This is a genomic window from Sulfuritalea sp. (assembly GCF_031426875.1).
Classification (GTDB): Bacteria; Pseudomonadota; Gammaproteobacteria; order Burkholderiales; family Rhodocyclaceae; genus Sulfuritalea.
Genome location: NZ_JASJPC010000009.1, coordinates 1 through 57,671, shown reverse-complemented (window position 1 = coordinate 57,671; position 57,671 = coordinate 1). Strand labels below are relative to the sequence as shown.

General features: G+C 62.9%; 36 protein-coding genes and 3 tRNA genes (1 of these 39 running past the window's edge). 25 read left to right on the top strand and 14 right to left on the bottom strand.

Annotated features, from left to right (window positions below; all coding sequences use genetic code 11):
* Positions 1 to 51 carry the 3' end of a serine/threonine protein kinase gene (locus RMO95_RS05065; RefSeq protein WP_310449506.1) on the top strand. It extends 1,938 nt beyond the left edge of the window, so the window shows 51 of its 1,989 coding nt (coding positions 1,939-1,989); its start codon lies beyond the left edge, outside the window; the stop codon is at positions 49 to 51.
* Between the two features lie 211 nt (positions 52 to 262).
* On the opposite strand, the gene RMO95_RS05060 is transcribed toward RMO95_RS05065, so the two are convergent.
* Entirely contained in the window at positions 263 to 1,258 is a 996-nt protein-coding gene (locus RMO95_RS05060) for an AraC family transcriptional regulator (protein WP_310449505.1), read from the bottom strand.
* 157 nt (positions 1,259 to 1,415) lie between these two features.
* Here RMO95_RS05060 and icmF point away from each other — a divergent pair, with 157 nt between their 5' ends.
* A complete protein-coding gene (gene icmF / locus RMO95_RS05055) occupies positions 1,416 to 4,700 on the top strand; it encodes a fused isobutyryl-CoA mutase/GTPase IcmF (protein WP_310449504.1) in 3,285 nt (1,094 codons plus the stop codon).
* Positions 4,701 to 4,736: 36 nt separating this feature from the next.
* Here icmF and RMO95_RS05050 read toward each other — a convergent pair whose 3' ends face one another.
* Positions 4,737 to 6,311, bottom strand: a complete 1,575-nt coding sequence (locus RMO95_RS05050; protein WP_310449503.1) for a metallophosphoesterase family protein — start codon at positions 6,309 to 6,311, stop codon at positions 4,737 to 4,739.
* Positions 6,308 to 11,161, bottom strand: a complete 4,854-nt coding sequence (locus RMO95_RS05045; RefSeq protein ID WP_310449502.1) for a hypothetical protein — start codon at positions 11,159 to 11,161, stop codon at positions 6,308 to 6,310. Before RMO95_RS05045 ends, RMO95_RS05050 begins: the two co-directional genes overlap by 4 nt.
* Before the next feature lie 209 nt (positions 11,162 to 11,370).
* Between RMO95_RS05045 and RMO95_RS05040 the strand changes: the two genes are divergently transcribed.
* Positions 11,371 to 12,171 carry a methylmalonyl-CoA mutase family protein gene (locus tag RMO95_RS05040; RefSeq protein ID WP_310449501.1) on the top strand — a complete coding sequence of 267 codons (801 nt, stop codon included), beginning with the start codon at positions 11,371 to 11,373 and terminating at the stop codon, positions 12,169 to 12,171.
* A gap of 91 nt (positions 12,172 to 12,262) precedes the next feature.
* On the opposite strand, the gene RMO95_RS05035 is transcribed toward RMO95_RS05040, so the two are convergent.
* The 5 genes from RMO95_RS05035 to RMO95_RS05015 form a co-directional block, all read right to left on the bottom strand.
* Positions 12,263 to 12,625, bottom strand: a complete 363-nt coding sequence (locus RMO95_RS05035) for a PIN domain-containing protein (protein WP_310449500.1) — start codon at positions 12,623 to 12,625, stop codon at positions 12,263 to 12,265.
* Positions 12,622 to 12,858, bottom strand: coding sequence for a hypothetical protein (locus tag RMO95_RS05030; protein ID WP_310449499.1), 237 nt, complete (start codon positions 12,856 to 12,858; stop codon positions 12,622 to 12,624). The genes RMO95_RS05035 and RMO95_RS05030 overlap by 4 nt, the downstream gene beginning before the upstream one ends.
* Positions 12,859 to 13,026: 168 nt before the next feature.
* Positions 13,027 to 14,175, bottom strand: coding sequence for a sulfotransferase (locus RMO95_RS05025; protein ID WP_310449498.1), 1,149 nt, complete (start codon positions 14,173 to 14,175; stop codon positions 13,027 to 13,029).
* A 96-nt stretch (positions 14,176 to 14,271) separates the two neighbouring features.
* Complete coding sequence (locus RMO95_RS05020; protein ID WP_310449497.1) at positions 14,272 to 15,042, bottom strand: Crp/Fnr family transcriptional regulator; 771 nt, start codon at positions 15,040 to 15,042, stop codon at positions 14,272 to 14,274.
* Positions 15,039 to 16,565 carry a DASS family sodium-coupled anion symporter gene (locus RMO95_RS05015; protein WP_310449496.1) on the bottom strand — a complete coding sequence of 509 codons (1,527 nt, stop codon included), beginning with the start codon at positions 16,563 to 16,565 and terminating at the stop codon, positions 15,039 to 15,041. The genes RMO95_RS05020 and RMO95_RS05015 overlap by 4 nt, the downstream gene beginning before the upstream one ends.
* Before the next feature lie 226 nt (positions 16,566 to 16,791).
* Here RMO95_RS05015 and RMO95_RS05010 point away from each other — a divergent pair, with 226 nt between their 5' ends.
* Positions 16,792 to 16,953, top strand: a complete 162-nt coding sequence (locus tag RMO95_RS05010; RefSeq protein WP_310449495.1) for a hypothetical protein — start codon at positions 16,792 to 16,794, stop codon at positions 16,951 to 16,953.
* A complete protein-coding gene (locus RMO95_RS05005; protein WP_310449494.1) occupies positions 16,917 to 17,399 on the top strand; it encodes a DUF4143 domain-containing protein in 483 nt (160 codons plus the stop codon). The genes RMO95_RS05010 and RMO95_RS05005 overlap by 37 nt, the downstream gene beginning before the upstream one ends.
* 36 nt (positions 17,400 to 17,435) lie before the next feature.
* Here the strand turns inward: RMO95_RS05005 and RMO95_RS05000 are convergent, their stop codons facing one another.
* Positions 17,436 to 18,887 carry a S8/S53 family peptidase gene (locus RMO95_RS05000; RefSeq protein WP_310449493.1) on the bottom strand — a complete coding sequence of 484 codons (1,452 nt, stop codon included), beginning with the start codon at positions 18,885 to 18,887 and terminating at the stop codon, positions 17,436 to 17,438.
* A 44-nt stretch (positions 18,888 to 18,931) separates the two neighbouring features.
* Positions 18,932 to 19,348, bottom strand: a complete 417-nt coding sequence (locus RMO95_RS04995; RefSeq protein ID WP_310449492.1) for a hypothetical protein — start codon at positions 19,346 to 19,348, stop codon at positions 18,932 to 18,934.
* A gap of 391 nt (positions 19,349 to 19,739) precedes the next feature.
* Between RMO95_RS04995 and RMO95_RS04990 the strand changes: the two genes are divergently transcribed.
* Both RMO95_RS04990 and RMO95_RS04985 read left to right on the top strand, forming a co-directional pair.
* Entirely contained in the window at positions 19,740 to 22,019 is a 2,280-nt protein-coding gene (locus RMO95_RS04990; RefSeq protein ID WP_310449491.1) for a diguanylate cyclase, read from the top strand.
* 140 nt (positions 22,020 to 22,159) lie between these two features.
* Positions 22,160 to 23,011, top strand: coding sequence for a 3-hydroxybutyryl-CoA dehydrogenase (locus RMO95_RS04985; RefSeq protein WP_310449490.1), 852 nt, complete (start codon positions 22,160 to 22,162; stop codon positions 23,009 to 23,011).
* A gap of 205 nt (positions 23,012 to 23,216) precedes the next feature.
* Here the strand turns inward: RMO95_RS04985 and RMO95_RS04980 are convergent, their stop codons facing one another.
* On the bottom strand, positions 23,217 to 23,843 hold the full coding sequence (locus RMO95_RS04980) for a Crp/Fnr family transcriptional regulator (protein WP_310449489.1): 627 nt from the start codon (positions 23,841 to 23,843) through the stop codon (positions 23,217 to 23,219).
* 174 nt (positions 23,844 to 24,017) lie between these two features.
* On the opposite strand from RMO95_RS04980, the gene RMO95_RS04975 reads away from it, so the two are divergent.
* The 9 genes from RMO95_RS04975 (at position 24,018) to RMO95_RS04935 (ending at position 34,850) form a co-directional block, all read left to right on the top strand.
* Positions 24,018 to 25,988: an AMP-binding protein gene (locus RMO95_RS04975; RefSeq protein WP_310449488.1), complete on the top strand. Its 1,971-nt coding sequence runs from the start codon at positions 24,018 to 24,020 to the stop codon at positions 25,986 to 25,988.
* A 121-nt stretch (positions 25,989 to 26,109) separates the two neighbouring features.
* Positions 26,110 to 26,895, top strand: coding sequence for an ABC transporter ATP-binding protein (locus tag RMO95_RS04970; RefSeq protein WP_310449487.1), 786 nt, complete (start codon positions 26,110 to 26,112; stop codon positions 26,893 to 26,895).
* A 12-nt stretch (positions 26,896 to 26,907) separates the two neighbouring features.
* Entirely contained in the window at positions 26,908 to 27,837 is a 930-nt protein-coding gene (locus RMO95_RS04965; RefSeq protein ID WP_310449486.1) for a branched-chain amino acid ABC transporter permease, read from the top strand.
* A gap of 103 nt (positions 27,838 to 27,940) precedes the next feature.
* Positions 27,941 to 29,017 carry a branched-chain amino acid ABC transporter permease gene (locus RMO95_RS04960; protein ID WP_310449485.1) on the top strand — a complete coding sequence of 359 codons (1,077 nt, stop codon included), beginning with the start codon at positions 27,941 to 27,943 and terminating at the stop codon, positions 29,015 to 29,017.
* Positions 29,018 to 29,108: 91 nt separating this feature from the next.
* Positions 29,109 to 30,443, top strand: a complete 1,335-nt coding sequence (locus tag RMO95_RS04955; protein WP_310449484.1) for an ABC transporter substrate-binding protein — start codon at positions 29,109 to 29,111, stop codon at positions 30,441 to 30,443.
* Positions 30,444 to 30,514: 71 nt separating this feature from the next.
* Positions 30,515 to 31,327 (top strand): ABC transporter ATP-binding protein, encoded by an 813-nt coding sequence (locus tag RMO95_RS04950; protein ID WP_310449483.1) that lies wholly within the window; start codon positions 30,515 to 30,517, stop codon positions 31,325 to 31,327.
* Between the two features lie 134 nt (positions 31,328 to 31,461).
* Positions 31,462 to 32,706, top strand: coding sequence for an AMP-binding protein (locus RMO95_RS04945; protein ID WP_310449482.1), 1,245 nt, complete (start codon positions 31,462 to 31,464; stop codon positions 32,704 to 32,706).
* A complete protein-coding gene (locus RMO95_RS04940; protein WP_310449481.1) occupies positions 32,699 to 33,910 on the top strand; it encodes a CaiB/BaiF CoA-transferase family protein in 1,212 nt (403 codons plus the stop codon). The genes RMO95_RS04945 and RMO95_RS04940 overlap by 8 nt, the downstream gene beginning before the upstream one ends.
* 4 nt (positions 33,911 to 33,914) lie before the next feature.
* Entirely contained in the window at positions 33,915 to 34,850 is a 936-nt protein-coding gene (locus tag RMO95_RS04935; protein WP_310449480.1) for an AEC family transporter, read from the top strand.
* A 74-nt stretch (positions 34,851 to 34,924) separates the two neighbouring features.
* On the opposite strand, the gene RMO95_RS04930 is transcribed toward RMO95_RS04935, so the two are convergent.
* On the bottom strand, positions 34,925 to 35,314 hold the full coding sequence (locus tag RMO95_RS04930) for a PhaM family polyhydroxyalkanoate granule multifunctional regulatory protein (RefSeq protein WP_310449479.1): 390 nt from the start codon (positions 35,312 to 35,314) through the stop codon (positions 34,925 to 34,927).
* A gap of 101 nt (positions 35,315 to 35,415) precedes the next feature.
* Between RMO95_RS04930 and RMO95_RS04925 the strand changes: the two genes are divergently transcribed.
* Positions 35,416 to 36,057, top strand: coding sequence for a response regulator transcription factor (locus RMO95_RS04925; protein WP_310449478.1), 642 nt, complete (start codon positions 35,416 to 35,418; stop codon positions 36,055 to 36,057).
* 27 nt (positions 36,058 to 36,084) lie between these two features.
* Here the strand turns inward: RMO95_RS04925 and RMO95_RS04920 are convergent, their stop codons facing one another.
* Entirely contained in the window at positions 36,085 to 39,564 is a 3,480-nt protein-coding gene (locus RMO95_RS04920; RefSeq protein ID WP_310449477.1) for an indolepyruvate ferredoxin oxidoreductase family protein, read from the bottom strand.
* Positions 39,565 to 39,646: 82 nt separating this feature from the next.
* Entirely contained in the window at positions 39,647 to 41,053 is a 1,407-nt protein-coding gene (locus RMO95_RS04915; protein WP_310449476.1) for an FAD-binding oxidoreductase, read from the bottom strand.
* 326 nt (positions 41,054 to 41,379) lie between these two features.
* On the opposite strand from RMO95_RS04915, the gene RMO95_RS04910 reads away from it, so the two are divergent.
* The 8 genes from RMO95_RS04910 (at position 41,380) to RMO95_RS04875 (ending at position 57,583) form a co-directional block, all read left to right on the top strand.
* Positions 41,380 to 43,542, top strand: a complete 2,163-nt coding sequence (locus RMO95_RS04910) for a peptidase domain-containing ABC transporter (RefSeq protein ID WP_310449475.1) — start codon at positions 41,380 to 41,382, stop codon at positions 43,540 to 43,542.
* Positions 43,543 to 43,651: 109 nt separating this feature from the next.
* Positions 43,652 to 44,461 carry a hypothetical protein gene (locus RMO95_RS04905; RefSeq protein WP_310449474.1) on the top strand — a complete coding sequence of 270 codons (810 nt, stop codon included), beginning with the start codon at positions 43,652 to 43,654 and terminating at the stop codon, positions 44,459 to 44,461.
* 2 nt (positions 44,462 to 44,463) lie between these two features.
* Complete coding sequence (locus RMO95_RS04900; RefSeq protein WP_310449473.1) at positions 44,464 to 46,512, top strand: hypothetical protein; 2,049 nt, start codon at positions 44,464 to 44,466, stop codon at positions 46,510 to 46,512.
* Between the two features lie 59 nt (positions 46,513 to 46,571).
* Positions 46,572 to 55,733 (top strand): putative Ig domain-containing protein, encoded by a 9,162-nt coding sequence (locus RMO95_RS04895; protein ID WP_310449472.1) that lies wholly within the window; start codon positions 46,572 to 46,574, stop codon positions 55,731 to 55,733.
* A gap of 57 nt (positions 55,734 to 55,790) precedes the next feature.
* Positions 55,791 to 57,149 (top strand): HlyD family type I secretion periplasmic adaptor subunit, encoded by a 1,359-nt coding sequence (locus RMO95_RS04890; RefSeq protein WP_310449471.1) that lies wholly within the window; start codon positions 55,791 to 55,793, stop codon positions 57,147 to 57,149.
* A 120-nt stretch (positions 57,150 to 57,269) separates the two neighbouring features.
* Positions 57,270 to 57,354, top strand: a tRNA-Tyr gene (locus RMO95_RS04885).
* 51 nt (positions 57,355 to 57,405) lie between these two features.
* Positions 57,406 to 57,479: transfer RNA gene (locus tag RMO95_RS04880), tRNA-Gly, on the top strand.
* Positions 57,480 to 57,508: 29 nt separating this feature from the next.
* A tRNA-Thr gene (locus RMO95_RS04875) sits at positions 57,509 to 57,583 on the top strand.
* Positions 57,584 to 57,671: the final 88 nt, after the last annotated feature.

Below are 57,671 nucleotides of genomic sequence, written 5' to 3'. Positions count from 1 at the left end.
TGGGTCGCGGCGGACAGCCCGGAGCGGCGCTTCTCGGTGACCCGGCCCTGATGCAATTCGCCGTCTCGCCAGCGCCAACTTTTGGGGCGGGCTCGTTGGGCGGACTCGTAGGGCGGACTCGTAGGGCGGACTGTAGGGCGGACTTCAGTCCGCCAATCCCGCTGGCCGGCTGAAGCCGGCCCTACAAAGGCATCCACCACGGCAGGCTGAAGGCGCCCCCACAAGGTGCGATACAGGTCCAACACCGACCGCCGGTACGTCGTCATGGTGCGGCGAAACGCTTGCGATACTCGCGCGGACCGCTGCCGGTCCAGGCGCTGAAGGCGCGATAGAAGGCCGCGGCGTCGGCAAAGCCGAGATCGGCGCCGATGCGGCTCAGGGTGCGCGCGGTCTTGGTCAGCCAGTCGATGGCGAGGTCGCGGCGCAGGCCGTCCTTGATGGCGCGAAAACTGGTGCCTTCGTCTTCCAGCCGGCGGTGCAGGGTGCGCGGCGAAAGGAACAGGCGGCGCGCGATCGCCGGCAGCGTCGGCTGCTCGGGCAGGGCGGCGCGCAGGTGTTCGCGCACGCGCAAGCCGAGTGCGCGGTCGCGGCGATACAGCGTGGTGATGCTGGCCGGCGCGTCGGCGAGGAACAGGGTCAGCGCCGCCTCGTCGCGGCGCACCGGCAGTGCCAGCCATTCCGCCGGGAAGCGCGCTTCGAGGCGCGGCGCATCGAAGGTGTAGCGTGGCGCGAAGACCAGTTCGTAGTCGGCCGCATGCAGCGGCGGCGGATAGGGAAAACTGACTTCGTCGAGCGGCAGCGGATGCGCGACGAGCCAGGCCGCGAGGCCGTGGATCATGCGCAGCAGCCACTCGAAGGCGAACACCCGTCCGGCCGGGCCGACCGGCAGCGCCTGCTCCTCGCTGATGACGATGACGGCGGCGCGGCCGCTTTGTTCCAGTTCCACGTCGAGCTCGTCCTGCACCACATGCAGGAAGCGCGCGATGCGCTGCAGCGCCTCCTCCAGGTTTGCTGCGGACAGCGCGGCGCGGCAGAGGAACTCGAAGCTGCCGCGGCGCAGAGGGCGCGAGAACAGCGCGAAACCCTCGTCGTCGAGGCTTTCGTTGATCAGGCGATACAGCGCGGCGTACCTCGCGACGGGGATGCGGGCGCTACGCTCGTGGAGCAGATCGATGGCAATTCCTGCATGTTCTAGCAGGGCCTCGGCCGTCAATCCGGCTCGCGAAATCCCTGACAGGATGCCGATGACAAAGCCCATGGCGACGGTTGACGGGCTTCCGGCAGACCTTCTGGAGGAGGTGGCGGCGCTGGGCATAATGGCAGATTATGCATAGTTATCGTCGTTTTGTGTCATGGCGGCGACGTCGTCCATTGCCTATGATGCAAGCTCTGCCGCACAACCTGGAGCTGTCGCCATGACCGATCTGAGCATCGCCGCGAAACTTGTGCCCTACAAGCCCAAGCACAAGGTGCGTTTCGTCACCGCCACCTCGCTGTTCGACGGTCACGACGCCTCGATCAACATCATGCGGCGCATCCTGCAATCCACCGGCGCCGAGGTGATTCACCTCGGCCACAACCGCTCGGTCGAGGAAATCGTCAACGCGGCGCTGCAGGAAGACGCGCAGGGCATCGCGGTGTCGTCCTACCAGGGCGGCCACGTCGAGTTCTTCAAGTACATGATCGATCTGCTCAAGCAACGCGGCGGCGAGAGCATCCAGGTCTTCGGCGGCGGCGGCGGCGTGATCGTGCCGGCCGAGATGAAGGAGCTGCACGACTATGGCGTAGCGCACCTCTACTCGGTACAGGACGGCCAGAAGATGGGCCTGCAGGGCATGATCAACGACATGGTGATGCGCTGCGACCTCGATTTGAGCCGCCGCGCGCCGCAGGACTTGAAGGCGCTCGAAGTCGCCGACCGCGCCGAGCGCATGCGCAACCTCGCGCAGATCATCACCGCGCTGGAAAACGGCGCCTGGCCCGAAAAGGCCAAGAAGGCGCTGCATGACAAAGCGATCACCGTCTCGTCAGCGCCAACTCTTGGCATCACCGGCACCGGCGGCGCCGGCAAGAGCTCGCTGACCGACGAACTGATCCGCCGCTTCCGCCTCGACCAGGACGACGCTCAGCGCATCGCCGTGATCTCGATCGACCCCTCGCGCAAGCGCACCGGCGGCGCGCTGCTGGGCGACCGCATCCGCATGAACGCGATCCAGCATCCAAATATCTACATGCGTTCGCTGGCGACACGCGATACCGGTTCGGAAATCTCCAAGGCCCTGCCCGACGTCATCGCCGCCTGCAAGGTGGCCGGCTTCGACTTCGTCGTGGTCGAAACATCGGGGATAGGCCAGGGCGATGCGGCCATCGTGCCGCTGGCCGACGTCTCGCTCTACGTCATGACGCCCGAATTCGGTGCCGCCTCGCAGCTGGAAAAGATCGACATGCTCGACTTCGCCGACTTCGTCGCCATCAACAAGTTCGACCGCAAGGGCGCGGAAGACGCGCTGCGCGACGTGCGCAAGCAGTACCAGCGCAACCGCGAACGCTTCGGCGAAAAGCCGGACGACATGCCGGTGTTCGGCACCATGGCGGCGCGCTTCAACGACGACGGCGTCACCGCGCTGTACCAGGCGCTGGCGCCGCGCCTGGCCGAGCGCGGGCTCAAGTTCGGCAAGAGCGTGCTGCCAGCAGTGAAGGTCAAGGCCTCCTCGGCCGGCCGCGCCATCGTGCCGGCGGAGCGCGTGCGCTACCTGGCCGAGATCGCCGACGCGCTGCGCGGCTATCACAAGCACATTGGTGATCAGGCGCTGCTGGCGCGCGAGCGGCAGTCGCTGAAAACCGCCAAGGCGATTTTCGAGGGCTGCGGCAAGAAGGCCGCCGCGCAGTTGGCCGACTTCGACGAACTGATCGCCTGGAAGGACGGCCAGCTTACGCCTCACGCCCGCAAGCTGCTGGCGATGTGGCCGGACATGAAGAAGGCCTATGCCGGCGACGAGTACGTGGTGAAAATCCGCGACAAGGAAATTCGCACCGGCCTGATCCACGAGACGATGTCCGGCACCAAAATCCGCAAGGTGGCGCTGCCGCGTTTCGACGACGAAGGCGAACTGCTCAAGTTCCTGATGCGCGAGAACGTGCCCGGCTCCTTCCCCTACACCGCCGGCGTGTTCGCCTTCAAGCGCGAGAACGAAGATCCGACGCGCATGTTCGCCGGCGAGGGCGACGCCTTCCGCACCAACAAGCGTTTCCTCAAGGTTTCCGAAGGCATGCCGGCCAAGCGCCTGTCCACCGCCTTCGATTCGGTCACGCTGTATGGCTGCGACCCGGATCCGCGTCCCGACATCTACGGCAAGATAGGCAACTCGGGCGTGTCGATCGCCACGCTGGACGACCTCAAGGTGCTCTACTCCGGCTTCGACCTGTGCGACCCGGCGACCTCGGTATCGATGACCATCAACGGCCCGGCGCCGATGATCCTGGCCATGTTCCTCAATGCCGCCGTCGACCAGCAGATCGAGAAATTCCGCGAGCAGAACGGCCGCGATGCGACCGAGGACGAAGCCGACAAGATCCGCGCGTGGACGCTGTCATCGGTGCGCGGCACGGTGCAGGCCGACATCCTCAAGGAAGACCAGGGCCAGAACACCTGCATATTCTCGACCGAGTTCGCGCTGAAAATGATGGGCGACATCCAGGAATATTTCGTCCATCACCAGATCCGCAATTTCTACTCGGTCTCGATCTCCGGCTATCACATCGCCGAAGCCGGCGCCAACCCGATCAGCCAGCTCGCCTTCACCCTGGCCAACGGTTTCACCTATGTCGAAACCTACCTCGCGCGCGGCATGCACATCGACGATTTCGCCGGCAACCTGAGCTTCTTCTTCAGCAACGGCATGGACCCGGAATACTCGGTGATCGGCCGCGTCGCGCGGCGCATCTGGGCCGTGGCGATGAAGAACCGCTACGGCGCCAACGAGCGTTCGCAAAAACTGAAGTACCACATCCAGACCTCGGGCCGCTCGCTGCACGCGCAGGAAATGGATTTCAATGACATCCGCACCACGCTGCAGGCGCTGATCGCGATCTACGACAACTGCAACAGCCTGCACACCAACGCCTACGACGAGGCGATCACCACGCCGACCGAGGAGTCCGTGCGCCGCGCCATGGCGATCCAACTGATCATCAATCGCGAATGGGGTGTGGCGAAGAACGAGAACCCGAATCAGGGAGCCTTCATCATCGAGGAGCTGACCGACCTGGTGGAGGAGGCAGTATTGAAAGAATTCGAGGCCATCGCCTCAAGAGGCGGCGTGCTCGGCGCCATGGAAACCGGCTACCAGCGCGGCAAGATCCAGGAAGAGTCGATGCACTACGAGCACAAGAAGCACGACGGCTCCTATCCGATCATCGGCGTCAACACCTTCCTCAATCCGCACGGCTCGGGTGTCGCCAGCGAGATCGAACTGGCGCGCTCGACCGAGGACGAAAAGCAGTCGCAGTTGCAGCGCCTGGCGGATTTCCAGCGGCGCAATGCCGGCGAGGCAGAAGCTTGCCTGGCGAAGTTGCGCCAGGCCGTGATCGACAACGGCAATGTGTTTGCCGTGATGATGGACGCCGTGCGCCATTGCTCGCTGGGGCAGATTTCGAATGCCCTGTACTTGGTGGGCGGGCAGTACCGGCGGTCGATGTAGGAGTCAGCGCTGGTGGCACGGCGCTCACTCACTACTTCAAGCATCTATCCAGCAGTTTGTTACTGGATTAACCGCGAACCGACTAGTCTGTTTTGGTTCCCACTTTGAATTCTTGCCGAGATCTGCGGATTTTTCGAGTTTTGTGATCTCACATTTCAATTCATTGGTACCTAATCCGGATAGCCGTATGAAGCCAATTCCCGGAAGCGTCAGGCTACCATCTGTCTTTTTTTCGTCATGCGGTACTCCAATGACCGTCAGTCGGTTTCGGACAAAGAAATGGTCAGCGACATGTTCATGGCCACCTAATACAATTACGGCGTTGTCGAAATTGCAGATCTCCGCCACCAGTTGGTTCCATCGGTTCACGTTACCTTTTCCATTGTTCGGATCTTGCCCATGGATCAACACAATCACACAGACTGACTTCTCGATCTGCGCAGCTTTAAACGACGCGATAACCTTATTGGATATGTCTTTGAAATCATTTTCCGATACGAACGGTGGTGGCTCTTGCTGATCGCTACGTGAACGGACGACATGCATCTCCAACGGCAACTCAAGTACCGCGAAACCAAGATGTGCCCAATGGGTCAGCAGACGGTAGCCATCCTCTGGACTGGGTTCGGCCACCAAGCGAGTGAAGAACTCCCGAAATGGCGACAGCCCAAAGCGCCACAGTTCGGCTGTTACGGCGCCGTCTTCAACTACCCACGCATTCTTCTTCTTTGCTCCATCAGACGGTTGATGTGGAATGTGCTCCCCGGCGGTACTTGTTGCTGCGGAGTGGTCGGGAAGTTCGACCAAATTGAGTCGGCTTGAAAGTGCTAGCGGCCAGCATAAATCGTGGTTTCCGGGTGTCACCGAGAATGGACAGGACGTTTCGACGAATTTTGAATTCACAAGGTCCTGTGCGAATGAAGCTGCAGCTTGAAACTCGCTAGGATAGCCATGCTCAGTGACATCACCGGTCCAGAGTATGTAGTCCGCATGAAGGCCGGATCCCTTTATCCCATTTTCCATTCCGACTACATTTAGGTAGTCCGGTTGCACTGGGCCAAAATGGGTATCGGTAAGATGTAGAAATGTAACTTCGCCGTCGATTGTTGGCCTCCAATGCCTACCATGGCCAAGCGCCTCAGCAAGCATGAAATTCCAAACGTTGACGGTGTCCCCAGGAATCGCATCGGGTTCTTCGATGCTTCCAACGGATTTGATGAAATACTTTTGGATCGCTGCCGCATAAGGAATAAAGCCGAGTTTTGGCGCTGACGAGAGCTCCACTAATACACTTGTTGCCGTTACGCCATTTTCGGGCTCGTTGAAGTTATTACTAACCAAAGCGACTGCATATCGTTGGTCTACAATTATTCGGTAGGTCATCGGGGCTGACTTCTGCCACTCGCCTTCCAGCACCATATCCAGAACAACAAGGCATGCCCTTCTGGAGCGAAGAAGGTTGTGCGCCTCAGTGGGCGTTTTGGGGAGCAAGGGACGAATACTGTGGGAGCTATCGGGCTCCGCGGACAGTCTTTCGAAAAATTGTTTGTAGATGTCGTCTCGCTCTCTATCGTCATCCAAAATCAGGATTTCTACTTCTGGCTTGGTCATGTCTTCCCTCCTGAAATCCATCTAAACTCAATTTTGGTTACATACCAGTGCGTGTGCCCGACTTCCGGTGCAGTTCGACAAATTGTTGTTCTCAACGCCTTATGCACGGGGGCCATGTCTTCAGCATGGAGTTCGAAATCTCGGGGACGGACGCAGGCGTGTTTGCCATGGTTCCAGAATTCAACGGACACATTCCCAGTGGCTTCCGCCGAGAATAGGATCCATAATCTTGCCCGGAGCGCGCTGTCGACGCCACGGAAACCCTCGGGTGGCGATACTGATTCTATTGCCGAATATTCGAGCGCTTCCTTTGTCAATCGTTCGATTAGTCGTTGCAGTTCATCACCAATGAGAAGATATCTGGCTCCATCGGCTTGCGAGAAATCTTTGATCGCAGAATGAATTCGATAGCTATTCATTGCTGGACCGACTGTTGCCGATGCAACAAGTCTCGTAACTCTGTCTAAGAGCAGAGTAAGGCTATGCTCTGATGATCCCGGATCAAAACGAATCATTGCATTCTGGAATGCTGAGCGAGCCATTTCGATAAGTTGAGTGGCCTCCTTTACGCGGCGCTGATATCGTTCAACAGTCTCCACTCGGCTGAGCGTTAGGATTTGATCGATGCATGTTCTGTCAAGATTGCAAAGTGCGCGAAACAACTCGCCAGGCTCCGCATCAGATACGGCGTTTTCCTTGCCAAATCTGCTATTTCGACAAATTAGCATATGGGCGCTTTGCAGTGCGGACCGACACAGGCCCCAGCCAGCGAAATGATTGGAATCATTCTCGGCTTCTTTTAAGCGCTTCACGCAGTCGCCGTGGCTTGAACCAGCACCAAAGAATGTCACTGCAGAGTCGAATTGTTCCGGTAGCGTTTGTTCGCTAAGTGTCAGCAGACGGTAGTTCCATCGCAAGGTGTTGGCTTCGTTCGAGTCGCGAAACTCACGTTCTTGAAGACGGCTGATCACCATCTTGTCGAATCGCGAAATTCCATCATTGCTAGAAGCGCCGTCCTCCTCTGGATTCAGTACTGTCGCCATGATTGCTACGCGAGTTTCCGGATTCACCATTCGCGTCGTGGTCAGAACGGAGACAACTTCATCAAGCAACAGGCGTTTGGTAACGCCATCGAGATTGACTAGCGCTAGCGCGGCCAATTCCCGTTGTCGCGCGAATCGAGTCTTTAGGACCACTTCGTCTGCGGAGACCGGCGCTCCTTCCATTCTTGCGAGGTAACGCAACAGCTGACCTCCGCCGGCTTCCTTGGTGGCCAAGCTAAGTTCGTGCGAACAAAGAAGTAGGTAGCACGATACGACCTCCACTGCGGCGGAGATACCGTTATAGTCAGTTGATGTAGCGCTGGACGGCTCGGCCAACTGCCGTGCCAATCGCAATGGATAAAGTGGCGCAGCCTGAGTTCGAGCAATTTCGATTGCATAGGTGACGGCTTGGGCGCTATCTCGCAACCAAACGTGTTTCCAATCCACACTATCCGACGACCACCATGTGATAGGCGCCGCCGGGGCCGGAACAGATTTGCCGTCGGGTGTTATGAGGGACTGCTGACCTCCTTGAGGCTCGACTGGAGCAATAGTAGGGGCCGGTGCCTTCGGTGGAAGAAATCCAAATTTCTTGAACAAAGGAATTCTTAGTTCTATTGGCGTAATGCCCCTATCCTCCCATGTCTGTCCGGGATCGGAAAGTTGCCAGTTTGAAAAAACGTGTTCGACATAAACGCTACTTTCGCTTTGATAGCGCCGCGTGCGTTCCAGTAGCGCCGTCATTGCTTTCAGAGCGCCGCAAATTGGGCATGATCGCTCGTCGTCTAGCGACGGTACATCCATCCGCCAATAGCAATGGACTTCGGAGGTTTTCGTTTCCTTCGCAAGAGCAGGCGAGCTGGTCCTGTTCAGCAGGCCGAATCCAATGACATGCTCGATCCCAAGAGCTAGTAGCTGGCGGCGAGTATGTCGAAAGGTTCGATTGCCAACATAACCAATGTCGAGGAAGAATGCTGTGCCGCCAATTGCGCCATCGCATGTCGATATGTGCTCCGCAGTGAGTGGTGTAAGGCGCTTCAATCCATCTCCTATGTCTGGGAGAAAGTTGATTGGTACGACTTGCCAGTTGTCACCGAGGCGTAGCGCACCGTCTTGGTCATACAGCTTGAACAAGTGTCGAACCATGACAGCATTCAATCGTCCCGGTGGATAGACTAGCAGCGGCCGAATGATGCCAGATGAACGTTGTTTGAGTTCGTGTGAAAGCCACTCGTAGAATCCTTTGGCTGAATCAGCAAACATCTGCAGAGCACCGAGATGGTTAATTTCGACCAGTCCATGCCGACGATCAATGCTCCAGTGCCCCACCTTAAGAAGTTGATCTCGATGCCATTCGTGGTATGACTCAGCGGCGGATGGACGTTTGTGGTCATCGTCACCCCGGTCATCGATATTTCGTGCGAGTGGCTTTATAAGCAACGCATGGGTTTGAGCGCCATCGTTCCGCATCACAAACGGCCTGACAAAGGGAGTTCCGGGTTCGCGCTCCCATTGCAATTCGATTCTTGACGATGAGGAAGAAAGCGGGGGATTCCATTCAAGTGCCGAGTAGTAGAAGAATCCACCGGCGCCTCTGGATTGCTGAGGGGCCGACTCTACGAGAAAGCAAGCTACAACGGCCTCTGGAGTGCCTCGATATCTTGCCTCACGTTCGACGGTCGAGCCCGTGACCACGGAGCTGATGACGAAGAGATTCGGTGGTTTATCAGCGTTCGCTGGCCGTGCCATCCATCGGGATGCGTCAGCTAGATCTGGGCTGATCAGGTCGTCAATCGCGTGCGCTTGGCGGCAGGGAAATGCCGCCAGCACACGGCGCAATGCGCGACGGACAATTTTTGCCAATTCCCTGTTTTGGACAGCCAAAGGGTAGTCAAGATAAGTTGGCAAGCGTAGGTTTGCGGAAGTGCCACCATCGCCGCTCCATCGAACATCTCGCAGCAATAACGGAACCTTCAGGCCGCTCACGCGCCGCCAGAATGCCTGCGAATCGAAGTGGCGTAGCGTACCGATGACTCGTAGCACCAGGGATGGGGCGGGCTCAACTTGCTTGTCAAATCGGAGTCGTGAATTTTCTTCCTGGTTGAGGTAACACATACGGGCGATCAAATCCTCGGATAACACGAGGATCCCAGGTGGCCCCAGTTCATCAGCCTCTTTCGAACGAAATTCCGTTTCGGGCCTGAGATTTCCAAGGTGTTCGGCGAGCAGGATGGCCTGAGCACGGCTGAGGTCGCAGAAGGCCAAGGTTTTGGCTGATTGTCCGCCTGAACGCTGTTCAAGCCATCGGGTTACCAGCTCGTCAGTCAGGTTTTTTCTGAAATCTCGTGACATCCGGATAACCGCTACACTGCGCGCGCCGCGCAGATAGGCGTCAAATTTCTCGCCCACTGACCGTACCACCTTGCCACGCGGATCGCTGCGTTTTGCCAAGAGACTGGCTAGATCAAACACAGTCAGAGAGTTTGAATTGCCATATGCGCCGTCCAGAAATGCGTCTTGTGGTCGATACCAGGGGGGGCCGAAAACGCCTGGCATTAGCGGCACTAGCCACCCGTCGGTTGAAAGTTCCGAATTGGAGATTGCGATGGCGAAGTGAAAGAAAGTACCGGCCGGGGGAGTGCCCTCTGGCTCGACGGCAGTGAAATGCCTGTCCGATGGTCCGCCGTTGTAGTCTTCTGGCCGTGGATGGTGGCTGGCAGTCCAGGTTGGCGATACGAAGACGCGTGACCGATCCTTCTGGCTACTGAGTACAGTATTGACGTGAAACAATCCGGTCACGTTGCTTCTGGTTTGGGTGCCCGCAAATTGACCTCTTGGATGACGCGAAACTGGATGTCTAAAGGCCATGGAAAGCAATAGCTGAACACGGTCCTTTTGTTTCCGCAAGAACCGCTTTACCTGAGTCCGTAATTCTTCGTCTGATGCGGACTCGGCCCAGTCGTTAGCGTGGTGACAAAGTCCATGCCCAATGTCGCAAATGAAGAGCTCGACGTATCTGCCGCTGGTGATGCTCTGGATATGGTCAATCAGCGGGGATTGCTCTGTGTTCTCCGCGTCGGCATCCGGGGAATGATCGTTGTGACGTCGAACGCGGGCATATAGACATATGGGTCCAGAGACCAATTGGTGATACGCGTGCTCCGACGCGTTCAATATTATTTCGGTTGCTACTTGGCGCACACGAACAAGGGCACTATCGCGATAGAGGAATTGAGACTGTCTTCCGCTAAACAGTCTTGAATCCATCACCTTTACGGCCTTGTCGACAAAGCTGGCGATGACGCTTGTTTCTTGCCCTGAAGTGAGCAACATCGGAGGGCATACCGGCTCCTTCTCGTAAAGCAAGGCGCAGTCGACGGTTGCGCTGCTAATGCTAATTGCGTCTTCAAGCTGCGCAAGCTTGGATGCGTCGAACGAGGATGGGTATTGCTCGAGACTGCTGTCGTAATGAAAAATCGCGCTGGGACAAATTTCAATCATCGTGCGCAGAAACCCGTGGGCTGAAAGAAACAGTCGTGCGCGGATCTTGCTTAAGTCCTCTTTTCGAGTCGAGAATCTCCCGAGATAGACAACGAGCTGATGGCCTTTGGCAGGATCAATTGCGTTTGCCCATGCCCGCAAGTGGCATATCAGTGCCATCATCGGAATCGGATCAACCCATTCGCAGTTCGAAAAGTCGATTTCGATTGATTGCCCTGCATGCCGAATGCGTTCTTGAACGTCGATTCCGAATCTCTTTGAAAACCATCTATCTCTAAAATTGCTTGGAACCGAAATTTGAGTCACCACGTACCCTCCCCCATTTCTCATCAAACGGATCTGGCGCCGTTCTAGTTAAAAATTCCGGTATGGGATATGCGGGTGTCCCAATTCCGTTGAGCGCATGTTGTGGTTTTGTTGTGCAATGCTTCGGCCGACTAAGAAAAAACGCATACTGGGGATGGATGATTGTACTGCGCAAATCGCATGGACTACATGCACTGAATCACAACGGCATGGACCCCGAGTACTCGGTGATCGGCCGCGTCGCGCGGCGCATCTGGGCCGTGGCGATGAAGAACCGCTACGGAGCCAACGAGCGTTCGCAGAAATTGAAATACCACATCCAGACTTCCGGCCGCTCGCTGCACGCGCAGGAAATGGACTTCAACGACATCCGCACCACGCTGCAGGCACTGATCGCCATCTACGACAACTGCAACTCGCTGCACACAAACGCCTACGACGAAGCCATCACCACGCCGACCGAGGAATCCGTGCGCCGCGCCATGGCGATCCAGCTCATCATCAATCGCGAATGGGGTGTGGCCAAGAACGAGAACCCGAACCAGGGCGCCTTCATCATCGAGGAGCTGACCGACCTGGTGGAGGAGGCAGTATTGAAAGAATTCGAGGCCATCGCCTCAAGAGGCGGCGTGCTCGGCGCCATGGAAACCGGCTACCAGCGCGGCAAGATCCAGGAAGAGTCGATGCACTACGAGCACAAGAAGCACGACGGCTCCTACCCGATCATCGGCGTCAATACCTTCCTCAATCCCCACGGCTCGGGTGTCGCCAGCGAGATCGAACTGGCGCGTTCGACTGAGGACGAAAAGCAATCCCAACTCAAGCGCCTGGCGGATTTCCAGAAGCGCAATGCCGGCGAGGCGGAGGCTTGCCTGGCGAAGTTGCGTCAGGCCGTGATCGACAACGGCAACGTCTTTGCGGTGATGATGGACGCCGTGCGCCATTGCTCGCTGGGGCAGATTTCGAACGCGCTGTACCTGGTCGGCGGGCAGTACCGGCGCAGCATGTAAGAGTCGGCGCTTGCCGGCCCGCGAAGCGGAATCCCCGGCAGGCAGAGCCCGGCACGGCGGTCTTTACTCCGCCCATCGGCGGTGGCCGTAACTAATACGGCGTCAGGACAAAGTCGAACACGTCGGGCGGAAAATCCTTGGTATTGCGCGTCACCAGTTTCAGGCCGTGTTGCCGCGCCATTGCGGCCTGGATGGCATCGGGCAGCTTCCAACGGTGTTCGCGGCGCAGGCGTGCGGCGAGGTCAGCCGTGGCTCGATCCACCGACAGGCAGACAAAGGCGTCGAGCAAGCGGGCCGGCAGGGCGCGCCGGACTTCGTCGAAGCCGGTCAACACCTCGGCGCGCGTGATGGCCGAAATGGCCGCATCGCCGCGGTGCTCACGCAGGAAAGTCGTCGCCCCTTCGATGTTGTTGAAATGGTCGATGAGAATGACCGAGTCGAGCAGGTAAATCACCGCGCCCACTCGTCGCGGACAGCTTGCTGCCAATTGAGTCCGTCGCCGTGCTGCCAAATCCCGGCCGTGCCGGCGAGCAGGGCCTGGAAATCGTCGCCATTTTGCTGACGGGCTGAGCGCAGCGCCTGCACCGCCTGACGCACCACTTCGGTCATGGGAACATGCTGGAGGGCGGCTTGCTGGTCCAGCCAGCGCTTGTCCGACTCGTCCAGGCTGATTACGGTGCGAACCATAAGACATCCGATATCAAAATAGTTAATTAATGATATCAGTGATGGGCGAATTGTAAAGCGGAAAGCGCTCTTTTCGCGTCACAGTCTCGGGGCGCCCTGGAAGCTAAGTCTGCACTGCCAGCATGTAAAAGTCGGCGCTGGCGGGACGGCGAGCCGTCCCTGCCACCGCTATTTCTTGTTGTACTGCCGCTTGATGCTGAAGTGCTCCTTCCATTTCTTCCAGGCGCGGAAGCCGACGATGATTTCTTCGTCGGCGTGTCCGATGGGGAATTCGGGCGTGACATCCTTCTCCGACCAGATGCCTTTCTGCTTGCGCACCAGCCGCTGGTCGACCAGCCAGTCGCGGTAGCTTTCGAACACCAGGTGGCCATCCGGGCCGTCCAGTCGCGCGGCGCGGTAGCGCCCGTCCCATTCCCACCACAAGGCCTTGTCCTGCTCGGAAATGACGATTGGCTCGACGTCCAGATCGTAGCCGGCGTTGCGGTGGGTTTCGCCGGCCACCGTGGCGTAGATCTGCTGGTCGCGCAGGCTGAGCAAGTTTTTGTAGATGCCGACGTACTTGTCGGAAACCGCATGGCCCAGGGGGGCGTGGTCGCGCTGCTTGCCGCGCGCGACGCCGGTGGCCGTGCGGAAGAAGTCCAGCATTTCCGGCGCGAAGTCCTCGCCGATGAATTCGCAAACCTGCGTCAGAACCCGTATGGGTTCGCGCACCAGTTCTTCGTAGCCGACGTCGAACCAGGTCGAGGTGCCGCCGTAACGCTGCCGGAACGGCACGACGAAGGCGTTCGCCGCGTTCCAGGTGTAGGCGGCGCCATAGGCGTTGCCGGCGCCGAATGCCGATTCGATACTGGTGGCGCAGGCGTCGCGGCCATCGCGGGTGATAAAAATGAACTGGGCGTTGGGGAAGTTGTCGAGTATCTGCGGCACGAAATACAGATTGTTGGGCGTCTTCTGTCCCCAGCGCGGCTTGTTGCCGAATTCCTTCGCGTAGCGCAGATGCATGGCCGTGTAAATGCCGGCGAAGCTGCGTTCCGGCGCCAGGGCGAGGATTTCGTCGACGGCGGTGGCCGGATTCAGGCTCATGCCCCACAGCGGCTGATTGAGGCCGAACAGCATCTCGCCGGCCAGGGTGCGCAGGTTGGCTTCCACCGACAGATCGCCATAGGTGTGGCGCCAGGGATAGATGCGCGGGAACAGCCATCCTACTTCGGGCATGGACAGTCGCGGATGGCAGCCCAGCATCGCCATCAGCAGGGTGGTGCCGGACCGCTCGTAGCCGATCACGAAAATCGGCCGTTCCTTGAGTTCGATTGCCATGTCATTGCTCCACGTTGATGAACAGTGCGTGGATGCTAGCGCCGCGCTCGTCCTGCGTCTGTCTGCTGGACGACAGGCCCATCAAACGCGGCGGCGTCACTCGACGATCAGCTTCCTGATGCTGGCAGGATCGATCAGGGTAATGCGTTCTTCGGCGACCCGGATATAGCCACTGCGCTTGAAGTGATTCATATTGTCCGAGACGGACTGGCGAATGGCGCCGATCATGTTGGCCATCTCCTGATGCGTGAAGCGGTTGCGCAGGGTGATCGTTCCGTCCGGATTTTCGACGCCGTTGATCTGGGCCAGCTTGATCAGCAACTGGGCGAGGCGAGTACGCACGTCGCAGAAGACGAAGCTTGAAATGGCCTTGTGCGCCTGCCGCACCCGGTTGCCGAGGATGCGCATCACGCTCAGGGTCAGCGCCGGATTGCGCAGGACCAGGTTCTCGAAGTAGTGCTTGTCGGTAGCCAATACTTCGGTGTCTTCCACCGCTTCGGCGAAGACCTCGCGCTCGTCGCCGCCGAATATCTCCGCAATGCCGAAGAAGCTGTTGGGGGTGCAGAAGCGATAGATGATTTCCTTGCCGCAGGCGGACAGGTTGTAAATCTTGACCCGTCCGCTGACGACGAAATTCACCACCGCACCCACATCCCCCGGCGAATGAATAATGGTCGCGCGAGGATATTTCTTGCGGACGGCGTGACGTTCCAGCAGCGCTCTTTCGCTCTCGGGCAATTGCCCGATGAAATCGATTTCGTTCGTTGATGACGGTTTTTCCATGCCGGAGCCTTGCGCGGGGAAATCGTGGGAGAAAGTGATCCCACGATTGTAGTCCCGCGCCAGCGCTCCGCCCGCCAGCATCATTTGACCAGCGGCTCCCAGATCGGGAAGCCGTTGTAGGCATACCAGGGCGCCATGACGAACACGCTCCACAGGATCGCGGCGATGACGGTCGGCAGGCCGGCCTTGAAGTAGTCCCACATGCTGAAGGTCCCGGTACTGTAGGCGACGACGCCCGCCACCACCTGGGTCGGGATCAGGAAGGCGAAGGTATCCACGTTGGCGATCAGCAGCGTGAAGGCCACCGGGTTCATGTTGAGCAGGGGCGCCATTTCGAGCAGTACAGGAGCCAGCATCGCAACTGCGGCGATATTGCTCAGCATGCCAAGCCGAATGATTTGGGTGGCGGCCATCATGATCAGCAGCACCGCGATCCAGCCATGCCCTTCCACCAGAGGATGGATCAGCGTCGCCGCCTGCTTGGCGAGCCCGCTGGATCCCATGGCGGCGGACAGGGACAAGGCGCCGCACAGCAGGAGCCAGGTACCCCAGATGGTTTTGTTCTGGATCGTCGCCCACTTCAACGGAAACATGCCCGGAATGAAGAACACTCCCAGCGCGATCAGCGTCATCATTCCGGTCTTGATCTTGTGCAAGTCCTCCAGCGCCCACATGACGGCGGCAAAGGCGAAGATGGCGAGGATCACCCATTCGTTGCTGCGCATCTTGCCCAGATCGTCCTGTTCCTTGCGCACCCGCTCCAGGCCGCCGGGAACTCCCACGCCATTGCTGCGGAATGTCAAGTGGATGATCCCGTACATCAGCGGGAACAGACCGGCGATCGGCAAGTGCAGCCACAGCCACTGCATCCACGAAATGTGCACACCGAGCTGCTTGTCGAACAGTCCCACCATCAATACATTGGGCAGATGGGCGGTAAGGAAGAGAATGCCGCCCACCATGGTGGCATAGACGATGCACGCGATGGCGATGGCCTTCTTCGCGTTGTTCTCCGCCCGGCTGTCGCCGAACAGGCCGATCACGCCGTTGATGATCGGCAACATGGTCGCCGAACGCGCGTTGGCCGCCGGCACGACGAGGGACAGCGCCATGTTGGTGGTGAACAGCGCGACGATGATCTTGCCGACCCGCACCGCCTTCATCTTGTTGACCACGAAGAGGGCGATGCGCGTATCGAGCTTGGCTGCGCACAGGATGGCGGCGAAGATGAACGCGCCCAGAGTCATGAAGCTGACGTCGAGAACAAATCCACCGAAAGCTTCCGGGATTTTCGGCACTGCCTTCGTCACGACCAGCAGCATCGGGATCATCAAGCCGGTCACGCCGACCGGTATCGCTTCGGTCACCCAGACGATGCAGGCCCAGACAATCACGGCCAGCACGGCCTTGGCGGGATAGCCGGTGATGGCCGGGGCCAGATCCACGCCCCACAGGATCGCTGCCAGCGCCCCCCACGCGGCGACGTAACCGATGATCGTCTTGCGCGGCACCATGCCCTGCGCGCGGATATTGCCCAGAAAATAGCCAACGATGCCGCCGGATTCCGGCGGGTGGCCCGATACATGTGCTGCAAGCGGCGATGACATGACTAGCTCCCAATTAATGACCTGAATATCGTTATGGGTATCCTAGCCGCCTCGGCGACGATCCGCTGTCGTCTGGCGGACAGTGCATGAGGTTAGTGGGCGGTATCGGTGCATCACCGGCGAAAGTTGGCGCTGGCGCAGCGGTAGGCCCGTGGCGTGCTGCGCGATGGGATCAGTTGCCGCGTTGATCCTTGCATTCTGAGCGGCCATCGCTCAAATTGCAGCGATGATCGACCGACGCCCCCTGCTGGAAATCGACCTGCGGCTGCGCGGCGGATTTCCGCAAAGCTTTCTTGCGCCCGGCGAGACGGAGTCGCTGGCCTGGCGCTGGGCGGCCTGGCCCACACCACGGTGGGCCGCTATCTCGATCTGCTGGTCGACGCGCTGATGCTGCGCCGGCTCGAAACGTGGCACGCCAATGTCGGCAAGCGGCTGATCAAGTCGCCCAAGGTCTATGTCCGCGACAGCGGCTTGCTGCATGCGCTGCTGGGAATCGCCACGCTTGACCACCTGGCCGGACACCCGGTGGCCGGTTTGTCTTGGGAAGGCTTCATCGTCGAACAACGGATAGCCCGTCTGCCGCCGCTTGCCGTCCATGGCTTCTACCGCACGGCGGCGGGTGCCGAGATGGATCTGGTGGTCGAGCATGGCGGCCGGTGCACGGGATACGACATCAAGCTCGCGAATGCGCCGCGGCCGGCGCGCGGCTTCTGGAATGCCGGCGAGGATCTTGGGCTCGATTGCGCCTACGTGATTGCGCCGGTGCGCGAGGGCTATCCGCTGGCGGACAACGTCGAGGTTCTTTCGCCGCAGCAGGTGCTGATGACCGGCTAGGCGGCTTGCGTCGCGACGATGCCGGCCGCGGCAACCCTAGGCAGCCTGATCGAAGGGCGCACCCGCTTCGGCTTCATGATGCAGCGCCGCCGCGGGCGGCAGTGCGGCCAGGAGCAGCGCGTCGGCCTGGTAGAGCCCGCGTCCCCAGTTGGCCACGTCCCAGTTCGCGCCCGGGACGGCGGTCGCCTTGATCAGTTGCTTGAATGCCGCCGGCCAGCGCCAGTTGGGCGCGCCGTAAGCGGCTTCGAGTTCGCTGCGTCGCTTCGCCAGCCACATTGCAGCGACTCCTGCGCACAGGGCCGTGGCGTAGGAAGTGCCGCTGCCGTCGGCGGCAATGAAGGGCACCAGCGCGCCATCGCGCCTTTCGATGCTGGCGCGGCGGATGCCGTCGGCGGGGCCGCAGACGTCGACGAATTCACCGCGCGAGGCGTTGTCCCACGGCTTGAATGCATTGGGTCCAGCCGGGCTGACGCCGCCGAGGGTGAGCACGCGGTTGTAGCGGCCGGGGTAGGTGACCTCGCGGATGACATTGCCGGCCGCGGCGCAGACGATCACGCCGGCCTCATAGGCCCGGTCGATGGCGCGCGCGAGCGGCGACCAGGGAATGATGCCGCCCAGGCTCATGCTGATGACGCGGCAGTTCTGGGCGATCGCGTCGTCGATGGCCTCGACCATCAGCCGCTGCACGGCATCGATCAGGATCGAGTCGGTGACGCGGTAGGGAATCACGCAGGCGCCGGGCGCGGCACCGTAAAAGGGCGGGATGTCGTCGTCGGCAAGCTCGTAGAACCCGGCCAGGGTCGATAGGGTGCGCGTGCCGTGGCCGCCGTTGCCGCCCGTCAGGTTGTCGAAGGGGCCTGCTTCCTCGGGCGGGTTGTTGTTGGGCTGGTCGGGGCTGGGCAGGGGCAGGAAGTCGCTGAAGTAATTTTTTCCGAGATCGGGCCGCAGGTAATCGCTGACGCCGCCATGGAAGCCCAGCGCCGGATGCCGGGTGCAGCCGGTGTCGATATGGCCGATGCGGATGTCGGCCCAGGGGGTCTTGCCGGGGGTCAGGTCGAACAGGGCCCAGGCCTTGTCGATGCGGCTGATCGTGAGCTGCCAGTCGAGTTTGATGCTGCGGCCGTCGATCGTCGCGCTGTCGCCGATCACGCTCGGCATTGCCACGCCAGTGGCGCCGGCGTCGCGCAGGAAGCCGGTCTTGTTCGCACGCCGTTCGAGCCTAAACTGGAATTCGGTCAGCGGGATGCCGATCACCTGGGCGGCGCCGGCCCCGATGCAGATCTGCGCGGCGGATTTTCCGGGCACGCGACCGGCCAGCAGCTCTTCGCCGCCGCCGCTCAGGTAGCACCACTGGCCGTCGAGCCAGGAAAGCAGTTCGCCGCTGATCGGCCCTGCGGTGGCTTCGATGCGGGACTGGAGCGCGGCCGGCGTATCGTTCTTGCCCAGGCGCAGGATGAGGACTTCGGCGGTGATCGATTCGAATGGCATGATGGTCTCCTTGGCAGTTGCGGGTTCAACGATGTGGTGCGGCGTCATGCAATGCGGGTGATCGCTACCCGCAGCGGTCCGTCGGGCGGCGGCAGCGCGTGGTTGTTCCAGTACATGCCGGGCCAGTCGTTGGCGAACAGATTCAGCTCACGCCCAGGCAGCCCGGCGACCAAATCGGGCACGGGCCATTCGAGCTCGGCGCCGATGGCGAAGGCATTCCGGTCGTCGTTGCCTACGCAGCCGCAGAGGCTAAAAAATGAGGCGCCGGAAACGCGGTTCCAGTGCTGCAAGGACCAGAGCTTCCAGCCGTTGGCGTCAACCACGCGGCGCCAATCTTTCCACTTGCCGGAGGCTACAAACCGGTAGCGCTCACCGGGGGCTACCTCCAGACCGCTGGGGACGAACAGCGGGCGCGGGTCTACCGTCAGGGAATGGGTTGCTCCGATCTCAAGCCGGGTCATGCTTGTCCTCCTGAGCGGGTATTGCGCGTGGTACCGGATCGGGCGGCGGGCTGGCGGAGATTCGGCGCTGGTCCAACTGCCGCGATCAGAACGACGGAATATTGCGCCAACTTTCCGCGGCACGCAATATGGCATCGGCAAGTGACCGAGCGGTTCCGTGGCGGGCTTTGCCGCGCCGCGGCCGGAGCCAAGAGTTGGCAAGAGTTGGCGCTGGCGACACGGCGAGGCGCCGCGAACGGGCGTCCCCATGGGATGCGGCAACAATGCCCCTGTGCTTTATAGGGCAAAATGCCATATCTGCTCCCGGGATTCACCGGTCGGGGACTCATCGGGTGGAGCGGAATCCGGGCGGAGGCCGCATACGGTCCACCCATTCGCCAAGCGCTGACACATGAACTCGCTTCATCGCCAACACAAGCATTTCCTGATCCAGTGGCTGGTTCTGGCCGCGGCTCTGCTGCTGCTGGGGCTGGCGATCGGCTACGATCTTTATCAGGACCGCGGCCACGTCGAAAGGCGCGAGCAGGAAAGGTTGCTGGCCACGTCCCGCGTCATCCAGGAGAACGTCGAGCAGAATCTGGCCTCGATCAATCGGGTGCTGGCCGATCTGCGCAAGGAGGCGGCAGCGCCGGTGGGCGCTAAGTTCAATGAACGCCTGGTCACGCTGACCGAAGCCATGCCCAGCGTGCGCACCCTTCTGCTGCTGGACCGGGCGGGTACGGCCCGCGCCGCCAGCCGGCCGGAACTGGTCGGCAGCACCGCCGATTTCCACCATCGCGACTATTTCAGGACGCCGCAACAACATCCGAATCCCGACGTGCTGTTCATCTCGCCGCCATTTCGCACCGTACTCGGGGTATTCGCCATCACCGTCACCCGGATGGTGCCTGGCCCTCGCGGCGAATTCGCCGGCGTGATCACGGCCACGCTGGATCCGCAATACTTCGATCCGCTGCTCGATTCGGTGCGCTATGCGCCGGACATGGCGGTCTCCCTGCACCACGGCGACGGTGTGGTGTTCGCGCATGCCCCGCGGCAGCAGGGTGCCGTCATCGGCAAGGATCTGGACCAGCCCGGTTCCTTCTTCAGGCGCCACCGCGAGAGCGGGCAGGCGGCCAGCGTATTCGCCGGCACCGTGCTCGCCACGGGCCAGGAGCGCATGATCGCGCAGCGCAACGTGCAGCCGGCCGAGCTGAACATGGACAAGCCGCTGGGCGTGGCGGTGTCGCGCCTGCTCGACGATATCTACGCGCCCTGGCGCCATGACTTCCAGATCAAGGCCGCCTGGTTTGCCCTCGGTGCGCTGGTCATCGGCCTCGGGCTTTACGCCTACCAGCGGCGGCTGCGGCAGTTCGTCCTGCAGGAGGCAGCCGCGGCCGATGCCCTGGGAGCCAGCGAACGCTTCATGAAAATGGTGGCCGACAACATTCCGGGCATGGTCGGCTACTGGACCAGCGAGTTGCGCTGCGCCTTCGCCAACTGCGCCTATCTGGAATGGTTCGGCAAGACGGCGGAACAAATGCGCGGCATCCCCATCCAGGAGCTGATGGGCGAGGAACTGTTTCGCCAGAGCGAGCCCTATATCCGCGCTGCGTTGCGCGGCGAGAGGCAGGACTTCGAACGCACGCTGACCAAGGCCGACGGCAGCACGGGCTACACCTGGGCTCAGTATGTTCCCGACATCGAAGATGGCCGGGTCAAGGGGTTTTTCGTCCTGGTCTCGGACATCAGCCGCCTCAAGCGCGTGGAAATGAATCTGGTTGCCAGCGAAGCGAATCTGAAGGCGATCATCGAAACCGAGCCCGAATGCGTCAAGGTGCTGGCGCCCGACGGCACCTTGCTGCAGATGAATCGCGCCGGCCTGGACATGATCGAGGCCGACGCGGAAGAGCAGGTGATCGGCGCCAGGGTGGTCGACCTGGTGGTGCCCGAGCACAAGGACGCCTTCCAGACCCTGAACGAAAGAGTCGTGCGGGGTGAGACAGGGGCGCTGGAGTTCGAGATTGTCGGGCTCAAGGGGCGCCGCCGCTGGCTGGATACGCATGCGGTGCCGATGCGCGACGCCAGCGGCCGGATCACCGGCCTGCTCGGCGTCACCCGCGACATCACCGAGCACAAGAAGGCGCAGCAGGAACTGGAGCGCCTGTCCCAGATCGATGCGCTGACCGGGCTGTTCAACCGGCGGCATTTCATGATCCTGGCGGAGCAGGAACTGGCGCGCACGCTCCGGTATGGCGGCGCCTTGTCGGTGTTCATGATGGATATCGACCATTTCAAGGTGGTCAATGACACCTATGGACACCAGACCGGGGATCTGGTGCTGCAGAAACTGGGCAGCCTGTGCCGCGAAGCCCTGCGGGCATTCGACAGCGTTGGCCGCATCGGCGGCGAGGAATTCGCCGTGATCCTGCCGCAGACGGACGGCCCACGCGCCCTGGAAGTCGCCGAACGCCTGCGCCAGGCCGTTGCGCGCACCGAGGTGGTTCTGGAACACGGCCTGCCGGTTCACTTCACGCTGTCGATCGGCGTGACCACGCTGCTTGGCGGCAGCACCAACATCGACACCCTGCTCGGCCAGGCCGACGGCGCCCTGTACGAGGCCAAGCGCACCGGCCGCAACCGGGTTTGCGTGTACGGATCGGCGCTGGAAACTGCGGAAACTACGGTTTGAGTCTGGCTTCCCCGCTGCGATAATGTGCCATTGCCATCGAGCGGCGGACTGCGCGCCAGCCCGACGGAATGTCTTGCGCAAGGTCCACGCTTGAGCGGCGTGGCTTCGCGCTTTTTAATGAATCGGAAGGAGAAGCAGGGATGAGCATCAAGACAGTGGGCATCATCGGCGCCGGCACCATGGGCAATGGCATCGCACAGGCGTGCGCCGTTTCGGGCGTCAGCGCGGTGATGCTGGACATCAACGAGGCGGCGGTGCAAAAGGGCGTCGCGACGATTTCCGGCAGTCTCGACCGGCTGGTCAAGAAGGAAAAAATGAGCGCCGAGCAAAAGGCGGCGGCGATGGCGCGCATCAAGGCGACGACGCAGATGGCCGACATGCAGGGCGTCGATATCGTGATCGAGGCGGCGACCGAAAACGAGGGCCTGAAGCTCAGGATTCTCAAGGAAGCCGAGGCCGTGATCGGCGCCGACACCATCATCGCCAGCAACACCTCGTCGATTTCGATCACCCAGCTGGCCGCCGCGACGGGACGCGCCGACCGCTTCATCGGCATGCACTTCTTCAACCCGGTGCCGATGATGGCGCTGGTGGAACTGATCCGCGGCCTGCAGACTTCGGACGAAACGCATGCCAAGGTCGAGGCCCTGGCCAAGGCATTAGGCAAGACGCCGATCACGGTGAAGAACAATCCCGGCTTCGTGGTGAATCGCATCCTCTGTCCGATGATCAACGAGGCCATCTTCGTTTATGCCGAAGGACTGGCGTCGGCCGAGGAGATCGACGCCGGCATGAAGCTGGGCTGCAACCATCCGATCGGCCCCTTGGCCCTGGCCGACATGATCGGACTCGACACCATGCTGGCGGTGATGATGGTGTTCTACGAGGGCTTCAACGACTCCAAGTACCGTCCGGCGCCGCTGCTGAAGGAAATGGTCGCTGCGGGTTATCTCGGCCGCAAGACCGGCCGCGGGTTTTACACCTACGGCTGACAAGAGTTGGCGCTGGCGAAACGGCGGGTGGAGGGCGTGTAGGGCCGACTTCAGTCGGCCAGGGTGGATGGCGTTGTAGGGCCGACTTCAGTCGGCCAGGGGTGGATGGCGTTGTAGGGCCGACTTCAGTCGGCCAGGGGTGGATGGCGGACTGAAGTCCGCCCTACGTCCGCCCTACGTCCGCCCCACGTTCCGCCCGTTTTCGCTAGCCGCCGAAGCGGCGCAGGCCTTCCAGATCGAGCACGGTAATGCCGCCGTACTGCGTGGTCAAAAATCCGTCGTCCTCGAGTTGGCGCAAGGCCTTGTTCACGCGCTGGCGCGAGATTCCCGCGAGGTAGCCGATTTCTTCCTGCGAGATGGCGATGCGGGATTCGATGCCGGGTTGCAGCACCGGATGGAACAGCGCGGCCAGCGTGCGTGCGACGCGCGCATCGACGTCGAGCAGGCGTTCCGATTCGAGCAGGCCGATGAACAGGCCCAGGCGTTCGTTGATCTGGGTGACGATGAAACGGTTGAAGGGGATGCTGTTGTCCAGCAGCCAATGGAAGGTTTCGCGCCGCATGCAGGCGACGCGGGTATCGCGCAGGGCGATGACGTCATAGCGCCGAGGCTCGTCCTTGAGCATCGAGCCTTCGCCGAACCAGCCGCCGGCGGCGATGCCGGTGAAACTCGCGGTTTTTCCCGTGGCCCAGTCGCTGCACATCTTGGCGAGGCCGTCGATGACGCCGTGCCAGTGATCGGCGGGTTCGCCTTTATGACAGACATATCCGCCGGTCGGCACCTGGCGTTCGACGATTCCCTCGCGTGCCCGGCGATAGTCGTCATCCGACATTGACTGCGCCCAGCTTGTGCGGCGCAGCATGTCATCGAGCGAGATCGCGGATTTTGGGCAATTGTCAGGCACGCGACAATTATAGGCAGGAGAATGGCTTAGACTCAATTTCTGTAGCAGACAAGTCGCGGCACAAGCGAATCTGCATCGGTCGCGCTGGAGGAGAGAAAACGCATGACTGCATCCCAATCGGGGCGGGCTTCAGGCCCGCTCGATACGTTTCCCCGTCTATTGCTGAATCACGCGGCGACGCGCGGCGATCGTCCGGCGACGCGCGAGAAATATCTTGGCATCTGGCAAACCTGGAACTGGAGCCAGGTCGCCGAGGAAGTTCGCGCCATGGCCTGCGGCCTGGCGGAACTGGGCTTCAAGCGCGGCGATAACCTGGCCCTGATCGGCGACAACCGTCCGCGCCTGTACTGGGCGATGTGCGCGGCGCAGATGCTGGGCGGCGTCCCGGTGCCGATGTACCAGGACGCGGTCGCGGCGGAAATGGTTTTCGTGCTGACCGACGGCGAGATCCGCTTTGCCATCGTCGAAGACCAGGAGCAGGTCGACAAGCTGCTCGAAATCAAGGACCAGTGCCCGAGCCTGCAGCACATCCTCTACGACGATGCGCGCGGCATGCGCCACTACACCCAGACCTGGCTGCAGGGCCTGGATGAAGTGATGGCCATGGGACGCATTCATGACAAGAACCAGCCGGATTTCATTCCCGCGGAAGTGGCCAAGGGGCGTAGCGAAGATGTCGCCGTGATGCTCTACACCTCGGGCACCACGGGCAAGCCCAAGGGCGTCTGCCAGACCCATGAAACCTTCATCGCGGCGGCGACCAGCGGCGTCGATTTCGACCACCTCACCGACCATGAAGACATTCTTTCCTACCTGCCGATGGCCTGGGTCGGCGACCACCTGTTCTCCTATGCCCAGGCGCTGGTGGCCGGCTTCACCATCAACTGTCCCGAGTCCGGCGACACGGTGATGACCGACCTGCGCGAGATCGGGCCCACTTATTACTTTGCGCCGCCGCGCGTGTTCGAGAACCTGTTGACCACGGTGATGATCCGCATGGAGGATGCCGGCGCCACCAAGCGCGGCATGTTCCATTACTTCATGAGCGTGGCCAAGCGCTGCGGTTCGGATATCCTCGACGGCAAGCCCGGCGTCTCGACTGCCGACCGCCTGTTGTATGCGCTGGGCAATGTGCTGGTCTACGGTCCGTTGCGCAACGTGCTGGGCATGAGCCGCATTCGCGTCGCCTACACGGCCGGCGCCGCGATCGGCCCCGACCTGTTCCGCTTCTACCGTTCCATCGGCGTCAATCTGAAGCAGCTCTACGGGGCGACGGAAACCTGCGCCGCGGTCTGCCTGCAGCCGGATCGCGAGATCAAGTTCGACAGCGTCGGCAAGCCGGCGCCGGGCGTCGAGGTCAGGATCGCCGAGAGCGGAGAAGTGCTGGTGCGCGGCAAGCTGCTGCTCAAGGAATATTACAAGCGCCCCGATGCGACGGCCGAGGCGATCGACGCCGAAGGCTGGTTCCACACCGGCGACGCCGGCTTCTTCGACGAGGACGGCCACCTCAAGATCATCGACCGCGCCAAGGACGTCGGCAAGCTGGCGCACGGCGCGATCTTCGCGCCGAACTACATCGAGAACAAGCTCAAGTTCTTCCAGTACATCAAGGAAGCGGTCTGCTTCGGCCATGACCGTGACATGGTCTGCGCCTTCGTCAATATCGACATGGGCGCCGTCGGCAACTGGGCCGAACGGCGCGGCCTGCCCTATTCCGGCTATACCGATCTGGCCGGCAAGCCGGAGGTTCTGGAACTGATCCGGGAGTGCGTCGAGCAGGTCAATGCCGACCTGTCGCACGACGCGATGGTGGCCGAGACGCAGATCCATCGCTTCATGGTGCTGCACAAGGAACTCGATCCGGATGACGACGAGCTCACCCGCACCCGCAAGGTCAGGCGCGGCTTCGTTGCCGAGAAATATGGCGTGCTGATCGACGCCCTGTATTCCGGCAAAGCCACGCAGTTCATCGAAACCCAGGTCAAGTTCGAGGACGGCCGCACCGGCAAGGTGTCGGCCGACCTGGTGATCTGCGATGTCAAGACTTTCCCCGTGATGAAGAAGGCAGCCTGACCATGAACAGGACCTTTCCCCCAGCCCCCTTCCCCAGGAAGGGGGTGACCACGGTTCGCGGGCAATGCCCGCTCCATGAAGTTGACTCGCTGCCCCCTAGGGGCGGCCCGTCGGAGGCAGCATGAGCGGAAGAAAAATCGGCGAGGTGATTCTCGACCTCAAGAACATCAGTCTCAGTTTCGGCGGCGTCAAGGCGCTGCAGGACATTTCCTTCGATGTGCGCGAACATGAAATTCGCGCCATCATCGGCCCCAACGGCGCCGGCAAGAGCTCCATGCTGAACGTCATCAATGGCGTGTACCGACCGCAGGAGGGGGACATCATCCTGCGCGGCGTGCACCATGCCAATATGGACTCGTATGGCGCGGCCAAGGCCGGTCTGGCGCGCACCTTCCAGAACATCGCGCTGTTCAAGGGCATGTCGGTGCTCGACAACATCATGACCGGCCGCAACCTGAAAATGAAGGCCAACCTGCTGCAACAGGCCTTCTGGCTGGGCGCGGCGCAGCGCGAGGAACTCGAGCATCGGCTCAAGGTCGAGGAAATCATCGACTTCCTCGAAATCCAGCACATTCGCAAGACCCCGGTCGGCCGCCTGCCCTATGGCCTGCAAAAGCGCGTGGACCTGGCGCGCGCCCTGGCCATGGAACCGCAGATCCTGCTGCTCGACGAACCCATGGCCGGCATGAACGTCGAGGAAAAGCAGGACATGTGCCGCTTCATCCTCGACGTCAATGACCAGTTCGGCACCACGGTGGTGCTGATCGAGCACGACATGGGCGTGGTCATGGACATTTCAGACCGCGTCGTGGTGCTCGATTACGGCAAGAAGATCGGTGACGGCACGCCCGACGAAGTGCGCGCCAATCCTGACGTCATCAGCGCCTATCTCGGCGCCAGCCACTGAGGAACCTGAACCATGGCTTTTTTTCTGGAAACCCTGCTCGGCGGACTGATGAGCGGCATGCTTTACTCCCTGGTGGCGCTGGGTTTCGTGTTGATCTTCAAGGCCTCCGGCGTGTTCAATTTCGCCCAGGGTGCGATGGTTCTTTTCGCCGCCCTGTCGATGGCACGCTTTTCCGAGTGGATACCGGAGTGGCTGGGCATGGACAACCTGTTCCTGGCCAACGTGCTGGCCTTCGCCATATCCATCGCGGTGATGTTTGTGGTGGCCTGGCTGGTCGAGCGCCTGGTGTTGCGCCACCTGGTCAATCAGGAAGGAGCGACGCTGCTGATGGCCACGCTGGGCATAGGCTACTTTCTTGATGGCGTTGGCCAGACCATCTTCGGCAGCGACATCTACAAGATCGACGTCGGCATGCCGAAGGAACCGGTGATGATGCTGGAGAGCGTCTTCGAAGGCGGCATCCTGATCAACAAGGAGGATTTCGTTGCCGCCTTCATTTCGGCGCTGCTGGTGGTGGCACTGAGCATCTTCTTTCAGAAGACATCCACCGGGCGTGCGTTGCGCGCCGTGGCCGACGATCACCAGGCAGCCCAGTCGATCGGCATTCCGCTGAACCGGATCTGGGTCATCGTCTGGTGTGTCGCCGGCATCACGGCGCTGGTGGCGGGCGTGATCTGGGGTTCGAAACTGGGTGCACAGTTTTCCTTGTCGACCGTGGCGCTGCGCGCCTTGCCCGTAGTGATCCTGGGCGGCCTGACTTCGGTTCCCGGCGCGATCATCGGCGGCCTGATCATCGGCGTCGGCGAAAAGCTGTCCGAAGTCTATCTGGGGCCTTATGTCGGCGGCGGCATCGAGATCTGGTTTGCCTACATGCTGGCGCTGGTGTTCCTCCTGTTCAGGCCGCAAGGTCTGTTCGGGGAGAAAATCATTGATCGGGTATGAACATGTTCAATGATTTTTCAGTGCAGGCTAACGTGCGTAGCACGTTAAGCGTAGCGGCCGGAACTAGAAAAAATTCGATCGCGTTTGATACGAGGGATTAGGAATGTTCTATAGAGAAAACGGTCAGTTCAAGACCTCGTACAAGTCGGATCAGCAGATATTTCCGATTCCGCAGGACCGCTGGGCGATTCTTGCCATCATCGCCATCGCCTTCTTCGCGATTCCCCTCATGGTCGATGAGTACCTGTTTCGCGCCATCCTGATTCCCTTCCTGATCCTGTCGCTGGCCGCGCTCGGCGTGAACATCCTGGTCGGCTATTGTGGGCAGATCACTCTCGGGGCTGGCGCCTTCATGGCAGTCGGCGCCTACGCGGCCTACAACTTCCTGATTCGCGTCAGCGGCATGCCGGCGCTGGGGGCCATCCTGCTGGGCGGCTTCACGGCCGCGGCGGTCGGCATCGTGTTCGGCATCCCCAGCCTGCGCGTGCGCGGCCTTTACCTCGCGGTGGCGACGCTGGCGGCCCAATTCTTCTGGGACTGGGCCTTCCTGCGCGTCAAATGGTTCACCAACGACGCATCGTCGGGCTCCGTATCGGTGGCCGACATCGACGTTTTCGGCTGGATCGTCAATACGCCGACCGACAAGTATCTTTTCTGCCTCGGCATCCTGGTGATCTTCAGCCTCATGGCAAAGAACCTGGTGCGCGGCAGCATCGGCCGGCAGTGGATGGCGATTCGCGACATGGACGTTGCCGCCACGGTGATCGGCATTCGCCCCTTGTACGCCAAGCTCACCGCCTTCGCCGTCAGTTCGTTTTATCTCGGGGTAGCCGGCGCCCTTTGGGGCATGATCAACCTCGGCTCCTGGGAGCCTGCAGCATTTTCGATCGACCGTTCCTTCCAGCTATTGTTCATGGTCATCATCGGCGGCCTGGGGGCGATCGCAGGCAGTTTTTTCGGCGCCGCGTTCATCGTGATCCTGCCGATTTTCCTCAATCAGATGCTGCCCCTGGTCGGGGGGGTGTTCGGGCTGGAGGTTTCAATCGCGCTGGTATCGCACGTCGAGATCATGGTTTTCGGCGCACTCATTGTTTTCTTCCTGATCGTCGAGCCCCACGGCATCGCACGCCTGTGGTCTACGGGCAGGGAGAAATTGCGTTTGTGGCCGTTCCCGCACTAATGGGTCAGGGGCGCGGACGGCGTAGTATTGTCCGACGCGCAGATCGGGTTTATTGCACGCGTAACACTAAATCATCCTAAGAGGAGAAAACATGAAACTACGCAAACTGGTTGTCGCCGCTTCAGTCGCAGCGATCGGCTTTTCCGCTGCGCTCACTGCGCCTGCGGCCTATGCGGCCGAAGAGCAGTTCTTTCCGGTGCTGGCCTACCGTACCGGCGCCTACGCCCCCAACGGCGCACCCTGGGCCAACGGCTTTGTCGACTACATGAAGCTGACCAACGCCCGTGGCGGTGTCAACGGCGTAAAAATGATCTGGGAGGAATGCGAAACCGGCTACGCCACCGACCGCGGCGTCGAATGCTATGAGCGACTGAAGGGCAAGCATGGTGGCGCCACGGCAGTGCAGCCGCTGTCCACCGGCATCACTTTTGCCCTTACGGAAAAAGCCCCGGTCGACAAGATCCCGGTGATCACCGCCGGCTACGGCCGCAGCGAGTCGCAGAACGGCGCCGTGTTCGGCTGGAACTTCCCGCTGGTGGGCACTTACTGGTCCGGCGCCGACGTGCTGGTGCAGCACATCGCCAAGAAGGAAGGCGGCTTCGACAAGCTGAAGGGCAAGAAGATCACGCTGGTCTACCACGACAGCCCCTATGGCAAGGAGCCGATTGCTTTGCTGCAGGAACGCGCCAAGATGCACGGCTACATTCTTTCCCTGCTGCCGGTAGCTCACCCCGGCGTAGAGCAGAAGGCCACCTGGTTGCAGATCCGCCAGAACAAGCCCGACTACGTCTTCCTCTGGGGCTGGGGCGTGATGAACTCGACGGCGATCAAGGAAGCGCAGGCCACAGGCTATCCGCGCGAGAAGATGTACGGCGTCTGGTGGTCGGGTGCGGAACCCGATGTCAAGGACGTCGGCGACGGCGCCAAGGGCTACAACGCGCTGGCCATGCAACATGGCGCAGAACCGAATGCCAAGGTGGTCAAGGAAGTTCTCGAGAAGTTGCACGCCAAGGGCCAGGGCACCGGTCCCAAGGAGGAAGTCGGCCAGGTGCTCTACATGCGCGGCCTGATATCGGCGATGGTCCAGACCGAAGCAGTACGCGTGGCACAGGGGCGCTATGGCAAGGGCAAGCACATCACCGGCGAACAGATGCGCTGGGGCCTGGAGAACATCAACCTCGACCAGAAGGGGCTGGATGCCCTGGGCTTCGCCGGCGTGATGCGCCCGGTGCATACCACTTGCATCGACCACATGGGATCGGGATTTGCGCGCGTTCACACCTGGGACGGCAAGAAGTGGAACTTCTCTTCCGACTGGTACGAGGCGGACCAGAAGGTGCTGCGCCCGATGGTGATGCTGGCCTCCGGCAAGTATGCGGAAGAAAAGAAGATCACGCCGCGCACTCCGGAAGACTGCAAGAAGTGACATAAAGGCTTGCCGGGCGGGGCTCGTCGAGTCCCGCCCGGATTTTCAGCCCGCATCAATCGAAAGAGCACATGACTACTGCCAACATCCTTCTCAACGTCAATAGCATCGAGGTGATCTACAACCACGTCATCCTGGTGCTCAAGGGCGTCTCACTTTCGGTGCCGCAAGGCAGTATCGTGGCGCTGCTGGGCGGCAACGGCGCCGGCAAGACGACGACGCTACGCGCCGTCAGCAACCTGCTGCACGGCGAGCGCGGCGAGGTGACCAAGGGTTCGATCGAGTGTCGTGGCGAGCGCATCGAGGCGCTGACGCCCTCCGATCTGGTCAAGCGCGGCGTGGTCCAGGTCATGGAAGGCCGCCATTGTTTCGGCCACCTGACCATCGAAGAAAACCTGATGACCGGCAGCTACACCCGTAACGATGGCCGGGCTGCCGTGGCGCAGACCCTGGAAAAGGTCTACAACTATTTCCCGCGGCTGAAGACGCGGCGCACCAGTCAGGCTGCCTATACCTCGGGTGGCGAACAGCAGATGTGCGCCATCGGACGCGCGTTGATGGCCAATCCGACCATGGTGCTGCTCGACGAGCCCTCGATGGGCCTGGCGCCGCAAATCGTCGACGAGGTATTCGGCATCGTCAAGGACCTCAACCAGCGGGAAAAGGTCACCTTTCTCCTGGCCGAACAGAACACCAACATGGCCTTGCGCTATGCGGACTTCGGCTACATCCTCGAAAACGGCCGCGTGGTCATGGAGGGTGCGGCCAAGGATCTGGCCAACAACGAGGACGTCAAGGAGTTTTACCTCGGCATCTCGTCGGGGGAGCGCAAGAGCTTCCGCGAGACCAAGCATTACCGCCGCCGCAAACGCTGGCTCGCTTGACGGCGCTGAATCACGCTGCGCGCTGCGGCGTTGCTCAAGGCCTCGTTTAGAAAACTAAACGTCGGCCTTTCGCGCCTTGCATCGCTTGGTGCTTCAGCCCCGTCATCCCTCTCCAACCGATTCCGGAGCAGCACATGTCCAAATTCTTTGACGCCCTCGAAACCCGCACCGCCGACGAACGAGAGTTGGCGCTGGCGACACGGCTGCCGCAGCAGATTGCGCATGCCAAGGCCAATGCAGCCTACTTCGCCGAATCCCTGAAGAACTTCGATGCCGCTGCGATCACCTCGATCGCGGCCCTCGCAGCTTTGCCGGTGGTGCGCAAGCATGACCTGATCGAACTGCAGAAGCAGCGCCCGCCTTTCGGCGGCCTGGCGGCGGCGCAGTGGGGCCAGCTCGGGCGCGTGTTCTCCTCGCCGGGGCCGATTTACGAACCCGAAGGCCGCAACGCGGATTACTGGCGCACGGCGCGCGCGCTTTACGCGGCGGGCTTCCGTGCCGGCGACCTGGTGCATAACAGTTTTTCCTACCACATGACGCCGGGCGCCTGGATCCTCGAGGCCGGCGCCCAGGCGCTGGGCTGCACCGTGTTCCCGGCCGGCGTCGGCCAGACCGAGCAGCAGGTGGCGGCGATGGCCGACTTGGCTCCGAACGGCTATGTCGGCACACCGTCCTTCCTGCGCATCCTGCTGGAAAAGGCGGACGAACTGGGCATCAAGCTGCCTGCGCTGACCAAGGCCCTGGTTTCCGGCGAGGCCTTTCTGCCGCCGGTGCGCGATGCGCTGCTGGCGCGCGGTATCGCCGGCTACCAGGCCTACGCGACGGCCGAACTCGGCGTCATCGCGTATGAGACCGAGGCGCGCCAGGGCCTGGTGATCGACGAGGGAGTGATCGTCGAAATCGTGCGCCCGGGCACCGGCGATCCCGTGGCGCTCGGCGAGGTGGGCGAGGTGGTGGTGACCACCTTCAATACCGACTATCCGCTGATCCGTTTCGGCACCGGTGACCTGTCCGCCTTCCTGCCCGATTCATTGACCAATGCGTCGCCCTGCGGCCGCACCAACGTGCGCATCAAGGGCTGGATGGGACGCGCCGACCAGACCACCAAGGTCAAGGGTATGTTCGTTCATCCCGAGCAGGTCGCGGCGGTGGTCAAGCGTCATCCGGAAATCGCCCGGGCCCGCCTGGTCGTGACCAACCCCGACAGCAGCGACGTCATGACGCTGCGCTGCGAAGCGACTGCCAGCGAGGGCCTTGCGCTGGCGATCGGCGAAAGCGTGCGCGAGCTGACCAAACTGCGCGGCGTCGTGGAACTCGTGGCCGCCGGCAGCTTGCCCAACGACGGCAAGGTGATCGCGGACGAACGGAAGTATGACTGAAACAAAGTCCGGCCCGCTGGCCGGACTGCGGGTGCTCGATCTGACGCGCCTGCTGCCGGGACCGGTGGCGACCATGCATCTGGCCGACCTCGGCGCCGAGGTGATCAAGATCGAGGACACCGGCGCCGGCGACTATGCCCGCGCCATGGGCCCGGGCGAGCGCGCGGCGGGCGACAACGGTGGTACGGGCGACAGCCTGTTCTTCCGCCTGGTCAATCGCAACAAGAAAAGCCTGCGCCTGGACCTCAAGCAGGCGGCCGGTGTCGAGGTCTTCCTGCGCCTGGCGCAGGATGCCGACGTGATTTTCGAAAGCTTCCGTCCCGGCGTAGTGGATAAGCTGGGCATCGGCTATGAGGCGGTGCGCGCGATCAATCCCCGCATCGTTTATTGCGCGATCACCGGCTACGGACAGACCGGCCCCTGGGCGGACCAGGCCGGCCACGACATCAATTACCTGGCGACGGCGGGCTTGCTCGACCAGATAGGCAGCCACGACGGCGAGCACAGCGGCCCGCCGGCGATTCCCAATCTGCAGATCGGCGACTTGCTGGGGGGGGCGCTTACTCCCTTGCTTGGCGTTCTTGCTGCGGTGATCGGCGCCAAGGCGACGGGGCGGGGCAGCCATGTCGATGTGGCGATGACCGACGCCGTGCTGGCGCACACCATCTTCCCGCTGGTCACTACGCTGGTCCATGGCCGGCCGGCGCCGCGCGGCGCCGACCTATTGACCGGCGGCGTGCCCTGCTACGGCGTCTATCGCACCGCCGACGAGCGTTACCTGGCGGTCGGCGCCCTCGAACCCAAGTTCTGGCAGGCGCTGTGCGCGGCAATCGGGCGCCCCGACCTGGCGCCCTTCGGGCTGGCCACGGGCAGCGAAGGCCGACGCGTGAAGGCGGAACTGGCCGCCATGCTCGCCGCTGAGCCACTGGCTCACTGGGAGCCCATATTCGCCGCGGCGGACTGCTGCGTCACGCCGGTCTTGCGTCTGGACGAAGCGCTGGTCCATCCGCAGATCGCCGCGCGCGAAATGCTGGTCGAGGTCGGCGGTTGCAAACAGTACGCGCCGCCCTGCAAACTCTCGGCCTGGCCCTGGGCCGCCGCCACGCTGGCGCCGGCCGCCGGGGCCGACAGCGAGGCCGTGCTGAAGGCCGCCGGCTACGTGGAATCCGACATTGCGCGGCTGCGCGACAGCGGGGTAATTTAGCGGCGTGTCCCTTACGCTCACCCCTGCGCTCACTCCGGCGCTTGCCCCCACGCTTGCGCTGCTTCCCGATTTCGCCCTGATCCTGCTGGGCGCTAGCTTGCGCCGTGTGCTGCATCTGGGCGACCATTTCTGGGCCGGCCTGGAAAAACTGGTCTATTACGTGCTGTTCCCGGCCCTGCTGTTCAACGGCCTGGTGAAGGCGCGCATCGACTGGGCCGCGGCGGGTCCGTTGCTGGCGGTGGTGATGGGGGCCATGGCGACCGGCATGGTGCTGGGTTACGGCGCGCGTTTTTTCCGCCTGACGCCGATGTCTTTCGCCTCGCAATACCAGTGCGCCTTCCGCTTCAATTCCTATATCGGTCTCGCGGTGGCGGGCAAGCTCTATGGCGTGCCGGGCATCGCCGCGATGGCGATCGTTGTCGGCGTCATGGTGCCGCCGGCCAACATGGCGGCGGTGTGGATGCTGGCGCGTCACGGCGAGGCCAGCGTCTGGCGCGAACTGGTAAAGAATCCGCTGATTCTCGCCACGCTCGCCGGCGTCGCGGCGAACGTGGCCGGCTTCCAGCCGCCGGAGGTTCTGCTGCAATTCCTCGGCCGGCTCGGCGAAGCCGCCATCGCGCTGGGTCTGCTGGCGGTCGGCGCGGGGCTGCGCGGCACCGGTGCGAAAGTCGGCGCTGGTGCCGCGGCGGCGGCAGCAGGCTATCTGCTTGCAGTGAAGCTCATTGCAATGCCGCTGGCCGCTCTTGGATTGATCCGCTGGTTCGGACTGACCGGCGTTTATGCCGGCGTGGCGCTGGTATTCGCGGCTTTGCCGACAGCCAGTTCCGCCTATATCCTGGCCCAGCGCATGGGCGGCGATGGCCCCCGCGTAGCTTGGCTGATTTCGGTCAGCACCGTGCTCGGCATGCTGACCCTGCCCTTCTGGCTGGCCTGGCGCTGACGCCGGCCCGTTAAGCGGACGCCTGCCTCCGAAGGAGAATCCCAGGCGTGCAGAGCACCCCGGCGCGCAAAGTGCTACTTGGTCTTGCCGCTGTCCGGCGCGTGGTCCGCTGTCGGTGTGCCGGCTGCATCGGTGGCCGCAGGCTGGCCGTTGCCCTGCATGAAATTCCACGGCCATAGCGCCGGGTTGGCGAAAGGATTGGCGTTGGCCTCGGGGTTGCCGCCCGACTGGCTGATGGCCTGCAGCGCCGACAGTGTCGCGCGCTGCATCTCGAGTCCCTGGATGGTCATCTGCAGCATGCCGAGGTTGGTCTTGAGCCAGCCTTCGACGGCCTTCAGGTCGGTAATGCGCTTTTCCAGTTCGTTGGTGTCGAGGGTCGGCGTAACCAGACCGGGCAGGGGCATCCCGGTATTGCCCCAAAGGGACTTGAGGAATTCCATCGGATCGGACGGTGTCGTGCTCATGACGGTCGCTCCTAAGTAGTGCGATGATCTTACCGCAGTGCCGGGTTCCGCGTTAAACTGCTTTTTGTCATATTCGCAACCGACCTGGGGAGGGTAACGCGATGCTCAATCTTTTGGTGGTGGAAGATCACGCCCTGGTGCGCGAGGGCCTGCTGGCGACGCTGAAAAACCTCGGTGCCGAAACGCGGACCTTTGGCGTACCCGATGCCAACGAGGCCATCGGCGTGCTCGAGTCCGAGGACATCGACATGATGATCCTCGACCTGATGCTGCCCGGCACCAAGGGCCAGACCTTCCTGCCGCTGGTGCGCCGGCGCTTTCCGACGGTGCCGGTGGTGATCCTGTCGGCGCTGGACGATGCCGACACGGTAGCCCGGGTGATGAAGGCCGGCGCCTCCGGCTTCGTTTCCAAATCAGGCTCCAGCACCGAATTGATCGAGGCCTTGCGCGCGGTGCTGTCGGGCGAAATATATCTGCCGCCGAAGCTGCAGGAACTGACCAATCGCAGCGAATCGGCCCATGGCGAGGGCAAGTCGCTGGCCCAGCGTTTCGGTTTGACGGCCGCCCAGGCGCGGGTCATGGAACTCCTGGCCGAAGGGCGCAGCAACCGCCAGATCGGCGAATTGCTGGGTTTGACCGAGGGTACGGTGAAAATCCACGTCTCGGCGATCATGAAGGCCATGGGCGTGACCAACCGCTCCGAGGCCGCGCTGATGGCCAGCCGCAAGCGGCGCCCGCACTGATCGCGAGCGCCGCCGGTCGGCTCTGTTTCAGCCCAGTCCCAGTCTGGCGCGCAAGGCCTCGCGTTCCGGCGCGGCTTCGTCGATGTTGCGCCGCTTGACGTGGCCGAAGCCGCGAATCTTCTCCGGTAGCCTGGCCAGTGCAATGGCGTCGCCCAGCGTGTTCCGTTCCAGCTTCGGCGGCAGCGCGGCCAGGTCGGCTTCGTAGTCGGCCAGCAGGGCGCGCTCCAGCCGCCGCTCCTCGCTGCGGCCGAAAACGTCCCAGCGCGATCCACGATAGCGGCGCGCCTTTGCCAGCCACTTGAAGGCGGTCAGCATCCAGGGACCGAAAGCCATCTTCTTCACCTTCCCGGTTTTCGGATCGGGCCGCGCCAGCAGCGGCGGTGCGAGGTGGAAGCGCAGCGTGTAGTCGCCTTCGAAGCGCGCGGCGATCTGCTCCACGAAGTTGCCTTCGGCATACAACCGCGCCACCTCGTATTCGTCCTTGATCGCCATCAGCTTGAACAGGTTGTGGGCGACGGCCTCGGTCAATTGCGACGAATTGATCGCCGACTCAGCGGCGCGGATCTGCTCCACCTGCTGCCGATAACGCTGCGCGTAGGCGGCATCCTGGTACTCGGTGAGAACGCCGACGCGTCGCGCGATCACTTCGTCAAGAGTTGGCGCTGGCGGTTCGGCGATCCTGGGCCGCGCATAGGCCGCCACCGCCGCCGGATCGTGCGCCGCGCGGCGGCCCCAGAGGAAGGCCGCGCGGCTCATCGCCACGGCCGTGCCGTTGAGTTCGATGGCGCGATCGATGGCCTCCCAGGACACCGGCACCATGCCCTGCTGCCAGGCGTAGCCGAGCAGGAACAGGTTGCTGGCGATCGAGTCGCCGAGCAGGCGCAGGGCGAGGTCCGACGCGTCGACGAAATGCGCGGCGCCGGCGCCGACCGTGTCGCCGACCACGGCCTGCATGCGCGCCAGCGGGAACTGCCAGTCCGGATTGCGCGTGAAGTCGGCCGTGGGAGTTTCCGCGCAATTCACCACCACGCGCGTGCGGCCGGCCTGCATGCGGGTCAGGGCGTCGGGCGAGGCGCTGACGATGACGTCGCCGCCGATCACCGCATCGGCTTCGCCGGTGGCTACGCGCACCGCGTGTATGTCATTCGGGTCATCGCAGATGCGCACATGGGAGAATACCGCGCCGCCCTTTTGCGCCAGCCCGGTCATGTCGAGCACGGTGACGCCCTTGCCGTCGATGTGCGCGGCCATGCCGATCAGGGCGCCGATGGTGACCACGCCGGTGCCGCCGACGCCGGTGATCAGGATGCCGTAGGGCTTCAGCGTCGAGCCAAGAGTTGGCGCTGGCGGCACGCCGAATGCGTCGCCCGGCGCGCTGCTGCCGGCCAGGCCGCGACCTTTCCTGACGGCGCCGCCGAGCACCGAAACAAAGCTCGGGCAAAAGCCCTTCTCGCAGGAGTAGTCCTTGTTGCAGGCGGACTGGTCGATCGCGCGCTTGCGGCCGAATTCGGTTTCCACCGGCACCACGGCGAGGCAGTTGGACTGCACGCCGCAATCGCCGCAGCCTTCGCAGACGGCCTCGTTGATGAACAGGCGGCGCGGCGGATCGATCATCTTGCCGCGCTTGCGGCGGCGGCGTTTTTCCGCGGCGCAGGTCTGGTCGTAGATGATGGCCGAGACGCCGGGACATTCGCGCATTTCGCGCTGGATTGCATCGAGCTCGTCGCGATGGCGGATCGGTACGCCGTGCGGCAGGTCGGGGTGGCCGTAGGCGCGCGGCGTGCCATCGGTAACGACCACAACGTGATGCACACCTTCGGCATGCAGTTGCGCGGCGATATGCGGTACCGTCAGGTTGCCGTCGTGGGGCTGGCCGCCGGTCATGGCCACGGCGTCGTTGTAGAGGATTTTGTAAGTGGCGTTGACGCCCGATGCCACCGCGGCGCGTATCGCCAGCGAGCCGGAATGAAAATAGGTGCCGTCGCCGAGATTGACGAAGACATGGCGCTGTTCGGTGAAGGGCGCCTGCCCCATCCAGGCTGCGCCTTCGCCGCCCATGTGGGAGAAGGTGCTGGTGGCGCGGTTCATCCACAACACCATGAAATGGCAGCCGATGCCGGCCAGCGCGCGCGAGCCTTCCGGCACGCAGGTCGAGGTGTTGTGCGGGCAGCCCGGGCAGAAGTAGGGCGTGCGCGCAATCGGGATCACCGGTGCGGCGGAGCGTTCCTTGGCCTCGATGATGGCCAGGCGATCGCGGATGCGTGGCGAGGTGAAATGGCGGCTGATGCGGTCGGCGATGACGCGGGCGATCTGCGCCGGCGACAGTTCGCCGGAGGCGGGCAGCAGCCAGCGGCCGTTGGGCAGCGCCCATTCGCCTTTTTCGTCGAACTTGCCGATCACTCGCGGGCGCACGTCCTCGCGCCAGTTGTAGAGTTCTTCCTTCAACTGGTATTCGATCAGCTGGCGCTTTTCCTCGACCACCAGGATTTCTTCGAGGCCTTCGGCGAAGCGGCGCACGCCGTCGGATTCGAGCGGCCAGACCATGCCGACCTTGTAGAGCCGGATGCCGATTTCGGCGGCGAGCGCGTCGTCGATGCCAAGGTCATCAAAGGCCTGGCGCACGTCGAGATAGGACTTGCCCGTGGTGATGATGCCCAGGCGTGCGGGTATGCCAGATGAGGGCGAGCCGATCACCACCTGATTCAGCCGGTTGGCGCGGCAATAGGCCAGCGCGGCATACAGCTTGTGGTCGAGCAGGCGGGCTTCCTGCAGCAGGCGGTCGTCGGGCCAACGGATGTTGAGCCCACCCGCCGGCAGCACGTAATCGGTGGGCAGCACGATCTGCACCCGATCCGGCGAGACATCCACCGAGGCCGACGACTCGACGGTATCGGCCACCGCCTTGAAGCCGACCCAGCATCCCGAATAGCGGCTCATGGCCCAGCCGTGCAGGCCAAGGTCGAGATAGTCTTGCACCCCGGCGGGGACCAGCACCGGCATCATCGCCGCCTTGAAGGCGTGTTCCGACTGGTGCGCCACCGTCGAAGAACGAGCGGCGTGATCGTCGCCGGCGATCGCCAGCACGCCTCCATGTTTCCAGGTGCCGGCGGAATTGGCATGCTTGAAGACGTCGCCGCAGCGATCCACCCCAGGACCCTTGCCGTACCACATACCGAAGACGCCGTCGTGTTTGGCACCGGGCGAGAGGTTGACCTGCTGCGTGCCCCACAGCGCCGTGGCCGCAAGGTCTTCGTTGACGCCGGGCTGAAATACCACCTGGCTTTGCGCCAGATGCGGCTTGGCCTTCCACAGCGCCTGATCGAGCCCGCCCAGCGGCGAGCCGCGGTAGCCGGACACATAGCCGGCGGTGTTGAGTCCGGCCAACGCGTCGCGTTGGCGCTGCAGCAGCAGCAGTCGAACCAGAGCTTGAGTGCCGGTGAGAAAGACCCGGCCTTGGCTGAGGGCGTATTTGTCCTCGAGGGTGATGCTGCGCAGTGGCGCGTTCATGGCTGCTCCTGAATTTTGTGGACCTCGGAAGTCGGCGATGCGGCGACTTCGTGGGCCGCGCATCCTGCCTTGCCGTCCCCGGTCAGGACGGCGGCAGAATCTTACCCGGATTCAGGATGTTGTCGGGATCGATCGCACGTTTGATGGTGCGCATCAGGTCGATGGCGACCTCGCCGTGTTCCAGCGTCATGTAGTCCTGCTTGCCGATGCCGATGCCATGCTCGCCGGTGCAGGTGCCGTCCATGCGTATGGCGCGTTGCGCCAAGCGCGAGGCAAAGCCCTTGGCTCGGGCAAGGTCTTCGGGATTGTCGGCGTCGACCAGCAGCATCATGTGGAAATTGCCGTCGCCGACATGGCCCACCAGCGGGCCGGCCAGGTTGCTGGCTTCCTGATCGAGGTCCAGGTAGCTCTCGGCAATGCAATCCGCCAGCATCGAGATCGGCACGCAGACGTCGGTGGTGAGCGCCCGGCAGCCCGGCTTGAGGCCGAGGCCGGCATAGTAGGCATCGTGGCGCGCTTGCCACAGGCGGCTGCGATCTTCGGGGCGAGTCGCCCATTCGAAATCCTGCCCGCCGTGTTCGGCGGCTATTTCCTGCACCGTCTCGGCCTGTTCCTTGACGCCGGTCGGCGAACCATGGAATTCAAAGAACAAGGTCGGCGCTTCGCGTAGCGTGGTCTTGCTGTGTCGGTTGATGGCTGTGATCGCCAGCTTGTCGAGCAGTTCGATGCGTGCCACCGGTACGCCGAGCTGTATGGTCTGGATCACGGTCCGAACCGCCGCCGCCAGCGTCGGGAAGGCGCAGACCGCGCTGGAAATCGCCTCGGGCACCGGATAGAGCTTGACCGTCAGTTCGGTGATGATGCCCAGCGTGCCTTCGGAACCGATCATCAATCGTGTCAGGTCATAGCCCGCCGCCGACTTGCGGGCGCGGCCGCCAGTCTTGAGAATGCGCCCGTCAGGCAGCACCACGGTCATGCCCAAGACGTTCTCGCGCATGGTGCCGTAGCGCACGGCGTTGGTTCCCGAGGCCCGTGTCGCGGCCATGCCGCCGAGGCTGGCATCGGCGCCCGGATCAATAGGGAAGAACAGGCCGGTACCGTTCAAGGCGGCATTCAGCGCCTTGCGCGTGACGCCGCACTGCACCGTGGCGTCGAGATCCTCCTCGCGCACGGCGACGACCTGGTTGAGGGCCGACAAGTCGATGCAGACGCCGCCCTGCACCGCCAGCAAGTGGCCTTCGAGCGAGGTGCCGGTGCCGAAAGCGATGACCGGAGTGCGATAACGGTGGCACAGGCCGACGATCTCCGCGACTTCCGCAGTCGATTCGGCGAATACCACGGCATCCGGCGGCATCGGCGTGTGCGAAGACTCGTCCTTGCCGTGATGCAGGCGCACGGCGGCGGCGACGGAAAAACGCGAGCCGAAGCGGGTGGCGAGCGTGTCGGCCAGATCCTGCGGCAGCGGGGGGCGGTCGTTGGGGGCGTTCATGGCGTTCTCCGGCGTTGGGGTGTCGCGGGATTCTACGCCGCGGTCGCCCCGATCCGGGGCCTCGTCCGCCATGGTCGAATTCGGCGGCGGCGACCGCGACCAGAAATATGTTGCCCGGTAGATGTCTGTCCCGTATCATGACACAGCACTAGACCGACACGGCGCCTCAAGCGCTGGAACACTCTCTCCCGGCAGGAAATTCACGCACAAGACGTGATGCAGTCATGGCGCGGCAGCCGCGCCGTTTCTGCGCAAAAGGCAAGCGATTGACAAGGAGGGGTTTACGTGAATTCGAGCACTAGCGCATACAAGCGCGAGGCCCGGCCATGACCGGCGCCCGCCTCGCGCGCGCCGAGTTCGTTCGTCTCGTTGCCGGCCTGTGCCGGCTGCAGCGCATCCCCTTCGAGGCGGAACTGCTGCTGCAGCATTTCCCGCCCGATGCCGACGGCCATTACGGCTTGCCCGCATTGTTCGACGCCGCCGACCGCCTCGGGCTGGGCGTCGAGGAAGTCGCCCTCGACCGGGCCGCGACCGCGACCGACCTGCCCTTTCCGCTGGTCGCCTTGCCGCGGACCGATATCGCGGTCGAGGAAACGGCGGCCGCCTCGCCGCTGCTGCTGTTGCGCGCCGAAGGCGATGCTGTGCGCTGCCTGTGCACCGGCGCCGAGCCGCCCGAACTGCCCCACCGCGAAGGCCTCGACACGCTGCGCAGCCGCTGCCAGCCCCTAGCCTGGTCTTTCAGCACCAAAGCCGAAGCCCTGCGCGACATCGACGGCCAGACGCAGGAGGAGGATAGCCGTCCCTTCGGCTTCCGCTGGTTCATCCCCGAACTGTTGCGCTACCGAAAGGTCTGGCGCGACATCCTCGCCGCCTCGCTGGCGCTGCAACTGGTGGGTCTGGTCACGCCACTGTTCACTCAGGTAGTGATCGACAAGATCGTCGTGCATCAGACGCAGAGCACGCTCATCGCCGTCGGCGTCGGCCTCTTTCTGGCGCTGCTGTTCTCTGCCGCCTTCACCTGGGTACGCCAGTATCTGGTGCTGCACACCGGCAATCGCATTGACGCCGTACTTGGCAGCCGCGTCTTCGGCCACCTGCTGCGCCTGCCCTTGCCCTACTTCGCCCAGCGCCCGACCGGCACCCTGGTGGCCCGCTTGCACGGCGTCGAGACCATCCGCGAATTCGTCTCCGGCGCCGCCGTCACCTTGCTGCTCGACCTGCCTTTCATGACGGTGCTCTTGGCCGTGATGTTCTGGTATTCGTGGCAACTCTCGCTGATCGTGCTCGGCCTGCTGACGCTCCTGGCGCTGCTTTCGCTCGCCGTCACGCCGCTGTTCCGCCAGCGCCTCGACCGGCAGTTCCTGCTCGGCGCACGCAACCAGGCCTTCGTCACCGAATACGTCGCCGGCATGGAAACCGTGAAATCCCTGCAACTCGAAACGCAGCTGGAGCGCCGCTACGGCGGCTTCCTCGCCGCCTACCTCGCCGCCGGCTTCGACACCAAGCAGGCCGCCAACAGCTACAACACCGTGGCCAACGCGCTGGAACAACTGCAAAGCCTGGCCGTGCTGGTGGTCGGGGCACTCCTGGTGATGCAAAACAGCGGCTTCACCATCGGCATGCTGGTCGCCTTCCAGATGTTCGCCGGGCGCCTGTCGCAGCCGATGCTGCGCCTGGTCGGGCTCTACCAGGAATTCCAGCAGGCCGATATCGCCGTCAAGCGCCTGGGCGACCTGATGGACGCGCCGGTCGAACCCTACGCCCTGCAACCCAGCCGCACCCGGAGCAGCGACGGGCGCATCGAACTGCACGGCGTTTCCTTCCGCTACAGCGAACACCACCCCTGGCTCTATCGCCATCTCGACCTCGCCTTTCGCCCCGGCCGCACCACCCTGATCGCCGGCCCGTCCGGCTGCGGCAAGAGCACGCTGGCGAAACTCCTGCTCGGCTTCTACCGCCCGCAGGACGGCCGCATAATGCTGGACGGCCGCGACATCACGCATTTCGCCGCCAACGAGCTGCGCCAGACCTACGGCGTGGTGCCGCAGGAGACCGTGCTCTTCGCCGGCACCGTGATCGAGAATCTGCAACTGGCCAACCCGCACTCAGGCTTCGACGAGATCGTCGCCGCCGCCCGCATGGCCGAGATTCACGACAGCATCGAAGCCCTGCCGGCCGGCTACCAGACCGAACTCGGCGAACACGGCGTCGGGCTGTCGGGCGGCCAGAAGCAGCGCATCGCCATCGCCCGGGCGCTGCTCAAGCGGCCCAGGGTGCTGATCTTCGACGAGGCCACGGCGAACCTCGACCACGAGACGGCCGAGCACTTCGCTAGGACCATCAATCAGCTCAAAGGCAAGGTGACCATCCTCTTCATCGCGCATCAAGTGCCAAGAGGCTTGCAGGTGGATGAGGTGGTGACGCTGGGGATGGCCGACGCCGTGCCGCAGGGGACGGGCGAGGCGGGCGATGGGGAGGATCGGGAATGAAGGAATTTCACAAAGGGGAACGGCAATGAGTGAACGGCAAGAGTTGGCGCTGGCGACACGGCGACATGACACCGAACGCCGCGTATCAAAACCTCAGGAGGATCGCCGCATGAGCAAGACACTATTCCAACGAATCGCCACCGGCCTGCTGCCCTTCATCCTGGCCGCCTGCGCCGCCACCGGCGGCGCGCAACTCGCCGGCGTCGAGGAACGCGGAGAAAGGCTGGCGAAGGCCGAGGCGATGTTCGCCGAGCGCTGCAAGAAGGCCGGGGTCTTCATCCACCGCACGGCAGAAAACGTCGAGGGCGTGTTCCTGATGAAACTGCGGCCGCAGGGCATCAACCACGGGGATCAGTATGCGATGGATGATCCGTATGGGCGGGACTTGGGCGGGGATGGGTATATTGAAAGCTTTGCAAAGGGAAGCTTCCAAGCGAACAACCGCGGCCCATTGAATCCCGGTTCGCCAGAGTATCGCGGCTACCACTACGTCGAAGCCCTCGACCCCAAGGACGGCAAGCGGTATCGCTACACTGGACGGATTGATGAGCCTTGGCGGTACGACGCTAGCTACTCGAAGACCTATAAGCGCTTTGTTCTCGACAAAGTCCCTTCCCCCGACTCCATGCCGCGCTACGGTGTGACTTACGACGACATCTCGACCCGCGAAGAACGCGACCACTGGATCGCCGGCAGTTCGCTCAAGGTCATCGACCTGCAGACCAACGAAGTCATGGCCGAGCGCATCGGCTACATGATGGATCGGGGACAAGGCAATACCAACAGCGGACGCTCGCCGTGGTTGTTCGCTGCCGACAATGCCTGCCCAGAGTTTGCGCCCCGCCATGGTGCAAGGGCTCAGCAACGGCAAGCTCAGGTCTTTGTTGAAAAAGTGCTGAAACCCATTCTGGAGAATTGAACATGACCACACTGACCATTGCTGACTACCTCAAGTTCGCCAATCTACAGATGGCGGCAGAAGCCTTTATTCGAGATGAGAAGACAAATGCGCTTGCCTCGTCTGGAACCGACTTGATCACCGCCCTCATCGCCGGCAACAACCGCTCCCTCAAATTCACCCAACCCCAGGCCGACGCCTTTGCATCCCAATGGGAAGTGCTCGACCAGAAGGCCAACACCACCACTGGTTTCTCGGGGACGCTGTTCAAGGCGATCAAGGACGATCCAGCCAACGGCATCAGGAAGGACGATCTCGTCCTCAGCTTCCGCAGCACCGAATTCACCGACGACCACGCCCGCGACAACAAGGCGACCAACGAACTGGAGATATCGGAAGGGGGCTTCGCCCTGGGCCAGATCGCCGACATGGAAGCGTGGTACGCCAAACTTGCCGCCGATCCCGACAAGCTCGCCGGCAAGACCTACACCGTCACCGGCTACAGCCTGGGCGGACATCTGGCCACGGCCTTCAACCTGCTGCGCCAGGAAGAACTCCAGGCCGGCCCGCCACCGGCCACCCTCGACCAGGTCATTACCTTCAACGGCGCCGGTGTCGGGAAGATCGGCCACGGCAGCCTCAGCGCCATGCTCAACCGCTTTCGCGTCTTGCGCCAACAGGCCGAGACGAGCGCCGGGCTGTCCTGGATGTTCGCGACCGATAAAGGCCAGGAAATCTACGCGCAACTGCGCGCCGACATCCAGGCCAATGGCGGCCTGCTCACCGGCGCCATCCGCGATCGCGTCGCCACCGCCTTTGGCACAGACCGCGATTCCCTGCTCGAACAGGATTACCAACTCCTGCTCGGTTCGCGAGGCGCCGTCTATCGCGCCCTGACCATCAACGACGTTGCCAATACGGTGCCCAATCTGAGTTCGGGCGACACCAGCCTTTCACCCAAGCGCGTGGCCGACCGCGACATCCTTGCCGAAAACATTGACTACCAGCTCGCCATACTGGCCACGCGCACGGAGTTCGCCACCGAGGTGCGCAGCCTTGCCGGCGGCATCGTCGACCTGATCGCCAGCGGCGGCCTGGACAAGCTGCCGGGCACGCCGGCCTTGCCCAACCAGTACGACGCCGTGGGCTGGGAATACTCGTCCGGCAATCCCGTCGCCGTGGTCGCGCATTCGCTGTGGCACCATGGCACCGACGCGCATCTGTTCATCGAGGATCAGCCCAATTGGCGTGGCGGCATCGGCCTGGCCGGGCTCAGCGCCACGCTGGCCGCCGCCGACGTGCGGCTGCTGGTGAATGGTTTCAGCACCAAGGACTTCGGCGACGACCACAGTCTCACGCTGATCATCGACAGCCTCAACGTCCAGAACACCTTGCTGCAATTGCTGCCCGCCGACCAACGCGCTACGGCCGCAGGCACGCTCATCACGATCCTCAAGAACGCCTCCTGGCGCAAGGCAGAAAACGGCGACCTCTCGATCGGCAACAGCCAAGGCCAAGCCGAAGGCGACGTCCTGGAGAACGTCGTCAATGCCCTGGCCGACCTCTTCCTCGGCCCGCAGACAAAGGCCAACCGGCTCAACGGCAACCCGGACGGCAACACATGGTGGAGCACGTCCGACAGCGGCGGCTACAGCGGACGCGACAAGCTCTACGCCACGCTCAACGCCATCACCGGCAGCGAGAGCTACCAGACCCTGCTCGCCGCCGGCAGCCCCGGCCTCACGCTGGCCGCCGCCGGCGCCAGCCTCAAGGACAGCGCCCGCAATGACTTCGGCGCCTTTGCCGCGCTCTACAGCCTGAGTCCCTTCGTCCTCGGCACCGGCAGCGCGGCGCAGGCCGTCCTGTTCGAGACCTCGCCGCTGTATGCGCTCTGGAAAGCCGACCGGGACGCCTGGGCCAATGGCATGCCGGCCGAGTCCTGGCCCCGATCAGCGACGCCTGGCTCGCCGACCGAGCCGAGTTCCTGCAGCGCAAGAGCTGGTTCAATGGGCAGAACATCAATCCGCAAAACCCCGGCTACAAGCCGCAAGATAGCGACCATCCCTATCTGAAAGATTCGACCACCCAGTATTTCACTGACATCGCCAGCGGCTACACGATTCAGCAAGGGATGCTCGATTACAGCACCCACGTCTACGCCTTCGGTGCCGATGGCGCCGACACGTTGGAGGGCAAGGGCGTTGTCGACCACCTCTACGGCGGGGCGGGCAACGACACCCTCAACGGCAATGCTGGCGACGATCGCCTCGAAGGCGGCACGGGCGACGACACCTACGTCCTGGTCGCCGGCGACGGCAACGACACCGTGCTCGACAGCGACGGCCAGGGCACGATCAAGCTCAACGGCGTTGCGCTCGATGGCGGGGACGCCGTCTCCGCCGGGGTGTGGGCCAGGAACGGCGTGACCTACCGCTTCGTCCCCGATGCCAATGGTCGCGGCCGGCTGCGCATCGAAAGTGCCGCCGGCACCACCACGGTGGAGAACTATGCCGCCGGCGAACTGGGCATCACCCTCCCCGGCGCACCGAAGCCGCCGGCCACCCGCACCATCACCGGCGACGAGGGCGACAACAGCCTCAACGACAATGTCTATGCGGGCGTGATCGCCAACGAGCTGATCTCGGGCTTGGGCGGCAACGACAACATCGTCAGCATGTTCAGCGGCAAGGACGATTACGTCCTGGGCGGCACGGACGACGACTGGATGATGGGCGGCGCGGGTAACGACGTCGTCGCTGGCGGCGCCGGGCGCGACATCGTCGTCGAAGGCAACGGCAACGACCGGCTGTATGCCGACGAAATGCTTACCGTCGGTGCTGCCTTGAAGAAACAAAATGATCCGGGGAGCGGCGCGCAAGGCGAAGCGCTTTCCGCCGGTCCGGGCGACGACCTGGCCATCGGCGGCAGCGGCCACGACCTTCTGCTGGGTGGCAGCGGCGAAGACATCCTGATCGGCGGGCCAGGCGACGACACCATCGACGGCGACCTCCTGGCGGACAACATTTATCGCACCTGGAACGTGGTGCGCACATCGGTTGCCGACGAGGCCGTGCTGGGGGGAGTCCGCCGGCTCGTGACGTTTAACGACATGGACCTGAATTGGGCGAGCGCGGGCGGCAACGACGTCATCTACGCCGGGGCCGGGGCGGACTGGGTGACGGCGAGCTACGGCAACGACTTCGTCGATGGCGGTGCGGGCGAGGACGTGCTGGCCGGGGGCCGTGGCAGCGACGTGATATTTGGCGGTGCCGGAAAAGATGTGCTGCTGGGCGATACCGAATTGAAAGGCGAGCCGTCCGTCGCCGGCGACGATACGCTCGATGGCGGTGCCGATGACGACACGCTCTTCGGCGAAGGCGGCAACGATTTGCTCAGCGGCGGCGGGGGCAATGACTTGCTCGATGGGGGCAGCGGCAACGACGATCTTCGCGGCGGCGAGGGCGTCGACACGCTGGCGGGCGGTGACGGCAACGATACGCTGCTTGGAGGTACGGGCGCCGACGATCTTGACGGTGGCGCCGGCGATGACGTCTATGTGATCAATCTGGGCGATAGCGCACCGGGTTCGACCACGGTCGAGGTCATCAAAGACGCGGCTGGCCGCGACACGTTGCGTTTCGGCCCCGGAATCGGTCTGGCCGACTTGAGCCTGACGCGGGTTGGCGCCGAGGATCTGCGCTTGGCGTTCGGCCAGGGGCGCATCGATATCAAGGGCGGCCTCACCGACGCCCTTGAGCGCATCGAGTTTGGTGACGGCACTGCCAAGGAGTGGGCGCAGTTTGTCGGCAGCAAGCTCAGTGAGGCAGTATCTCTGTCGACTGCCCGTCCCGGTGCGACGCTGCTGGGCGGGTCCTTGGCTGACACGCTGATCGCTGCGGGCAACGATGTGCGCGTGAGCGGCGGTGCGGGCAACGATGCGATCAGCGTGCTCGGCAGCAACGCCACCCTTTACTATGCGCCTGGCGACGGCACCGACCGCATTGCGACCGCTTCGACGCCGACGGGCAATGGCAATGTCCTGAAGCTGTCCGGGGTCACCGGCAATGACCTGACGCTCAGGACGGGCTCGCTGGCGATCCAGGTGGGAGCCGATGCCAACGATGTCATGCATTTTGACAACTTCAGCCACGGCGACGTTTTTGCCCAGCGCCCGTTTGAACGCATCGAGTTCGACGATGGCTCCACGCTCGGCTATGAAGCTCTGATGGAGCAGGGCTTCGATCTGGAAGGCAGCGACAGTGCCGACTCGATCGCCGGGACCAATGTCAGCGATCGGATCGCGGGAGGCGCGGGCGATGACAATCTGCAAGGCGGCGATGGCGTCGACAGTCTCACTGGTGGCGCAGGCGCAGACATTCTCAGCGGCGGCAGCGGCAATGACACGTACTTCTTTGCACGCGGCGACGGCAAGGACCGGATCGACGACTGGACAGAAACTGGCGCCACCGTCAATACCCTGAGCTTTGGCGCCGGCATTGCGCAGTCCGATCTGGTGTTCGCCCGCCGCGCCGACGGCAGCTTGCATATCGGCATTGCGGAAACCCGGGACGGGATAACGCTACCGAACTGGTATCGCGCCAGCGGGGTGACCCGAAGCATCCAGCGTCTGGCATTCGAGGACGGATCGGTCTTCGACACGGCCGCACTGGACAGCCTCGCCATTGCGCCCATCGTTGGCACCAACGGCGATGACGTGCTTGTGGGAACGGCGGTCGGCGATACGGTGATGGGGCTGGAAGGCAGCGATACCCTCAGCGGCGGCATCGGCGGTTGGGTTGACGATACGCTGATCGGCGGCGCCGGCCAGGATCGTTATGTGCTCGATTGGACGGAGTTCTATTTCGACGGTGAGTCTCCAAAACACACGCTGATCGAATCCACCGGGGAAACCAGCACGGTGGTGCTGCGGGAACGCATGACCGCCGACCTGTTTCGCGCCGAGCGACAGAACAATGACCTGTGGTTTCATGTGCGCGGAGCGGATACGGGCTTTCTGATCCAGGATTATTACGACGGCAACCAGGTCTGGCAGTTGGAGGCGGCGGACGGCACGGTGAGTTCGATGGAGGATTTCATAGCCGGTTCCGCCGGCAGTGGCGACTTGCTTGCCGATGCATGGAGCGACCAGATCGCGGCAGCGCACTACCTGTGGCGCTATCAGAATACGAAGCCGTACTCCCAGTACTCGTCGTATCAGAAGGTGACGGAAGATCACTATTCCAAGCAAGAGGTCAGCTACGGTGTGGGCACGTCGGCGAGCGCGAATCTGTCGTACTCGGTTGAGTATCGTTTTGCGCCGGACGGCACGAGCTATGCCGCGAGCGAAGAGACGATGCATATCGCCCATTTCGGGACGGTGAGCGGCATGACGCCGTCGCAGACGACGAACAACTACAGCTTCGGCTACCGCGAGATTGCAGGAGGAGACCAGCCCTATCGGGCGGAAACCGTCAGGACGGAAAGTTCCACCGCAGTGGATTTCAGCGTGACTTGGGGCTCCGCCAGCTATCAGTTCACCACCGGGCAGTACCTTGGCGAATTCCTCGTACCGCTGACCTGGAGCTATTCGGAAGACGAGGAGAGTGAGCCGGTAATGACTGGATGGGCACAGTCCCAAGTCTGGTCGGGCACGGCGAGTGTAGGCGCCGGGTTTGTGCTCGATGGCGTCTCGCCGTGGAACGCGACTACCGTCACGGCAAGCAAGGTAGTTCAGCAAATGGCCGATGCGGCGAATCTGGCCATGGACGAGGGTCTTACCCAGAGCAGCCTGAATGTGCTCCTGCCCGGACGGATTCAGGGAGTACAAACAACGCGTACCGAGCTGCACAATGTGCTGGGATATCGCGGTGGCGCAGGCGACGACGTGCTGTATTTCGCGCCCGAGACTTTGGTCGATGGCGGTGCCGGCAACGACATCTTGATTTCCGATGTCGCCGCGGCGGCGCTGGGCTTCGGCGGCGAGGGCGATGACATCGTGTTTGGCCGCAGTGCGGACGACGTGATCTCTGGCGGCGCCGGCAATGACTATCTGGCTGGGAGCGGCGGTGACGACACCTATCTGGTCGTTGGCCAACAGGCAGGCTGGGACGTGATTGACGAGTCGGTCAAGCGCATCAATCTACTGCTGCCACAGTCGAACTATACCTACAGCCGAAACAACGAGAGAGCAAAGGAGGGATCCGGGGAAGGGAGCACCGACACGGTACGCTTCGACGCTGGCGTTGGCTTCGACAGTCTGAGGTTTTCGCGCGGCTGGCTGCATTCCGGGATGGTCGATAACACGTCTACCGCGGCGCTCTATGCCACGCTGGACATTTCCTGGGGCGGCAGCGGCGGCTTGCGCATCGTCGAGCCGGAAGGCGGCTTCGTCGCAGGCAGCATGGCGGGCTACGGCATCGAGTATTTTCAGTTCGCCGATGGCTCCCGGCATTCGATGGATGAACTCCTCGCGCGGGCCGCCGACCCGGCCTATCAGGCGCCGGATAGCGAGCGCTGGGTGGCACTGACTTTGGCGGCCGACAAGACCGCTGTCAATGGCACCGCAGGGTCCGACAACCTGTTCGGCTCGGCAACCGTCCATGTGCTCAATGGTGGCGACGGCAACGACTGGATTTATGGCGCTGGCGGCGATGACATTCTGATCGGCGGTGCCGGGGCCGATGTCCTGACGGGATATGCAGGTAAGGACGTAATGGCTGGCGGCGACGGCGACGACATGTATTACGTCGATTCGACTGGCGACGTGGTGGTCGAGAGCGCGGCCGACCGTGCGCAGGGTGGGACGGATACGGTGGTCAGTCCGGTCAGCTATACGCTCGGGGCGAATGTCGAGAAGCTCTTTCTGAGCGGGAGTGGCGCGACTTCGGCTACCGGCAACGCTGCGGACAACAAGATCAATGGCAATTCTGCCGCGAACATGATCGATGGCGGGCGCGGCAATGACGATCTCGCCGGCGCTGGCGGGCAGGACGTCTATGTGTTCCGGCGTGGTTCGGGCAACGACATTATTTTCGACACAGTCGAATCGGGTATTGAAGACGTCATTCGGTTCGAGTCGGACGTCCGTCCCGCCGAAGTAGTGATCAGCCATGACCCGATGCATTTGTACCTGCGCTACGGCGACGATTCGATCGCGCTGCAAAACTGGTTTTCCGGCGGAGACAAGAACAAGCGCGTCGAATTTCAGGATGGCACGGTCTGGCTTGCTGCCGATCTCTATCGCAGCGCGTTGGTGGGCAGCGATGGCCCGGATGTCATTCAGGGCTCGGACGATCCCGAGTCGATTAGTGCGCTTGGCGGTGACGATTTTGTGTTTGCCAATGGCGGTGCGGACGTGCTGATCGGCGGTCCAGGGGACGATCAATTGTGGGGCGGTACCGGCAGCGATGTCTATCGATTTGACCGGGGCGATGGCATCGATCGCATCCAGGATTCGCGCACGGCCGACGACGTCGACGTGATTCGCTTTGCGGATTCCGTGCGTCCGGCGGACGTCACCGTAACTCGGGGCTTTAACTCCATTTATCTCAGCTATGGCAATGATCGCGTTGAGCTGATGCGATGGTATTCCTCTGGTGAGGATTTCACGAATAAGCGGGTCGAATTCGCCGATGGCACGTCGTGGAACGCGGCGGATATTGAGGCCCGGATCGTCATGACGACGCCGACCGAGGGCTCCGATGTCTTCTACGGCACCACCGACTTCGCGACAATCGACGGGTTGGGCGGCGACGACGAAATGTATGCGTATGGCGAAGATGCGGTTGCCTATGGAGGCGCCGGTGGCGACTACATCGAAGCCGGGCAGACCTCTGCAATTCTTCATGGCGGCGACGGGGCGGACGATATTGAAGCGGATAACGGCGGCGCCGCGCTGCTGGCGGAAACCGGCGACGATTGGATCTACTCCTACGGTACGGCGGCCAGTCTCATGGCCGGCGGCACGGGAGACGACTACGTCGACATCCGGTCTGCGACGAGCGTCGTGGCTTTCAATCGCGGCGACGGCTATGACACCGTTGCCGTGAGCCAGTCGGCGACGCTGTCGCTGGGCGGCGGCGTGACGACGGGCGATCTGTCGCTCACCCGTGACGGCAATGACCTTGTCTTGACGCTGGGCACGATGGACAGCCTACGTATGATTTGGTGGTACCCGTCGAATCCCGATTATCCGCTGCACCTCGACTTGCAAATCATCGACGCCGACGTCAGGCGCTATGACCTGTCCGCCGTGGTCGCCGCGTTCGATGCGGCCGGCGCGGAAGCCGCCTGGCCCATCGGCGCGCTGCTCGACGCCGCGCTGGTGGATGTTTCAAGCGATAGGGCGGTGGGTGGCGCGCTCGCCATGCGCTATGCCAGGGACGGCAATCTCGATGCTCTGGAGGCCGCGACGATTCAGTCGATTCTCGGCGATCCGCAATTCGGTCTGGCGCCGCAGGCCGTTGGGCGCGGACCGATCCAGGGCACCGACACTGCCGACGCGCTGGCCGGTACGGCCGATGCCGATACGCTGGCCGGCGGTCCGGGCAATGACGTCCTGGCCGGCGGGCGCGGCGACGATACCTATCTCTTCAACGCCGGCGACGGCATCGACCGCATCGCCGATACGGGCGGCATCGATACCCTCGAATTCGGCGTCGGCATCGATCCGGCGGCGCTGAGCCTGGGACTGGGTTCGCTCTTGATCCGCATCGGCACCGGGGACGATGCCATCCACATCGAGGGCTTCGATCCGGATGCGCCCTTGGCCAACCCCGTGATCGAGCAATTCAGCTTTGCCGACGGTACCCAGATGAGTTTGCAACAATTGCTCGCCCACGGTTTCGATATCAATGGTGACGGCGAGTTGCGTGGGACGGCCTTGACCGACCGTATAGTCGGCGGGGCCGGCAATGACATCCTGAGTGGCGGCGCGGGCGACGACAGTCTTTCCGGCGCGGTCGGCGACGACGGCTATTTCCTGCGGCGCGGCGACGGCAATGACGTGGTAATCGACGCGGCGAGCGCCGCCGCCAGCAACCGCATCGTCTTTGGCGAGGGCATTTTCCGTGGCGACTTGAGTTTCGAGCACGAGGCCGGCGGCCTGCGCCTGCGCTATGGCGCGACGGATTCCGTGCTGCTGGCGGGTTACGGGGTCGATGGGAACAGGGTCGTTGCGGCAGTGCAGTTTGCCGACGGTGGCATGGTGAGTCTGGATGAACTGACCAATCGGGCGCCATTGGCGCAGACAATGTTGGACGCATTGAGTCTGGCCGAAGATGAGCCGTTCGTGTTCGACTTGCCGGCCGGGGCATTCGCGGACAACGACTTGGGCGATGAACTCGGCTTTGACGTAACTCTGGCCGATGGCAGCGACTTGCCAAGCTGGCTGGGGTTCGATCCGGCCACGGGCGATCTCGCCGGCACGCCGGGCAACGCCGATGTCGGCGAATGGGCGCTCAAGTTCGTCGCCACCGACCGCTGGGGCGCAACCGCGCAGCAGGCCATGACGATTGCCGTGCACAACGTCAATGATGCGCCGCTGGTGGCGAATACCGTGGCCGACCTGACGCTGACTGAGGATTCCGCATTTGTCTTCACCCTGGCCGAGGACAGCTTCACCGATATCGACTTTGGCGATACGCTGAGCTACCGGGCGACACTGGCCAATGGCGATCCGCTGCCGCCCTGGCTCGGTTTCGACGCCGCGACCCAAAGCTTCGGCGGCACGGCGACGAACGACGATGTGGGCGCAATCACGCTTGCGGTGACGGCGACCGACCTCGCCGGCGCCTCTGCCAGCCAGCGCTTCGTCCTGTCGGTAGAAAACACAAACGACGCGCCCGTCGTTACCGCCGATGGCGCCTTCCTGGCTGAGGACGACGTGCTGACTGCCAGCGGCAATGTTCTCGCCAACGACCTGGACGTCGACGCCGGAACCGTGCTGGCGGTGGCCCATCCAGGCGACTACGCAGGCCAGTTTGGCGCCTTGTCCCTGGCGCCGGACGGCAGCTACACCTACTGGCTCGACAACGACAGTCTGGCTGTCCAGTCGCTGGCGACGGGCAGCACGGCGGTCGATCGCTTTGCCTACGCCGCAAGCGACGGCATGGCGGCCGTGGAATCCTGGCTCGACATGTTGGTCGCCGGGATCAACGATGCGCCGCTGACCGCCGCGGACAGCGCCTGGGTTGTGGAGGATGCGCAGCCCGCGGTGAGCGGCAACGTGCTCGCCAACGACAGCGATGTCGATGCCGGAACCACCCTGACCGTCGCCGCGCCGGGCACTTCCGAGGGCCAGCATGGGGCGCTGACCCTGGCGGCGGACGGCAGCTATTCCTACCAACTCGACAACGCCGCGCAGGAGATCCAGGCGCTGGGGCGCACCGCGCAATGCATCGAGCATTTCGACTACATCGCGACCGACGGCATGGCCGGCACCGCGGCAACACTCGATGTGACGATAAGCGGCAGCAACGACGCCCCCATCGTCGTCACGCCGCTGGCCGACCGGCAAGTCAACTTTCACAAAGCCTTCCAGTGGCAGGTGCCGGCGACCAGCTTCGCCGATGTCGATGTCGGCGACACGCTCGACTACGCGGCGACGCTGACCGACGGCTCGGCATTGCCCGACTGGCTGCATTTCGATGCGCAAACCCTGGTCTTCTCGGGCGTTGCGCCGAAAGCCGAACTGAACCTGGATGTGCGCGTTACGGCCACCGACCGGGTAGCCGCGACCGGCAGCACCGAAGGCAGCCTCTCGGTGTCCGACGTCTTCGTGCTCGCCGTCAGCCACGGCAACGAAGGCGTCGGCAACGGCGAAGACGCCCCGCCGCCGGGACATGAGGACAACCACAACGACGGCGACGGCAGCACTCCGGGCCATCCGGGGCGCCGCGGCGGAGGGCGCGACGAGGACGGCGGGCCGGAGCGCCGCAACGGGCGCAACGCGGGCCAGGGCAAGGACAGCCGTCGTCCGACACCGGAAGGCGACGGCCTCGCGGCGTGGCTGTCGGCGCTCGATGCGGCATCGGCCCCGGGACATGCCCCGGGTTTGGCTGCCAAATCGAACGCTACGTCGGCCATGGCGAAGCGCTGGAATCATGTCGACAGCGCGCTGGCGCAGCATCTGGCCAACGCCGGGAACGCCGGTCTGGGTGCCCATGCCACGTCGCTGACGTCGAACATTGCGCCCTCGCTGGCCACGGCCAGCGACCCGCTCGCCACCCTGTCGGCGAATGCCACGCTGGAACGGCTCAAAGGACTCAAGGAAGGTTTTAGAAAAGTCGCGTAATCGAACCCGCCGCTCACCTCGGCCATCCGGTGTGAGCGGCGCTGTAGAGGAGTATGTATGGCGATCAAGTTCCCCCACTTCGCGCTGCCCGTAGCCCCGCCGCTGTCCCCCGCCGAATTCGACCCCGCCCTGGCCCGGCTCTTGGCCAGCCCGCCGCCGCCCTTGCCCAAGCTCGTGTTGAAGATTGCGCTGGCCTTGGTCGCGGTGGCACTGGTCTGGGCCGCCGTCGGCCGCCTCGACATCGTCGCCGTGGCCCCGGGGCGCCTGGTGCCGCAGACCTACGTCAAGATCGTGCAGCCCACCGAAGCCGGCGTGGTGCGGGAAATCCTGGTGCGCGAAGGCGAGCAAGTACAGGCCGGACAGGTCTTGATGCGCATGGACCCGACGCTCTCGGCGGCCGACCTGGCCGGCGTGCGTCGCGAACACGAGCGCAAGCGTCTGGGCTTGCGCCGCATCGATGCGGAACTCGCCGAACGGCCGTTCGTCATGGAGTCGGGCGACGCGATGAGCGTCTTTGCCGAAATCCAGGCCCAATACACCGCCAACCGCCACGCACTGGCGGCCGCGGTCGACCAGGAGCGCGCCGGCCACGAGCGCTCTCGCCAGGAAATGCAGGCCGCCGAGCAGACCCGCGACAAACTGGCGCAAACCCTGCCGATGTACCGCGAGCAGGAAGCCGCGTTCAGGAAACTCACCGCCGACGGTTTCAGCGGCAAACTGATGGCCAACGACAAGGCGCGCGAGCGAATCGAAAAGGAACAGGACCTCAAGACCCAGGAACATGTCATCGCCCGCGAGCGGGCCAACATGGTGCAATCGGAGCGGCGCGTGGCGCAGATCAGGAGCGACAACGTGCGCCAGTTGCAGAACGAGCGCGCCGAGACCGCCGATCGCTTCGAGAAGCTGGCGCAGGAACTGGCCAAGCAGGATCACCGCCACGGCCTGCTGGAACTCAAGGCGCCGCAAAATGGCCGCGTTAAGGACCTGGCCACCCACACCACCGGCACCGTGACGCAGCCGGGCACCATCCTGATGACCCTGGTGCCCGACGCCGAGACCTTGCACGCCGAGGTCTGGCTGGCCAACGACGATGTCGGTTTCGTGCGGCCGGGGCAGGAGGTCAAGCTCAAACTCGCCGCCTTCCAGTTCCAGAAGTACGGCATGGTAGACGGCAGGGTCGAACAGATCGCCGCGGATGCCGCCGAGAAGACCGATGGCGATCAAAAACTGCCGCAAATGGCCTATCGCACCCTGGTCAGCCTGAACCGGCAGACGCTGGCCGTCGACGGCGTGCCCTATCGGCTGGCGCCGGGCATGCAGCTTGCCGCCGAAGTCAAGCTCGGCGAGCGGACTATTCTCGAATACCTGCTGTCGCCGGTGCAGAAGGCCTGGCACGAGGCCGGGCGGGAGCGCTAGGCTGGCCGCCGGAAGGGCTTGCACGCGGCGTCGGGGATCCCAACGTCAGACGACGACAGCAAATGACTTATGTTGTCGTTGACGATTCGGAAAAATTTGGTGATAATCGTCGGTTCAGCTGGAGGGGTTCCCGAGCGGTCAAAGGGATCAGACTGTAAATCTGACGGCTCTGCCTTCGAAGGTTCGAATCCTTCCCCCTCCACCAGCAGGTTTTGGCAACAGGTTTTACAAGGCGGTTAGCGGACAAGTAGGGCGGGCGGCGGTAGTTCAATGGTAGAACCTCAGCCTTCCAAGCTGATTACGCGGGTTCGATTCCCGCTCGCCGCTCCAGTTTCTGTTTTGCGCAGTTTTGAGTTTCAGCCCTTGTAGCTCAGTGGTAGAGCACTCCCTTGGTAAGGGAGAGGTCGCGTGTTCGATCCACGCCAAGGGCACCATTAATCTAGTGCATTTTTGTTGGGGTAATCGACATGGCAAAAGGCAAGTTTGAGCGGACGAAGCCGCACGTAAACGTGGGGACGATTG

What these genes read in the sequence shown, in the direction of transcription:
- RMO95_RS05060 (WP_310449505.1), bottom strand. Translation starts at nt 1,258, where the DNA reads ATGGGCTTTGTCATCGGCATCCTGTCAGGGATTTCGCGAGCCGGATTG.
- icmF (WP_310449504.1), top strand. Translation starts at nt 1,416, where the DNA reads ATGACCGATCTGAGCATCGCCGCGAAACTTGTGCCCTACAAGCCCAAG.
- RMO95_RS05050 (WP_310449503.1), bottom strand. Translation starts at nt 6,311, where the DNA reads ATGACCAAGCCAGAAGTAGAAATCCTGATTTTGGATGACGATAGAGAG.
- RMO95_RS05040 (WP_310449501.1), top strand. Translation starts at nt 11,371, where the DNA reads ATGGACCCCGAGTACTCGGTGATCGGCCGCGTCGCGCGGCGCATCTGG.
- RMO95_RS05030 (WP_310449499.1), bottom strand. Translation starts at nt 12,858, where the DNA reads ATGGTTCGCACCGTAATCAGCCTGGACGAGTCGGACAAGCGCTGGCTG.
- RMO95_RS05025 (WP_310449498.1), bottom strand. Translation starts at nt 14,175, where the DNA reads ATGGCAATCGAACTCAAGGAACGGCCGATTTTCGTGATCGGCTACGAG.
- RMO95_RS05020 (WP_310449497.1), bottom strand. Translation starts at nt 15,042, where the DNA reads ATGATGCTGGCGGGCGGAGCGCTGGCGCGGGACTACAATCGTGGGATC.
- RMO95_RS05015 (WP_310449496.1), bottom strand. Translation starts at nt 16,565, where the DNA reads ATGTCATCGCCGCTTGCAGCACATGTATCGGGCCACCCGCCGGAATCC.
- RMO95_RS05010 (WP_310449495.1), top strand. Translation starts at nt 16,792, where the DNA reads ATGATCGACCGACGCCCCCTGCTGGAAATCGACCTGCGGCTGCGCGGC.
- RMO95_RS05000 (WP_310449493.1), bottom strand. Translation starts at nt 18,887, where the DNA reads ATGCCATTCGAATCGATCACCGCCGAAGTCCTCATCCTGCGCCTGGGC.
- RMO95_RS04995 (WP_310449492.1), bottom strand. Translation starts at nt 19,348, where the DNA reads ATGACCCGGCTTGAGATCGGAGCAACCCATTCCCTGACGGTAGACCCG.
- RMO95_RS04990 (WP_310449491.1), top strand. Translation starts at nt 19,740, where the DNA reads ATGAACTCGCTTCATCGCCAACACAAGCATTTCCTGATCCAGTGGCTG.
- RMO95_RS04985 (WP_310449490.1), top strand. Translation starts at nt 22,160, where the DNA reads ATGAGCATCAAGACAGTGGGCATCATCGGCGCCGGCACCATGGGCAAT.
- RMO95_RS04980 (WP_310449489.1), bottom strand. Translation starts at nt 23,843, where the DNA reads ATGTCGGATGACGACTATCGCCGGGCACGCGAGGGAATCGTCGAACGC.
- RMO95_RS04975 (WP_310449488.1), top strand. Translation starts at nt 24,018, where the DNA reads ATGACTGCATCCCAATCGGGGCGGGCTTCAGGCCCGCTCGATACGTTT.
- RMO95_RS04970 (WP_310449487.1), top strand. Translation starts at nt 26,110, where the DNA reads ATGAGCGGAAGAAAAATCGGCGAGGTGATTCTCGACCTCAAGAACATC.
- RMO95_RS04965 (WP_310449486.1), top strand. Translation starts at nt 26,908, where the DNA reads ATGGCTTTTTTTCTGGAAACCCTGCTCGGCGGACTGATGAGCGGCATG.
- RMO95_RS04960 (WP_310449485.1), top strand. Translation starts at nt 27,941, where the DNA reads ATGTTCTATAGAGAAAACGGTCAGTTCAAGACCTCGTACAAGTCGGAT.
- RMO95_RS04955 (WP_310449484.1), top strand. Translation starts at nt 29,109, where the DNA reads ATGAAACTACGCAAACTGGTTGTCGCCGCTTCAGTCGCAGCGATCGGC.
- RMO95_RS04950 (WP_310449483.1), top strand. Translation starts at nt 30,515, where the DNA reads ATGACTACTGCCAACATCCTTCTCAACGTCAATAGCATCGAGGTGATC.
- RMO95_RS04945 (WP_310449482.1), top strand. Translation starts at nt 31,462, where the DNA reads ATGTCCAAATTCTTTGACGCCCTCGAAACCCGCACCGCCGACGAACGA.
- RMO95_RS04940 (WP_310449481.1), top strand. Translation starts at nt 32,699, where the DNA reads ATGACTGAAACAAAGTCCGGCCCGCTGGCCGGACTGCGGGTGCTCGAT.
- RMO95_RS04930 (WP_310449479.1), bottom strand. Translation starts at nt 35,314, where the DNA reads ATGAGCACGACACCGTCCGATCCGATGGAATTCCTCAAGTCCCTTTGG.
- RMO95_RS04925 (WP_310449478.1), top strand. Translation starts at nt 35,416, where the DNA reads ATGCTCAATCTTTTGGTGGTGGAAGATCACGCCCTGGTGCGCGAGGGC.
- RMO95_RS04920 (WP_310449477.1), bottom strand. Translation starts at nt 39,564, where the DNA reads ATGAACGCGCCACTGCGCAGCATCACCCTCGAGGACAAATACGCCCTC.
- RMO95_RS04915 (WP_310449476.1), bottom strand. Translation starts at nt 41,053, where the DNA reads ATGAACGCCCCCAACGACCGCCCCCCGCTGCCGCAGGATCTGGCCGAC.
- RMO95_RS04910 (WP_310449475.1), top strand. Translation starts at nt 41,380, where the DNA reads ATGACCGGCGCCCGCCTCGCGCGCGCCGAGTTCGTTCGTCTCGTTGCC.
- RMO95_RS04905 (WP_310449474.1), top strand. Translation starts at nt 43,652, where the DNA reads ATGAGCAAGACACTATTCCAACGAATCGCCACCGGCCTGCTGCCCTTC.
- RMO95_RS04900 (WP_310449473.1), top strand. Translation starts at nt 44,464, where the DNA reads ATGACCACACTGACCATTGCTGACTACCTCAAGTTCGCCAATCTACAG.
- RMO95_RS04895 (WP_310449472.1), top strand. Translation starts at nt 46,572, where the DNA reads ATGCTCGATTACAGCACCCACGTCTACGCCTTCGGTGCCGATGGCGCC.
- RMO95_RS04890 (WP_310449471.1), top strand. Translation starts at nt 55,791, where the DNA reads ATGGCGATCAAGTTCCCCCACTTCGCGCTGCCCGTAGCCCCGCCGCTG.